This is a genomic window from Mycobacterium sp. C31M (assembly GCF_053345865.1).
Map to the genome: position 1 here is coordinate 1 of NZ_JBKFAX010000023.1, position 56453 is coordinate 56453.

Annotated in this window: 55 protein-coding genes, 1 tRNA gene, 1 pseudogene and 2 riboswitches (1 of these 59 running past the window's edge); of the genes and pseudogenes, 35 read left to right on the forward strand and 22 right to left on the reverse strand. The window is 66.2% G+C overall.

Annotated features, from left to right (window positions below; all coding sequences use genetic code 11):
- The 3 genes from ACLBYA_RS27515 to folP form a co-directional block, all read left to right on the forward strand.
- On the forward strand, positions 1 to 671 hold a 671-nt coding region (locus ACLBYA_RS27515), incomplete at its 5' end, for a biotin/lipoyl-containing protein (RefSeq protein ID WP_447712649.1).
- An 11-nt stretch (positions 672 to 682) separates the two neighbouring features.
- Positions 683 to 915, forward strand: a riboswitch (cobalamin riboswitch).
- A gap of 118 nt (positions 916 to 1033) precedes the next feature.
- Complete coding sequence (locus tag ACLBYA_RS27520) at positions 1034 to 1921, forward strand: mycobacterial-type methylenetetrahydrofolate reductase (protein ID WP_447712650.1); 888 nt, start codon at positions 1034 to 1036, stop codon at positions 1919 to 1921.
- 32 nt (positions 1922 to 1953) lie between these two features.
- The gene (gene folP / locus ACLBYA_RS27525; protein ID WP_447712651.1) at positions 1954 to 2703 is read left to right on the forward strand and encodes a dihydropteroate synthase; all 750 of its coding nucleotides are present in this window, start codon (positions 1954 to 1956) and stop codon (positions 2701 to 2703) included.
- Positions 2704 to 2751: 48 nt separating this feature from the next.
- Here folP and metE read toward each other — a convergent pair whose 3' ends face one another.
- Entirely contained in the window at positions 2752 to 5046 is a 2295-nt protein-coding gene (metE, locus tag ACLBYA_RS27530) for a 5-methyltetrahydropteroyltriglutamate--homocysteine S-methyltransferase (protein WP_447712652.1), read from the reverse strand.
- A gap of 132 nt (positions 5047 to 5178) precedes the next feature.
- Positions 5179 to 5396, reverse strand: a riboswitch (cobalamin riboswitch).
- A 72-nt stretch (positions 5397 to 5468) separates the two neighbouring features.
- Positions 5469 to 6746, reverse strand: a complete 1278-nt coding sequence (locus tag ACLBYA_RS27535) for a hypothetical protein (protein ID WP_447712653.1) — start codon at positions 6744 to 6746, stop codon at positions 5469 to 5471.
- 190 nt (positions 6747 to 6936) lie between these two features.
- Here ACLBYA_RS27535 and ACLBYA_RS27540 point away from each other — a divergent pair, with 190 nt between their 5' ends.
- Positions 6937 to 7767 carry a glycoside hydrolase family 16 protein gene (locus ACLBYA_RS27540; RefSeq protein ID WP_447712747.1) on the forward strand — a complete coding sequence of 277 codons (831 nt, stop codon included), beginning with the start codon at positions 6937 to 6939 and terminating at the stop codon, positions 7765 to 7767.
- A 63-nt stretch (positions 7768 to 7830) separates the two neighbouring features.
- Here the strand turns inward: ACLBYA_RS27540 and ACLBYA_RS27545 are convergent, their stop codons facing one another.
- Positions 7831 to 9633 (reverse strand): cellulase family glycosylhydrolase, encoded by a 1803-nt coding sequence (locus ACLBYA_RS27545; protein WP_447712654.1) that lies wholly within the window; start codon positions 9631 to 9633, stop codon positions 7831 to 7833.
- 931 nt (positions 9634 to 10564) lie between these two features.
- Between ACLBYA_RS27545 and ACLBYA_RS27550 the strand changes: the two genes are divergently transcribed.
- Entirely contained in the window at positions 10565 to 11248 is a 684-nt protein-coding gene (locus ACLBYA_RS27550) for a HemK2/MTQ2 family protein methyltransferase (RefSeq protein ID WP_447712655.1), read from the forward strand.
- Positions 11245 to 11418: a CDGSH iron-sulfur domain-containing protein gene (locus ACLBYA_RS27555; RefSeq protein ID WP_447712656.1), complete on the forward strand. Its 174-nt coding sequence runs from the start codon at positions 11245 to 11247 to the stop codon at positions 11416 to 11418. Before ACLBYA_RS27550 ends, ACLBYA_RS27555 begins: the two co-directional genes overlap by 4 nt.
- On the opposite strand, the gene ACLBYA_RS27560 is transcribed toward ACLBYA_RS27555, so the two are convergent.
- From ACLBYA_RS27560 to ACLBYA_RS27575, 4 genes are all read right to left on the reverse strand, one after another.
- A complete protein-coding gene (locus ACLBYA_RS27560) occupies positions 11411 to 13627 on the reverse strand; it encodes a molybdopterin-dependent oxidoreductase (RefSeq protein WP_447712657.1) in 2217 nt (738 codons plus the stop codon). The two genes, ACLBYA_RS27555 and ACLBYA_RS27560, sit on opposite strands and share 8 nt — an antisense overlap.
- A gap of 59 nt (positions 13628 to 13686) precedes the next feature.
- On the reverse strand, positions 13687 to 14604 hold the full coding sequence (locus tag ACLBYA_RS27565) for a helix-turn-helix domain-containing protein (RefSeq protein ID WP_447712658.1): 918 nt from the start codon (positions 14602 to 14604) through the stop codon (positions 13687 to 13689).
- A gap of 17 nt (positions 14605 to 14621) precedes the next feature.
- Positions 14622 to 15710: a diguanylate cyclase gene (locus tag ACLBYA_RS27570; protein WP_447712659.1), complete on the reverse strand. Its 1089-nt coding sequence runs from the start codon at positions 15708 to 15710 to the stop codon at positions 14622 to 14624.
- A gap of 79 nt (positions 15711 to 15789) precedes the next feature.
- Positions 15790 to 16401 carry a TetR/AcrR family transcriptional regulator gene (locus ACLBYA_RS27575; protein ID WP_447712660.1) on the reverse strand — a complete coding sequence of 204 codons (612 nt, stop codon included), beginning with the start codon at positions 16399 to 16401 and terminating at the stop codon, positions 15790 to 15792.
- Positions 16402 to 16525: 124 nt separating this feature from the next.
- Between ACLBYA_RS27575 and ACLBYA_RS27580 the strand changes: the two genes are divergently transcribed.
- The 5 genes from ACLBYA_RS27580 to ACLBYA_RS27600 all read left to right on the forward strand — a co-directional run bounded on the left by ACLBYA_RS27580 (position 16526) and on the right by ACLBYA_RS27600 (position 22522).
- Positions 16526 to 17584: a DmpA family aminopeptidase gene (locus tag ACLBYA_RS27580; RefSeq protein ID WP_447712661.1), complete on the forward strand. Its 1059-nt coding sequence runs from the start codon at positions 16526 to 16528 to the stop codon at positions 17582 to 17584.
- The gene (locus ACLBYA_RS27585; protein WP_447712662.1) at positions 17581 to 18996 is read left to right on the forward strand and encodes an APC family permease; all 1416 of its coding nucleotides are present in this window, start codon (positions 17581 to 17583) and stop codon (positions 18994 to 18996) included. The genes ACLBYA_RS27580 and ACLBYA_RS27585 overlap by 4 nt, the downstream gene beginning before the upstream one ends.
- Positions 18997 to 19097: 101 nt before the next feature.
- A complete protein-coding gene (locus ACLBYA_RS27590) occupies positions 19098 to 19292 on the forward strand; it encodes an excalibur calcium-binding domain-containing protein (RefSeq protein ID WP_447712663.1) in 195 nt (64 codons plus the stop codon).
- A gap of 40 nt (positions 19293 to 19332) precedes the next feature.
- Positions 19333 to 20712 (forward strand): glucose-6-phosphate dehydrogenase, encoded by a 1380-nt coding sequence (gene zwf / locus ACLBYA_RS27595; protein ID WP_447712664.1) that lies wholly within the window; start codon positions 19333 to 19335, stop codon positions 20710 to 20712.
- Entirely contained in the window at positions 20705 to 22522 is a 1818-nt protein-coding gene (locus ACLBYA_RS27600; protein WP_447712665.1) for a glycoside hydrolase family 15 protein, read from the forward strand. Before zwf ends, ACLBYA_RS27600 begins: the two co-directional genes overlap by 8 nt.
- A 3-nt stretch (positions 22523 to 22525) precedes the next feature.
- Here ACLBYA_RS27600 and ACLBYA_RS27605 read toward each other — a convergent pair whose 3' ends face one another.
- Both ACLBYA_RS27605 and ACLBYA_RS27610 read right to left on the reverse strand, forming a co-directional pair.
- Positions 22526 to 23521 carry a GGDEF domain-containing protein gene (locus ACLBYA_RS27605; protein WP_447712666.1) on the reverse strand — a complete coding sequence of 332 codons (996 nt, stop codon included), beginning with the start codon at positions 23519 to 23521 and terminating at the stop codon, positions 22526 to 22528.
- Positions 23502 to 23951: a hypothetical protein gene (locus ACLBYA_RS27610; RefSeq protein ID WP_447712667.1), complete on the reverse strand. Its 450-nt coding sequence runs from the start codon at positions 23949 to 23951 to the stop codon at positions 23502 to 23504. The genes ACLBYA_RS27605 and ACLBYA_RS27610 overlap by 20 nt, the downstream gene beginning before the upstream one ends.
- A gap of 156 nt (positions 23952 to 24107) precedes the next feature.
- Here ACLBYA_RS27610 and ACLBYA_RS27615 point away from each other — a divergent pair, with 156 nt between their 5' ends.
- The 6 genes from ACLBYA_RS27615 (at position 24108) to ACLBYA_RS27640 (ending at position 31795) form a co-directional block, all read left to right on the forward strand.
- Positions 24108 to 25901 carry a hypothetical protein gene (locus tag ACLBYA_RS27615; protein WP_447712668.1) on the forward strand — a complete coding sequence of 598 codons (1794 nt, stop codon included), beginning with the start codon at positions 24108 to 24110 and terminating at the stop codon, positions 25899 to 25901.
- A 211-nt stretch (positions 25902 to 26112) separates the two neighbouring features.
- Positions 26113 to 27762, forward strand: a complete 1650-nt coding sequence (locus ACLBYA_RS27620; protein WP_447712669.1) for an ABC transporter substrate-binding protein — start codon at positions 26113 to 26115, stop codon at positions 27760 to 27762.
- 2 nt (positions 27763 to 27764) lie between these two features.
- Positions 27765 to 28802 carry an ABC transporter permease gene (locus tag ACLBYA_RS27625; protein WP_447712670.1) on the forward strand — a complete coding sequence of 346 codons (1038 nt, stop codon included), beginning with the start codon at positions 27765 to 27767 and terminating at the stop codon, positions 28800 to 28802.
- A gap of 1 nt (position 28803) precedes the next feature.
- A complete protein-coding gene (locus tag ACLBYA_RS27630; protein ID WP_447712671.1) occupies positions 28804 to 29766 on the forward strand; it encodes an ABC transporter permease in 963 nt (320 codons plus the stop codon).
- Complete coding sequence (locus ACLBYA_RS27635) at positions 29763 to 30791, forward strand: ABC transporter ATP-binding protein (RefSeq protein ID WP_447712672.1); 1029 nt, start codon at positions 29763 to 29765, stop codon at positions 30789 to 30791. Before ACLBYA_RS27630 ends, ACLBYA_RS27635 begins: the two co-directional genes overlap by 4 nt.
- The gene (locus ACLBYA_RS27640; protein WP_447712673.1) at positions 30788 to 31795 is read left to right on the forward strand and encodes an ABC transporter ATP-binding protein; all 1008 of its coding nucleotides are present in this window, start codon (positions 30788 to 30790) and stop codon (positions 31793 to 31795) included. The genes ACLBYA_RS27635 and ACLBYA_RS27640 overlap by 4 nt, the downstream gene beginning before the upstream one ends.
- Before the next feature lies 1 nt (position 31796).
- Here ACLBYA_RS27640 and ACLBYA_RS27645 read toward each other — a convergent pair whose 3' ends face one another.
- The 3 genes from ACLBYA_RS27645 to ACLBYA_RS27655 all read right to left on the reverse strand — a co-directional run bounded on the left by ACLBYA_RS27645 (position 31797) and on the right by ACLBYA_RS27655 (position 35222).
- Positions 31797 to 33464 (reverse strand): Na/Pi cotransporter family protein, encoded by a 1668-nt coding sequence (locus tag ACLBYA_RS27645; protein ID WP_447712674.1) that lies wholly within the window; start codon positions 33462 to 33464, stop codon positions 31797 to 31799.
- An 18-nt stretch (positions 33465 to 33482) separates the two neighbouring features.
- A complete protein-coding gene (gene pstS / locus ACLBYA_RS27650) occupies positions 33483 to 34580 on the reverse strand; it encodes a phosphate ABC transporter substrate-binding protein PstS (RefSeq protein ID WP_447712675.1) in 1098 nt (365 codons plus the stop codon).
- Between the two features lie 252 nt (positions 34581 to 34832).
- Positions 34833 to 35222: a PPOX class F420-dependent oxidoreductase gene (locus ACLBYA_RS27655; RefSeq protein ID WP_447712676.1), complete on the reverse strand. Its 390-nt coding sequence runs from the start codon at positions 35220 to 35222 to the stop codon at positions 34833 to 34835.
- A gap of 399 nt (positions 35223 to 35621) precedes the next feature.
- Here ACLBYA_RS27655 and ACLBYA_RS27660 point away from each other — a divergent pair, with 399 nt between their 5' ends.
- Entirely contained in the window at positions 35622 to 36101 is a 480-nt protein-coding gene (locus ACLBYA_RS27660) for a hypothetical protein (protein ID WP_447712677.1), read from the forward strand.
- 341 nt (positions 36102 to 36442) lie between these two features.
- Here the strand turns inward: ACLBYA_RS27660 and ACLBYA_RS27665 are convergent, their stop codons facing one another.
- A complete protein-coding gene (locus ACLBYA_RS27665) occupies positions 36443 to 36862 on the reverse strand; it encodes a hypothetical protein (RefSeq protein ID WP_447712678.1) in 420 nt (139 codons plus the stop codon).
- On the opposite strand from ACLBYA_RS27665, the gene ACLBYA_RS27670 reads away from it, so the two are divergent.
- The 6 genes and pseudogenes from ACLBYA_RS27670 (at position 36861) to ACLBYA_RS27695 (ending at position 39143) form a co-directional block, all read left to right on the forward strand.
- Positions 36861 to 37148, forward strand: a complete 288-nt coding sequence (locus ACLBYA_RS27670) for a recombinase family protein (RefSeq protein WP_447712679.1) — start codon at positions 36861 to 36863, stop codon at positions 37146 to 37148. The two genes, ACLBYA_RS27665 and ACLBYA_RS27670, sit on opposite strands and share 2 nt — an antisense overlap.
- Before the next feature lie 44 nt (positions 37149 to 37192).
- Positions 37193 to 37402, forward strand: coding sequence for a hypothetical protein (locus ACLBYA_RS27675; protein ID WP_447712680.1), 210 nt, complete (start codon positions 37193 to 37195; stop codon positions 37400 to 37402).
- Position 37403: 1 nt separating this feature from the next.
- On the forward strand, positions 37404 to 37724 hold the full coding sequence (locus ACLBYA_RS27680; RefSeq protein ID WP_447712681.1) for an Arm DNA-binding domain-containing protein: 321 nt from the start codon (positions 37404 to 37406) through the stop codon (positions 37722 to 37724).
- 720 nt (positions 37725 to 38444) lie between these two features.
- A pseudogene (locus ACLBYA_RS27685) lies at positions 38445 to 38525 on the forward strand (integrase); the annotation flags it as partial.
- Positions 38526 to 38537: 12 nt separating this feature from the next.
- Entirely contained in the window at positions 38538 to 38690 is a 153-nt protein-coding gene (locus ACLBYA_RS27690; protein WP_447712748.1) for an integrase, read from the forward strand.
- A 9-nt stretch (positions 38691 to 38699) separates the two neighbouring features.
- Entirely contained in the window at positions 38700 to 39143 is a 444-nt protein-coding gene (locus ACLBYA_RS27695) for a very short patch repair endonuclease (protein WP_447712682.1), read from the forward strand.
- Here the strand turns inward: ACLBYA_RS27695 and ACLBYA_RS27700 are convergent.
- The 3 genes from ACLBYA_RS27700 to ACLBYA_RS27710 form a co-directional block, all read right to left on the reverse strand.
- Entirely contained in the window at positions 39129 to 40034 is a 906-nt protein-coding gene (locus ACLBYA_RS27700; RefSeq protein ID WP_447712683.1) for a XamI family restriction endonuclease, read from the reverse strand. The genes ACLBYA_RS27695 and ACLBYA_RS27700 overlap by 15 nt on opposite strands.
- A gap of 74 nt (positions 40035 to 40108) precedes the next feature.
- Positions 40109 to 41344, reverse strand: a complete 1236-nt coding sequence (locus ACLBYA_RS27705; protein ID WP_447712684.1) for a DNA cytosine methyltransferase — start codon at positions 41342 to 41344, stop codon at positions 40109 to 40111.
- 221 nt (positions 41345 to 41565) lie between these two features.
- Positions 41566 to 41639 (reverse strand) — tRNA-Gly (locus tag ACLBYA_RS27710).
- 61 nt (positions 41640 to 41700) lie between these two features.
- Here ACLBYA_RS27710 and ACLBYA_RS27715 point away from each other — a divergent pair.
- The 5 genes from ACLBYA_RS27715 to ACLBYA_RS27735 all read left to right on the forward strand — a co-directional run bounded on the left by ACLBYA_RS27715 (position 41701) and on the right by ACLBYA_RS27735 (position 45920).
- Complete coding sequence (locus tag ACLBYA_RS27715; RefSeq protein ID WP_447712685.1) at positions 41701 to 42129, forward strand: cupin domain-containing protein; 429 nt, start codon at positions 41701 to 41703, stop codon at positions 42127 to 42129.
- A gap of 23 nt (positions 42130 to 42152) precedes the next feature.
- A complete protein-coding gene (dcd, locus tag ACLBYA_RS27720; protein ID WP_447712686.1) occupies positions 42153 to 42722 on the forward strand; it encodes a dCTP deaminase in 570 nt (189 codons plus the stop codon).
- 149 nt (positions 42723 to 42871) lie between these two features.
- Positions 42872 to 44536 carry a DUF7159 family protein gene (locus ACLBYA_RS27725; RefSeq protein ID WP_447712687.1) on the forward strand — a complete coding sequence of 555 codons (1665 nt, stop codon included), beginning with the start codon at positions 42872 to 42874 and terminating at the stop codon, positions 44534 to 44536.
- 110 nt (positions 44537 to 44646) lie between these two features.
- The gene (locus ACLBYA_RS27730) at positions 44647 to 45222 is read left to right on the forward strand and encodes a TetR/AcrR family transcriptional regulator (protein WP_447712688.1); all 576 of its coding nucleotides are present in this window, start codon (positions 44647 to 44649) and stop codon (positions 45220 to 45222) included.
- The gene (locus tag ACLBYA_RS27735) at positions 45219 to 45920 is read left to right on the forward strand and encodes an SDR family NAD(P)-dependent oxidoreductase (RefSeq protein WP_447712689.1); all 702 of its coding nucleotides are present in this window, start codon (positions 45219 to 45221) and stop codon (positions 45918 to 45920) included. Before ACLBYA_RS27730 ends, ACLBYA_RS27735 begins: the two co-directional genes overlap by 4 nt.
- 9 nt (positions 45921 to 45929) lie before the next feature.
- On the opposite strand, the gene ACLBYA_RS27740 is transcribed toward ACLBYA_RS27735, so the two are convergent.
- A complete protein-coding gene (locus ACLBYA_RS27740; protein WP_447712690.1) occupies positions 45930 to 46574 on the reverse strand; it encodes a TetR/AcrR family transcriptional regulator in 645 nt (214 codons plus the stop codon).
- A gap of 232 nt (positions 46575 to 46806) precedes the next feature.
- On the opposite strand from ACLBYA_RS27740, the gene ACLBYA_RS27745 reads away from it, so the two are divergent.
- Positions 46807 to 47652: a helix-turn-helix domain-containing protein gene (locus ACLBYA_RS27745; protein WP_447712691.1), complete on the forward strand. Its 846-nt coding sequence runs from the start codon at positions 46807 to 46809 to the stop codon at positions 47650 to 47652.
- Between the two features lie 5 nt (positions 47653 to 47657).
- On the opposite strand, the gene ACLBYA_RS27750 is transcribed toward ACLBYA_RS27745, so the two are convergent.
- From ACLBYA_RS27750 to ACLBYA_RS27760, 3 genes are all read right to left on the reverse strand, one after another.
- On the reverse strand, positions 47658 to 48521 hold the full coding sequence (locus ACLBYA_RS27750; protein ID WP_447712692.1) for an alpha/beta fold hydrolase: 864 nt from the start codon (positions 48519 to 48521) through the stop codon (positions 47658 to 47660).
- Between the two features lie 2 nt (positions 48522 to 48523).
- Entirely contained in the window at positions 48524 to 49399 is an 876-nt protein-coding gene (locus ACLBYA_RS27755; RefSeq protein WP_447712693.1) for an alpha/beta fold hydrolase, read from the reverse strand.
- 147 nt (positions 49400 to 49546) lie between these two features.
- Positions 49547 to 50176 (reverse strand): TetR/AcrR family transcriptional regulator, encoded by a 630-nt coding sequence (locus ACLBYA_RS27760; RefSeq protein ID WP_447712694.1) that lies wholly within the window; start codon positions 50174 to 50176, stop codon positions 49547 to 49549.
- Positions 50177 to 50255: 79 nt separating this feature from the next.
- Here ACLBYA_RS27760 and ACLBYA_RS27765 point away from each other — a divergent pair, with 79 nt between their 5' ends.
- The 4 genes from ACLBYA_RS27765 to rfbA are packed head-to-tail and all read left to right on the forward strand — an operon-like array spanning position 50256 to position 53549.
- Complete coding sequence (locus ACLBYA_RS27765) at positions 50256 to 51584, forward strand: cytochrome P450 (protein ID WP_447712695.1); 1329 nt, start codon at positions 50256 to 50258, stop codon at positions 51582 to 51584.
- A 2-nt stretch (positions 51585 to 51586) separates the two neighbouring features.
- The gene (locus ACLBYA_RS27770) at positions 51587 to 52324 is read left to right on the forward strand and encodes a maleylpyruvate isomerase family mycothiol-dependent enzyme (protein WP_447712696.1); all 738 of its coding nucleotides are present in this window, start codon (positions 51587 to 51589) and stop codon (positions 52322 to 52324) included.
- Between the two features lie 10 nt (positions 52325 to 52334).
- Positions 52335 to 52685 (forward strand): nuclear transport factor 2 family protein, encoded by a 351-nt coding sequence (locus ACLBYA_RS27775; RefSeq protein WP_447712697.1) that lies wholly within the window; start codon positions 52335 to 52337, stop codon positions 52683 to 52685.
- Positions 52686 to 53549 (forward strand): glucose-1-phosphate thymidylyltransferase RfbA, encoded by an 864-nt coding sequence (gene rfbA / locus ACLBYA_RS27780; protein ID WP_447712698.1) that lies wholly within the window; start codon positions 52686 to 52688, stop codon positions 53547 to 53549.
- Here the strand turns inward: rfbA and ACLBYA_RS27785 are convergent.
- A complete protein-coding gene (locus tag ACLBYA_RS27785; protein WP_447712699.1) occupies positions 53503 to 54756 on the reverse strand; it encodes a YibE/F family protein in 1254 nt (417 codons plus the stop codon). The genes rfbA and ACLBYA_RS27785 overlap by 47 nt on opposite strands.
- Positions 54757 to 54781: 25 nt before the next feature.
- The gene (locus ACLBYA_RS27790; RefSeq protein ID WP_447712749.1) at positions 54782 to 56062 is read right to left on the reverse strand and encodes a pyridoxal phosphate-dependent aminotransferase; all 1281 of its coding nucleotides are present in this window, start codon (positions 56060 to 56062) and stop codon (positions 54782 to 54784) included.
- A 165-nt stretch (positions 56063 to 56227) separates the two neighbouring features.
- On the opposite strand from ACLBYA_RS27790, the gene ACLBYA_RS27795 reads away from it, so the two are divergent.
- Positions 56228 to 56453: the 5' portion of a hypothetical protein gene (locus tag ACLBYA_RS27795; RefSeq protein WP_447712700.1), read on the forward strand. The gene runs 143 nt beyond the window's last position; the window shows 226 of its 369 coding nt (coding positions 1-226); its start codon is at positions 56228 to 56230; the stop codon falls past the right edge of the window.

Genomic DNA, 56453 nt, shown 5'->3' on the forward strand with positions numbered 1-56453 from the left:
GGTTCCTGCGGGGTGAGTTGGGGGATCCGGCCGGTGGTTGGCCGGAACCGTTGCGCAGCAAGGCGTTGCAGGGCCGTGCCGACGCCAAACCGGAAACCCCGCTCTGCGCCGAGGACGAGGCGTCATTGGCCTCGCCCGGACCGAAGCGCCAGGCCACCCTCAATCGGCTGTTGTTCCCCGGTCCGACGAAGGAATTCGAAACCCATCGGGACACCTACGGCGATACGTCACGCCTGAGCGCGAACCAGTTCTTCTACGGCCTGCGCCAGGGCGAGGAACACCGTGTCGAGCTTGAGCGGGGTGTCGAACTGCTCATCGGGCTGGAGGCGGTGTCCGAGGCTGACGAACGCGGGATGCGGACCGTGCTGTGCATCCTCAACGGCCAGCTGCGCCCGGTGCTGGTGCGCGACCGCAACATCGCCAGCGATGTCGCCGCTGCCGAGAAGGCCGACAAGACCAACCCCGACCACATCGCCGCCCCCTTCGCCGGCACGGTGACCGTCGGTGTGGCCACCGGTGACACGGTGGAGGCCGGTCAGACCATCGCGACCATCGAGGCCATGAAGATGGAGGCGGCGATCACCGCACCCAAGGCCGGCACCGTGGCCAGGGTCGCCGTCACGGGCACCGCCCAGGTCGAGGGCAGTGATCTGCTGGTCGTGATCTCCTGACGAGCAGTGGGTACGCTTATCCCGCGACTGGTCTGTTGTGGCGCCACGCCACAGCATCGAGTTCCACAGGCGATATGGAACGAGAGGGAACCCGGTGGGAATCCGGGACTGTCCCGCAGCGGTATGCAGGAACGAACGCCGTCACCGGCACTGGTGTGTAGCACCGGGAAGCGACGGCCACTAGGTGCATGGATTCTGATGCGCGCCTGCGAGTCCGAAGACCTGCCAGCCGTGCCGGGCGCGCCGCGCCCGGCGGCGCATCGCCTCGTGGAAAAAGGCGGATGTCCGATGAGCGGTCAACGCCGCGCGCTGATCGACGTCCGCCGGTGATGAGCTACCCGTCGTAGTGAAGGACGTCCGCTGTGCCCCTGAATACCATCGCTTTGGAGTTGGTGCCGCCCAATCTGGACCGTGGCCCCGACCACGTCCGTGACGAGGCGCGCAAGATCGTCGAACTGTCTTTGAGGTCGGGCATCGCCGGGCGTATCGGGCATGTGATGCTCCCCGGCATGATCGAGGAGGACGGCGACCGGCCCGTAGAGATGCTGCCCAAGATGGACGTTCTCGACTACTGGAGCGCGCTGCGTCCCGATCTGCCCGGGGTACGCGGTTTGTGCACCCAGGTCACCGCCTTTCACGACGAGACAGCGCTGCGCACCCGGCTGACGGACCTGAACACTGCGGGCTTCGACGGCATGATCTTCGTCGGGGTGCCGCGCACCATGAACGACGGTGACGGCAACGGTGTGGCTCCGGCAGATGCACTGTCGAAGTTTGACGAGTTGGTCGCCAATCGAGGCGTCATCCTCATTCCCACCCGCGAGGGTGAGCAGGGCCGATTCGACTTCAAATGTGCCAAAGGTGCGACCTTCGGCATGACCCAACTGCTCTATTCGGACGCGATCGTGGATTTCCTGCGTGATTTCGCCAAGGCCAGCGCGCACCGGCCGGAGATCCTGCTGTCCTTCGGATTCGTGCCGAAGATGGAGAGCCAGGTCGGACTGATCGACTGGTTGATCCGGGACCCGGGCAACGAGGCGGTCGCAGCCGAACAGGCCTTTGTCAGACGACTCGCCACCAGTGATCCGGCCACCAAACGTGTTCTGCTGGTTGACCTGTACAAGGAGGTCATCGACGGTGTGACGGACCTCGATTTTCCGCTGAGTCTGCACTTCGAGGCACCCTACGGTGTCAGTGCGCCCGCATTCGACACCCTCGCCGAGATGCTGGCCTACTGGTCGCCGCAATGATCATGAGGACCCGTGACACTCCGATGCGAGTCATGGGGATCCTGAATGCAACACCCGACTCATTCTGGGCGCCAAGCAGATTCGGCACCGTCGAGCGTGCCGTGCAGGCGGGTCGGGTGATGTTCGACAACGGTGCGTGGGCCGTCGACGTCGGTGGTGAATCCACCCGGCCGGGTGCCGTTCCGGTCTCGGCCGACGAAGAACTCGAGCGCGTCATACCGATCATCACCGAACTCGCGCGGTGCGGTGTGGTGTCGGTTGACACCCGCAATCGCGAGGTTGCCGAGGAAGCGGTGCGTGCCGGCGCGCGGATCATCAACGATGTGTCCGGCAAGCTCTATGACCTGGCCGGGCAGCTGCGGGTCGGATATGTGAGCATGCACGCACACACCGTGCCGGTATTGGCCGACGGTTACCCGCAGTACGCCGATGTGACCGCTGAGGTCAAGGCGTTCGTGGAGGGCACCGCCGGAGCTGGCTTCGCAGCCGGTGCCCGCCCGGTATGGGCCGATCCGGGAATAGGTTTCGGGAAATCGACTGCCGACAACCTGGAACTGCTGCGCCGGCTGCCCGAGCTGTGCGGTGGACCGTTTCCGGTTCTGCTCGGAGTGAGCCGCAAATCGTTTCTCGGAGGCGTCACCGGCCGGGGTGTCGACGGTCGGTTGGCGGCCTCACTTGCCGTGCTGGGCCCCGCGTGGTCGGCGGGGGTGGATACCGTTCGGGTACACGATGTTCCAGAAACCATCGACACCATCAAGGTGACCGAAGCGCTCGCTGTATGACGACGGATCGTGCCCCGGAATCGCGACGATTCCGGGGCACGATTGTTGTCATCGCTCGGCGCGCACCGTCTTCGCGGCTTCCACCATGTGCCGCAGGGACTCGACGACCTCGTCGTTTTTACGAGTCTTGAGGCCGCAGTCCGGGTTGACCCAAAGCCGTTCCGCCGGAACGGCAGCCAGTGCCTCGCGGAGCGCCGTGGTCATCTCGTCGGTGCTGGGCACGCGCGGGGAGTGGATGTCGTAGACACCCGGCCCCACCCCGTTGCTGAAGCCGACGGCATTGAGGTCATCGAGCACCTCCATATGCGAACGCGCCGCCTCGATGGACGTCACATCGGCGTCGAGGTCTGCGATCGCCTTGATCACCTCACCGAACTCGGAATAGCACAGGTGCGTGTGGATCTGGGTGTCATCACGCACGCCTGCGGTCGACAGTTTGAACGCCTCCACCGACCACTTCAGATATTCCTGCTTCTCCTTGGACCGCAGCGGGAGCAGTTCGCGCAGCGCGGGCTCGTCCACCTGGATGATGGCGATGCCGGCCTTCTCCAGGTCCACCGTCTCGTCGCGGATGGCCAGCGCCACCTGCGCCGCGGTGTCGGCCAGCGGCTGGTCGTCGCGCACAAACGACCACGCCAGGATGGTCACCGGGCCGGTGAGCATGCCCTTGACCGGCCGCTTGCTCAGCGACTGGGCATATTCGGCCCACTCCACCGTCATCGGCTCGGGGCGGAACACATCTCCGAACAGCACCGGCGGCCGCACGCAGCGGGAGCCGTAGGACTGCACCCAGCCGTTCTGGGTGGCGAAGAACCCCTCCAGCTGCTCGGCGAAGTACTGCACCATGTCGTTGCGCTCCGGTTCGCCGTGCACCAGCACGTCGATGTCGAGCTCCTCCTGCAGCGTGATGACGGCAGCGACCTCGTCGCGCATCTTCTGCTGGTAGGCGGCATCGTCGATCTTGCCCGCACGCAGATCCGCACGCGCGACCCGGATCTCGGTGGTCTGCGGGTAGGACCCGATGGTGGTGGTCGGCAGCGGCGGCAGGTTGAGCCGTGCCTGCTGAGCGGTGCGCCGGTCGGCGGCAGGGCCGCGGTTGGCGGCGCCGGTGGACCGGATTTCGGCGATGCGCGACCGGACACCCGCGTTGTTGAGGCGCGGGTCGGCCTTGCGTGAGGCCACTGCGGCGTTGGACGCCTCGACCTCGGCAGTGATTGCCTCCCGGCCCTGTGACAGACCCTTGGCCAGGGCCACAACCTCGGCGATCTTCTCGGCGCCGAAGGCCAACCAGCTGCGCAGCGCCTCGTCGAGTTCCGTCTCGGGCTCCAGCGAGTACGGCACGTGCAGGGTCGAGCACGACGTGGACACCGTGACCGCACCGGCTAATCCGAGCAGCGTGGCCAGCTTGGCCAACGCAGCCTCCAGATCGGTCCGCCAGATGTTGCGGCCGTCGACGACCCCGGCGACGACGGTCTTCTGTGCGAGCTCGGGCACCGCGGCCAGTGCGTCCACGCCGCCGTAGACGAGGTCGACACCGATGGCCTCGATCGGTGTGCGGGCCAGGGCCGGCAGCGCATCGGTCAGTTCACCGAAGTAGGTGGCCACGAAGATGGCCGGCCGCTCGGCCAGCCCGCCGAGTCGGGAGTACACGCTTTCGGCGAACGCCCCGGCATTGTCGACGTTGTCGGTGACCAACACCGGTTCGTCGATCTGGACCCATCCGACACCCTTGTCGGCGAGCAGTCCCAGTAATTCGGCATAGACACCGACAAGTTCGTCGAGCCGTCCGATGGGTGCGTCGGCCCCGTCGACCGCCTTGCTCAACGCCAGGTAGGTGATCGGACCGACGATCACCGGGCGCAGCGCGACGCCGACCGACGAGGCCTCTTCCAGTTCGGCGAGAATCTTGGCCGGGTTCAGCGTGAACGTCGTGTCCGGGCCGATCTCGGGGACGATGTAGTGGTAGTTGGTGTCGAACCACTTGGTCATCTCCAGCGGAGCGATATCGGCACCGTCATAGGTGCCGCCGCGCGCCGCGGCGAAATAGCGATCCACATCGTCGGAAACGCCAGCCACCCGCGGCGGCAGCGTGCCCAGCAGGACCGACTGGTCCAGCATGTGGTCGTAGTACGAGAAGGTGTTGACCGGAAGCGAGTCCAGGCCGGCCGCGGCCTGGGATTGCCAGGTGTCCTTGCGCAATGTGGCGGCGACCGATTCGAGCTCGGCGCGGTCGATCTTCTTCGACCAGTACTTCTCGACGGCCCGCTTGAGCTCGCGGTTCGGGCCGACCCGTGGCGAACCCAGGATGGTGGCGGTGAACGTAGGGGCAGATTGTGTTGTCACGCGAAGTCCTTCAACAACGATGGAGAGCCCACCGCCCTTTGGACGTGCAACCGAAGAGGCCACCGCAGTGGGACACGCGGCAGCCACACCGGCCATACGCCCAGTCCTCGAGGCGATGCGCCGCCGGGCGCGGCGCGCCCGGCACAGTTGGCAGGTCTTCGGACTAACAGGCGCACACCCAAGGATGTTCCTACTGGCCGTCGCTTCCCAGTGCTGAGCACCAGTGCCTGTGACGGCGGTCGTTCCTGCATACCGCTGCGGGACAGTCCCGGATTCTCACCAGGTTCCCTCTTGCGATGCCGGACGCGCAGAACACACGCCCCCGGCAAACCAGCTGCGCCGCTGATACTACGCACGGCCCGGACATGACGGTGGGCCCTGTGCACGGAATCGGTACGTGCACAGGGCCCACAATCGAAGCGCTACTCCGCGGAGCTGGATTCCGACTTGGTGGTCTTGTCGGAGCCGCCGCTGTCACCGGAGTCCCGGGAGGTGCTGCCGCCACCCGTCAGCTTCTTGACGGTGCGGCCGACATTGTCGCGGAAGTCCTTGAATCCCTGGCGAATACCGGCGGCAGGGTCCTTCTTGGCCGGCTTGGTGGTGGCGGCCTTGTCGGTGTCCGCATCCTCGGACTCGGCTGCTTCGGACTCTGCTGCGTCATCGGCGGTGTCCTCGGTGGCCGGCTCCTCCACCTTGACCGGGATGGTCGACGGCTCGGTCACCTCGGGCTCGACGACTTCGGTTTCGACGACCTCGGGTTCGGTGGGCTCGACCGGCTCAGTGGTCTCGACGACCTCGGTCTCCTCGATGATCTCGACCGCAGGCACGACCTCGGCCTCGGGAGCCGTCTCCGGAACCAGCTCGGCGACCGGGTCGATCTCGGTACTCGTCGTGAGCTCGCCGGCATCCTCGATCTGATCGGTCGCGTCGGTGACCAGGCTGACCAGGGTCGCGTTGGCGTCGGTGACCGTCGTCTCGACGATGTCGTTCGGTGTCTTGATATCGCGCACCGGAGGCTGTTGACCCCACGGTGTGAGCAGTCCGGGCGCGGGGATGTATTCGCCCTCACGGCCCGGCAGGATCGGGCCCAGGTCGCCGTAACCGCCGAACAGCAGTCCGTCGATGACATGGAACGGCGCCCGGATGATGGCCTCGATGAACGGTTCGATGCGGTAGGTCGTCGTCGACATGTAGATCTCGTAGTGAGCCATCCCGGCGGCGCCGATGGCGCTGAGGATGGGACCGACCAGGCGGACGAAGGCGTACTCGATGAGCTCGGGGATCTGTCGGATCTGGTCGCCCAGGACCGGGAAGTTCCGGGCCACCGCCTCGGCGACCGCGTCGTTGAGCGGGCCGATGACCAGCGGTGTGATGGGTGCCAGGAAGATGTCGGTGACCAGCGCGTAATTCCACGGCAGCAGGTCCTCGTCGGGCCAGTTCTCGTGCACGGTCCACCACAGGTCGGGGATCTTGCGGGTCAGCGCGTCGTAACTCTGGCCCAGCGCGGCCTGGGCGCCGGAGGCGATCAACTGCAGGTCCTGGATCAGGCCGGCGGGCATCACCTCGGTGGTGACGACACGGGGAGCCTCGACGACGGCCTGGATCTGCGGGGCGACCGTGACCGGAGTCAGCGCGATGGCGCCGGCGCCGGCGAGTGCCACGCCGGTGGAGAGGGTCTGCCGAAACACCTTGTTGGCCATGGGATTGCCGACTCCTGAGCTAGCGGGATGTTTGCCGCGGGCAACGGTAGCGCAGGATACGCGTCAATTGGGACCTTCCTCGTGGTCGCTGAGAACGTCCTCAGCAGGCCGGGGCTCGGCTCGGTTCCGCACGAAAACCGCCGTCGCTGGATATGGTTCGGCTGTGCCTGAATTTGATCGACGCAGCGCGATGATGATGCTCGGACTGGGTGCGGCCGCCGCCGCGCTGCCGGTCCAGAATGCTCGCGCAGAGCCGCTACCAGGGGATCTGTCGCCCAACCCGGTCCCAGAGGCGGCTGCTCCGCCGATCCTGTGGCAGGACGAGTTCAACGGACCCGCGGGTTCCCCGCCGGACCCGGCCTCATGGTTCATCGTCCCGCAGCGCGAGACCATCCGGAACCCGGTCGAATGGGACAAGCCGTTCAACATGGGCCGCTACGTCACCGATCAGGAGCACGTGTTCCAGGACGGCAACGGCAACCTGGTCATCCGCGCCACCGAAGGCCCCGGTGCCAACATCCAGGAGAAGTTCGCCAGCGCCAAGATCATCGGCAACTGGCGCGGCGGCGTCGGCACGACGTGGGAGGCCCGCGTCAAGCTCAACTGCCTCACCAACGGTGCCTGGCCCGCCTTCTGGCTGATCAATGACAACCCGGTGCGCGGTGGCGAGGTCGACCTGTTCGAGTGGTACGGCAACCAGGATTGGCCATCGGGCACCACCGTGCACGCCCGGCTCGACGGCACCCAGTTCCAGACCTTCAAGCATCCGGTCGACGGGGCCTGGCACACCTGGCGGATGACCTGGAAGCCCGAAGGCATGTACTTCTGGCGTGACTACCAGCCCGGTATGGAACCGTTCTGGACGGTCAAGGCGAGCTCGCTGCCGGAATGGCCGTTCAACGACCCCGGCTTCACCATGGCCCCGGTGTTCAACATCGCCATCGGTGGCTCGGGCGGACGGGAACCCGCAGGGGGCAGCTACCCCGCGGAGATGCTCGTCGACTGGATCCGCGTCTTCTGAACTCGCCGTAATTAGCGGAACCGGCCGGGCCACGTGAGGTGGCCCGGCCGGTTGCGGTGTGACTTACTCCTGTCCGCTGGATCCCTCGGACGTCGACGACTCGGCGTTGCTGGAATCCGTTGTTGCCTGCGAATCGCTTGAGTCACTCGAATCGCTCGACTCGCCGGTGCTTTCGGCTGCCCGCTCCGCCTGTTCGGCCTGGCGCGCCGCCCGTTCGGCCTGGCGTTCGGCGCGCCGTTCCGCCCGTTCGGGCTGCCGCTCGGCCCGTTCTGCCTGATGTGCCGTCCGGGTGTCCGTGGACTCCGTTGCTGCCGAGTCACTTTCGGTAGACGTACTCGGACTCTCCGTCGCAGCGGGACGCTGCTGCTGAGGCGGGGCCGGCGCCTCGGCTTCGGTGGCCGCGACCACCTCGGCACGAGCCGCATCACTACCGTCAAGATTCGGATCTGTTGCGGTCGAGGGCGCTTCGGTCTCCGGCGCCGGCGTGGTGCGGGCAACGGGAGCCTCGGCCCCGGCGGCGGTGCCTTCCTCGGTGGTGGTGTCCTCCTCGGCAGCGGCGCGCAACGCTGTCGTGGCAGGAGTCTGCGCACTCGGCTGCTGCCTCGCCGCCGCCAAGTTCGCCGCGGCCTGCGCCCACGAGTCCTGCCAGTTCGCCGCGGCCTGCGCCCACGAGTCCTGCCAGTTCGCCGCCGCCTCGGCCAGCGAGTTCTGCCAGTTCTGGGTGGCTTCTGCCCAGGCATCGGCCATCGCCTGAGCCGGATCTGCCGGGGCCTCGGGCTCCTCGGGTTCGGCCGGCTCGACGGGCGTGGTCGGCACTTCCTCCAGCGGCGGCAGTTCGTCTACCGGGATGCCGCCGTCCGGGATCGGGCCGTTCTCCGCGATCCATGCCTGCACCACCGCAGCGGCCTGCTTGGGTGTGTAGTCGTCGCGGAACAGACCCCAGGTGTCCTCGACATCGGTGGACGCGGAATTCCGGTCGACCAGCGAGTAGATGAACTGCGGGCCAACACCATCGAGCTCCGACCACGTGTCCAAGAAGTCGCCGATGAACTCGGCCTGTTGTTCCTCGGATACATAAGAGGTCGGCAGACCGTATTCGCTGGTCCAGACGTCCTTTTCGCCATCGCCGTACTGTTCCATCAGGGCCTGCATGGCCTGCAGCTGCCCGACGGCGGAGATGCTGTTGCCGAACCCGTCGCCGAACTTCCAGTCGTAGTTGTACGGGTGATAGGACAGTGCGTCGAAGTAGCCGGCGGCACCACTCTCGTACATGGTCTGGACGAATTCGACCGGGTTGATGTTCACCCCGCCCCAGGTCAGGCCGGCGGTGACGACACCGCCGACGACGGTGCCGGTCGGGTCGACCTCCTTGACTGCGGTGTAGCCAGCCTTGAGCAGTTCGGTGTAGGCAGCGGGGTCGGGTCGCGGGTTCCAGAACACGAAACTCTGTGGCTCGTTCCAGATTTCGTAGGCGGAGATACGGGCGGTCTCGGGATCACCCTCGCCGGCGCCATACCGTTCGGCCAGCGCGCCCATGAAGCGACCGAAATCCTCTGGGTTACGCGGAGCGCCGTAGGCGGAGTTCTGCACATCGGAGGCCCAGGTGGGCGTGCTGGTCACGGCGCCGAGGACGGCCATACCGCGCTCGTAGGCGGCATCGACAACCTTGTCGACATCAGCCCAGTTGTAGACCCCGGGTACCGGCTCGGCCGCCCGCCATGGCACGAAGATCCGGACCTGGGTGACGCCGAGGGACTGCATGGTGTCGAGTGCGACGCCGACCTCCTCCGGGGTCATGAAATACAACTCGGATTCGGCGATCCCGACGGCGTTCGGTGAGGTGTCGATGGCCGCCGCCAGCTCCACTGATGCCGAGACTTGGCGGACCAGCTCAGGCGAGGTAGGCGGCGTTCCTGTCTGCACCGACGCCCCCACCAGCGTCAGCGCAAACAACGGTGCTGCTACCGAGCAAACAGGTTTTGCTGCTCTGTGCCAATGCCCCCACATGATGTCATCCCCAAACTTCCCGAAACCCGGATTAGTAGTTGTGATGCGGTTCACACCGCGGACAACTCGAGCAGTACCCGGACAATCTCTAGATCAATCAGGTCGACGAACAGCCATTTGCGCAAAGAATGGTTAGTGAGCCTCGGCTGTTCACAAAATGCCAGTTAAACGGCCATTAATATATTGCCCGTGGGTAAATTCGACCTAGAAGCAGCAATTAATATTTGTCTATTTACCTCGCGGTGCCAACGCGCCCACTGTGCGTCAGTTTGATCGTGATAACTAATTTTCACGATCGCAAATTCGGCGAATGGAATGGCGTTAATGAGCGCGCTATTCAAGATCGCAATTTGCCAGAAACGAACTCCTTTGCGGAAGTTCCCAGTTAACTATTTACCTAACCGGGCGAGGTCCTTCGCGAATTTGGCAGCCTGTGTCAGATGGCGAGGTCGGCCGCATCGATCGCGAGGAGATCGCGCACAGCGTCGACACCGGTGAGGTGGATGTCGTCGCGACGGCACGTCGTCCACCGCTCTCGCGACATGGAGAAACAGATCATCGTGTCGGGTCGGTCGCGGCGCAGCTGGAGGTCGACACCTCGAGATCGAACAGGGGCCAGATGGTGCTCATGGGTTTCAGGGCAGCCGAATCGACCGCGCCGACGCAACAGTATTTCGATGCTCGGCCGTGTGGCGCACCGCTGTCCATCCCGCGACGGCGGTGTTTGGGTGCGGGGATCCCTGGGCATCTACGCAGGGCAGTGCTGGTTGGCTGACCGTGAGAGGCAACGATGACGACCGCTTATCCGTATGATGGCGATTCCCGATTGGTCACCATGGTGGCCGACGGTGTGTATGCGCCCGGCGAGGATTCCCGCCTGCTGGTCGAGGCGATGGACAAGTCCGGCCTGGCGCTCGGCGCCAAGGTTGCCGACCTGTGCACCGGCAGTGGTGTGGCAGCGATCCACGCCGCACGTCAGGGCGCCTCGCGCGTGACGGCCTTCGACATCTGCCCGACCGCGGTGCGCTGCGCACGCGTCAATGCCGACATCGCCGGGGTCGCCGTCGACGTCCACCTCGGCTCGTGGGCGCGGGCCACGGAGTTCGGCGTATTCGATCTGATCGTCTGCAACCCGCCGTACGTTCCCGACGGCCCGGGTGCAGCGCCCGGGCCGGCCCGGGCGTGGGACGCCGGTACTGATGGTCGCCTGGTGCTGGATCCATTGTGTGCGGCAGCACCGGACCTGCTCGCCGACGGCGGCAGTCTGCTGCTGGTGCAGTCCGAATTTGCCGATCCGCGAAAGACGTTGGCGGCGTTGGCTGCCAACGGGATGGACGCCTCCATCGTGGCCTGGGAGTGGGTGCCGTTCGGCCCGGTTCTGCAGGCCCGTGCGCCGTGGCTGGAAGAGACCTGTCAGCTGCAGCCCGGTCGCCGTGACGAGGAGGTGCTGGTGATCCGGGCGGACAAGCCGTGACCACGGTGCGGGTGGTGCCCCGCGGTCCGGTGCTGGTGCCGGGCCCGGTCCGCATCGAACTGCCGGGTGGTCGAACTGTCGAGTCGGACCGATTCCAGGTGGCGATCTGTGCGTGCGGTCGCAGCAAGACCTATCCGCTGTGTGACACCAGCCACCGCCAGGTCAGGTAGCACGTTCGGTCGCGACAGCATCGACGAGTTCGGTTGCGGCGACGGCCTCCAGGCGCACCGCGACACCGTTTAGCACCGACATGCCGGCCAACGCCTCCAGGTCCTCGGGACGGCTGGAGGTCAGCTCATTGACGTTGACGCCGGGATTGGCGTTGGCCAGCCGCCAGCCTCCGCCGCGATGACCCCAACCTTGCGGTATCGCAATGGTTCCGACACCGACCTCGTCGGTGACCGTGACCTCCAGGGTGACCGCACCGGTGGCCGAGACGATCCGGACCTGCTCACCGTTGTACAGGCCGGCCGTCTCGGCGTCGGCGGGATTGACCCGGGCGCGTTGCCGGCGATTGCCCTTCATCAGGATCGGGCTGTTGTGCATCCAGCTGTTCTGGGAGCGCAACTCACGGATGCCGATGGCCAGCAGCGGGTAATCGGCACTGGTGCCCGGGGCCTGCCCGAGCCGGCCGACCTCGGTGATGATCTCGGCGGGTGCGAGGTGGATTTTGCCGTCCGCGTGGGTGATGACGTCGGCCAGCACTCCGTGCGGGGCATGCTCGGCGAGCACGATGCCGTGCGGGTTCTCGCGCAGTCGCTTGGGATTGAGCCCGCCGCGGCGCAGGCCGAACCGGTCGCCGTACGGGCCGACGCGTAACAGGGTGTCCATCATCCGGCGCGGTGTGATGCGCAAACCGCGCCGTTCCAGCCAGCGCAGGATCGGATTGAGCGGGGCCATCGGTCCGGTGGCGAACAGCGACAGTCCCATTCGTGCCGCCAGGTCCTCGAAGACCTCCCACTCGGGACGCGCCTGCCCGTAGGCGGGCATCACCGGTTCGGTGCCCTGGATGAACACCGTCGGACAGCACGCCGCGTAAGCCATCGGCAGGTCGTCGCGTTCCAGGAAGGTGGTACCGGGCAGGATGTAGTCGGCGTGCCGGTTGGTCTCGTTGACATACAGGTCCAGCGAGACCATCAGATCCAGTTGTGTCAGCGCGGATTCCAACGCCGCACTGTTGGGGACCGACAGCACCGGATTGCCGGCGAACACGAACAGTGCGCGCAACTGCCCGGTACCGGGTGTGGTGATCTCCTCGGCGATCAACGCCGCGGGAAACGAACCGAACACGTCGGGGAAGTCGCCGATGCGGGATCGCTTGGTGTTGTAACTGAAGGCGCCGGACTTCTCGCCGAACTCCTCGACGGGGATGACCTGATGCGACATCAACGCCCCGCCGGGGCGGTCCATGTTGCCGGTCACGACGTTGAGCGCGTCGATGAGAAAGCTGACCAGGGTGCCGTGGTGTCCCAGACAGGCTCCGGTCCGGCCGTACGCCACCGCGGTACGTGCGCCGGCGAAGTCATGGGCGAGCGCGCGGACGGTCGCGGCGGGTACGCCGGTGCGGATAGCGGTCTCCTCCGGCGGGAAGTCCGCACATAAGGTTTGCAGGCGTTCGGCGCCGATGCTGTGCGCCGCGATCGCGGCGCGATCGGTCAGCCCGTAGGCGAACACCACATGCAGAATCGACAGCATCAACCAGGCGTCCGAATCCGGCCGCACCGCGATGTGTTCGTAGGCCGCGGCGGTCTCGGTGCGCCGGGGGTCCACGACGATGACGCGGCCGCCCCGTTTGACGATCCCGGCCAGATCGTCCTTGACGCGGGGTACTCGCAGGGCGCTGCCATGGGAGACAAGGGGATTGGCACCGAGCATGAACAGGAAATCGGTCCGGGGCAGATCAGGGAACGGGATCTGGGTTGCGGCGCCGAAGAGCAACTTGCTGGCGACATACCGGCTGTTGATGTCCTGGGACCCGGCCGAGTACAGATGGCCCGCGTCGACACGTTTCATGAACAGCCCCGACCACAGGCTGGCGGCGTAGCCGAACGCCGACGGATTGCCCAGGTACTCACCGACCGATGCGCCGCCGTGTTCGTCGAGCACACGCTGTAGCCGGGCGGCGATGTCGTCGAGAGCCGTATCCCAACCCACCTGCTCGAAGCTGCCGTCGGCCCGGCGGCGCAGCGGATGCAGCACGCGGTCGGGATCGTTCTGGACATCGCTGAACGCGATGCCCTTCGGGCAGGCCCGACCCTGGGACAACGGGTGGTCCTTGTCGGGTCGCAGCGACAGCAGCCGGCCGTCCTCGACGGTGGCGATCAGGCCGCAGAGCGGCTCACAGATCCGGCAGTAGGTGACCTTCTGCTCGGTGCTCACTGGGGATACCTCCTCATCGCGGGGCCGCGCGTGTGGTGGCGGTCACGTTAAGGCGGATATCAGTCCGCGGGCAACCCTTCGCATAATGCAAAGCCCGGCGTCTGCAACTGCCCGGTGATGGCGTCGGCGGCGGCGCTGACCTGGCCGCCGAGCGCGATGAGCTCGTGACCGGTCTTCGGCGCGGCCATCGTCAGCACCGAGATGGCGGCCACCGGGGCCCCGCCCGGATCGAAGCAGGTCGCGCTGGCCGACAGTGGCACGTAAGTCCGCGACACCTCGATGTCACCCAGCATCAGGTCCGGCGCCATCACGGGGCGCTGCCCGCCGATCAGGCGCGCTGCCCTTCGGGAGCCATGCACCTCACCGATCGCGAAATCGGTGCGGGCGCGCATCTCGGATTGCGGCAGCGGCGACAATTCGACCGAGAAGCGCCGGTCGCGGATCGTGCGCAGGACCTCCCAGATCCGGCGGGGGTCGGCATCCTCCACCTCGGCCCGGCGCGCCCACATGTCCACGGCATACGGTCCGGCCCATGCCATCAGGACCGAACCCAACGGCGGACCGAATTCGATGTGGTCGCCGGGCTGCAACGGGAGTTTTTGGATGTCAAAGTCGTTCGGATAGGTCAGCTCGGCGAGCACCAGATCCTTGTCCGACGGGATGAACAGACAGGTCGGCAGATCGGTCGCGGCGCTGAGTCGCTGCATCGCGGGGCGGGCGTACTCGGCGATCGGCAGGGCGGCCTGCGCGGCGGCGCCGACGGCGATCAGGCGCGGCCCCAATCGGTAGGTCTTGCGGTCACGATCCTTGACCAGCCAGCCGACCCGGGTGAGCTCGGTCAGCATCGGATGGCATGTCGCGGCGTCGAATTCGACGAGGCGGGCCAGTTCGGTCAGCCGGTACTCCCGCTGCGGCGCGGCAGCGAGAGTCTCGATCATCTCGACCAGACGTTCGGTCTGCGGTGAGCGGCGGGCCATCGCCTCTATCGTCGCACTCAGTCGACGATGGCGGTGTGCACATGCCGTACCCGGTCGCCACCGGCGCGTTTACCCTCGTACATCGCGCGGTCGGCGGCATCGGTGAGCTGGTCGAGCACCTGCCGGGCCCGGGGTCCGGTGATATCCGGTGCCGCCGCGGTCGCAACCCCGACGCTGACCGTGACGTTGTCGGGGAGGGCGGCGACCGCACCGCGCAAACGCTCGGCAAGCCTGCCCAGGGCGGCATCGCCGACGGTGGTGGCGACCACGAACTCCTCACCGCCGTAGCGCCCGACGACGACTGCGTCATCGGCGGACCGGTGCAGAATGGCGGCAATCGCCACCAGTAGTCGGTCTCCGGCCGCGTGCCCGCGGGTGTCGTTGACGGTTTTGAACCCGTCGATGTCGATCATGATGACGCTGACCAGGCGGCCGGCGTCACGATTGATCAGATCGCCTGCGGCCCGGTAGAACCCGCGGCGGTTGTAGATCGCGGTCAGCACGTCCACATCGGACTCCGCGGCGTCACTGCCCAGGATCTGAGTGAACAGTTGCGCCGTGCACGGCGCAGAGAGCAGCACGATCAGGGTCATCAACCCTTGGGCGACACCGGCGGACGGGTCGCCCGCAGCGGACAGTCGGGCGGCGCAGACCAGGGTGGTGATCGCGCCCGTGGCGAGGACGGCCGCCAGCAGCCGGGCGTTGTGCGCGAAGCCGACGTAGGCGCCGATCGCGCCGAAGATGGTGCAGTTGAACAGCGCGGCCGTCGGATCCTGGTGCACCAGCGCCGATGCCGCGACCAGCGCGGTCGCAATCATCACGAAGGCATGGGACTGCCAGCGTCGTGGCCAGCGCATCGCCCACAGGAACACCAACGCATACGTCGACACGATGACGACGGTCGAGACCGTGGCCGGCAGTCCCGGAGCGGGACCGCGCGGGCTGAATCGCATGACCAGTGCGACCGTCGCCAGGGCGCCCACGATCAGCACCATCACGACCTGGATGATGCCGCGCAGTCGTTGGGTCTCCAGGTACGCCGACAACCAGTTGTAGTTGTCCGGACGACGCCACCACGTCCGCAGCAAATCCAGATACCCGACCATCTCACCCCCGGGCGACAGCGTAACCGTGGCACCGGCTGTGACGTCGTCATTCAGTGGCGAACCCGACGTCGCCCGACTGTCACAGCGTGTCGGGTAGCTCCGCCCCGGTGGCCAGCCGCGCATACTCGCGCATCAGTCGCAGCGCCGTCCGTCGGTCGAGATCTGGGTCGCGGGCGACGATCCGGTAGCCGAAGTAGTCCTCCATCGACATCAGCGTCATCGCGATATCGCGGGCGGGCGAGCCGAGGGTGAACACGCCTGCGTCGGCGCCGGCGGTGAGCAGGTCGGCGTACAGACCGACCTGGCGGTGATAGATCGCCTGCACATCGCCGCGCTGATGCAGTTCGAAACCGGCGGCCAGCACCGCGCGCCAGATCGCCCGCCACTCGGCGTCCTCGGGGCCCGACGGCAACCCTGCGGCCATGGTCAGCGCGAGCTGGGTCGGCAGGTCATCGGTCCGGTCGCCGATCCGCAGCCGCGCATCGTAGAAACGGACGTCGGACCGCAGCGCCAGTTCGGAGAGCAGGTCGGTCATATCGCGGAAGTAATAGCGCAGCGCGTTGGTGGTCAGGCCCAGCTCGGCGGCGACATCGGCCAGCTTGAGTGAGGCCAGATCATGTCGCTCGATGACGGCGATCGCGGCGTCCAGGATCTCGCCGCGCCGCTCCTCCTGCCGATTGGGTCGAGCCATTGCTGCGCCACTCCTCACGTGAACTTCGGACGAACCTATTTTGCCGTTCCTGTTGCGTAGCGCACATCGCGGGCGCATAGTTCTTTTCCAGTTAGGAAAATAACTCGTGAACGAGGCGGAAACAATGCGTGCCAGAGATCTCGGCGTGGTCATCGGACAACACCCCACCGGCGCCCACAACGCCATCACCGATGTCCGCGGGGTACGGGTCGGGCAGACCACGCTACGTGGTGACGGTGTCAACACCGGCGTCACCGTCGTCGTCCCCCATGACGACATCTGGACCGAGCCGCTGTTCGCCGGCTCGCACGTGCTCAACGGCAGCGGTGAGCTCACCGGGCTGGAGTGGATCCGCGAATCCGGTGAACTGACCACCGCGATCGGGCTGACCAACACCCACAGTGTCGGAGTCGTGCGCGACGCCCTGGTGGCCGAACAGGTCCGAGTCCGCGGTGACGGCGTGTACTGGTCACTGCCGGTGGTGGGGGAAACCTATGACGGATTCCTCAACGACATCAACGGTTTCCACGTGCGCCCCGAACATGTCCGGGCGGCCCTGGAGTCCGCATCGGACGGCCCGGTGGCCGAGGGTAACGTCGGCGGCGGCACCGGCATGATCTGCCACCAGTTCAAGGGCGGCACCGGCACCGCCTCACGGGTGCTCGGTTACACCGTCGGCGTACTGGTGCAGGCCAATCACGGTCGTCGCGAACGACTTCGGATCAATGGTGTGCCGGTGACCCAGCCGGATGTGCCACTGCCGGCCTACCCGCCGGGCTACGCACCGGGTTCGGGTTCGATCATCGTCATCGTCGCCACCAATGCCCCGCTGCTACCGCATCAGTGCCAGCGGCTCGCGCAGCGATCGGCGCTGGCCGTCGGTCGGCTCGGCGGGACCGGCGAGCAATACAGCGGCGACCTGATGCTGTGCTTCTCGACCGGCAACCGTGGCATCCCGCCGTACGGCGTGGTCGAAGACGTCGCGTCGATCCAGCCCGAAATCCCGCTGCGCATGGTGGGGCCAACGCTGATGGATCTGCTGTTCGACCTGACCATCGAGGCCACCGAGGAGGCCATCGTCAACGCCATGGTGGCCGCCGAGACGGTCACCGGGCACCGCGGCTACACCGTGCACGCCATCGACCACCACCAACTGACATCCGCACTGCAGGAGACCTCATGACCACCGCCAAGAACACCGAAAGTCGGCGACTGACCGGCAAACTCGGGCCCGTCGGCATCGTCTTCATGGTGGTCGCGGCGGCCGCACCGCTGACCGTGATCGGCGGCAACATGCCCTTGGCGATGGGACTGGGCAACGGGGCCGGCGCGCCCGTCGGATTCCTGACCGCCTCGCTGGTGCTGCTGGTCTTCAGCGTCGGGTTCGTGACCATGACCCCGCATGTCCCCGAGGCCGGGGCGTTCTTCTCCTATGTCACCACCGGCCTCGGCGAGCGGATGGGTAAGGGCATCGCGGTGGTGGCACTGATCGCCTACACCGCCATCCAGGTCGGCATCTACGGATACATCGGCTGGGCCATCAGCGACACCGTCGCGTTCTATGACGGACCCGTGATCCCGTGGCCCGTCTACTCTTTCGCGACGCTGGCCATCGTCGCGGTGCTCGGCTACCGGCATATCGAGCTCAGCGCCAAGGTGCTCGGTGTGGCACTGGCGCTGGAGATCGGCATCGTGGTCATCCTGGATCTGGCCATCGTCGCCGATCCCGGTCCGGCCGGTATCACCTTCGCCTCCTTCACCCCTGATGTATTCACCCAGGGCGCCATCGGTATCGCGATCCTGTTCGCGCTCACCGGGTTCATCGGCTTCGAGGCCACCGCGGTGTTCCGCGACGAGGCCCGTGATCCGGAGCGGACCATCCCGCGCGCCACCTACGCCGCGGTGATCCTCATCGGCGCCTTCTACACCCTCACGGTGTGGGCGTTCGTGGTTGCCATCGGGCCCGACCAGGTCGCGGCGACCGCGCAGCAGACCCTCGACGGTCAGGGCAACATGCTGCTGGACACCACCGACGGCGCGTTGGGCCGGATCGGTCGCGATATCGTCAACGTGCTGCTGTTGACCAGTCTGTTCGCCTGTGTGTTGTCCTTCCACAATGTCATCGCGCGGTACCAGTTCGTGCTGTCGCGCAAGGGCCTGCTGCCGGCCCGCCTCGGTCACGTCCACGACAGCCACGAGTCGCCCGCCTTCTCCTCGGTGGTGCAGACCGTGACGGCGGCGCTGATCGTCGGGGTGTTGGCGGTGCTCGGAATCGACCCGCTGGTTGGTGTTTTCGGGTCGATGGCCGGGGTTGCGACGGTCGGCATGGTGCTGCTGATGCTGACGACATCGGTGGCGGTGCTGGTGTTCTTCGCCCGGCGGGCCGATCTGCGTGAGGGCAAGCCCTGTCAGACTCGCATCGCCCCGGCGCTGGCGGTGCTCGGCCTGCTCGCCAGCCTGTGGTTGGTGCTGTCGAATTTCACCCTCGTGACCGGCGGCAGCGCCACGGTCAGCACGATCCTGGCCGCGGTGCCGTTCCTCGGTCTGGTGCTCGGGGCGCTGCTGTGGAAGCCCACCCGGTCGAAATTAACCTAGGCGACAGTATTCGCTGAATGTCCTTGCGATCTTGAGGCCGGCCGCCCTAACATTCCGCTCGGGTTGGGGAACCCGCACATCAAACCCTGCAAGGTGGACACATGTTGGTACGTACGTTGATCGCGGCCGCGCTCCTGGGCGCCGTTGCTGTGGGAGTGGCTCCGGCCGCCACAGCCGCGCCATACAAGAACTGCTCGGAGGCCCGCTCCAATGGCGATGTCAACATCCCGTCGAGCAGCGACAAGTACGGATCGCACCTGGACCGGGACGGCGACGGGATCGGCTGCGAAGCCTGACGGTGTTTAGCGGGAGCCGTGCATTGGGCAATAAACGAGGATGCCCCGCCGCGATCTGAGCCCGCACGTCTTTGTTGTGTTCGGCGCCACGGGGGACCTGGCCCGGCGGATGCTGTTCCCCGGTTTCTACCGACTCGCAGCCGCCGGGCGACTGCCCGCCGAATACACCGTCATCGGCTCGGGTCGGCACGCACCGGACGATTTTGCCGATACCGTCGGCACAGCACTGCGTGAAGCGGTCGACGATATCGACGAGGACGCGCTGTCGGATATGTTGTCCCGCCTGAGCTTCCAGAAGTCGGATGCCGACGACGGCCGTGACCTCGCGGCGGCGGTCGACCGGGCACGCACCGATCTGGGGGCCGACACCCGGGTACTGGTCTACCTGTCGGTACCGCCCGAAGCCATGCAATCGATGATCGGCATGCTCGGCCGCGAAGGACTGACCGACGGTGCGCGCATCGTGATCGAGAAGCCGTTCGGCACCGACCTGGCGTCGTCGCGGAAACTCGACGCTGCGCTCAAGGAGGTCGCCGACGAGGAGCAGGTCTACCGCATCGACCATTTTCTCGGCAAGGAGGCGGTCCAGAACATCCTGGTGCTGCGCTTTGCCAACGGCCTGATCGAACCGTCCTGGCGCGCTGATCATCTGGAGTCGGTTCAGATCGACGTCCCCGAAGAGCTGACCATCGAGGGCCGCGGCAGCTTCTATGAATCGACCGGTTGTTTCCGAGACATGATCAGCACCCACCTGTTCCAGGTTCTCGGATTCGTCGCGATGGAACCTCCCGAACGATTCGACGAGTCGAGCCTGCGGGACGCGAAAGCCGCGGTGTTCGACGCGGTGCGGCCCCTGGATCCCGGGGACGTGGTGTTCGGCCAATATGACGGCTACCGCGACGAAGAGGACGTCGACCCCGACTCGGACACCGAAACCTTCGTGGCACTACGTACTTTCGTGGACACCGAGCGCTGGCGGGATGTGCCGTTCTACCTACGTACGGGGAAGGCGCTGGGCGATACCCGCCGCACCGTCACCTTGACCTTTCGTGACCCGACCGGGCTGTTCGCCGCCGACTCGAACACCTTGGTGCTCGAGATGACCGATGAACCCGCGATCGGGGCCCGGCTGCAGGTCAAACGCCCGGGTCCCGGTCTGGCGGTGATGCCCGTCGACCTGTCGTTCGACGTGGGGGAGTCGGTGACCGACGCCGAACCGCTGCAGGCATATGAACGGCTGCTGCTCGACGTCATCGAAGGAGACCGAACCCTGTTCACCCGCGCCGACGAGGTCGACCGGCTCTGGCAGGTATGCCAGCCGATTCTGGCGTCACCCCCGCCGGTACACAGTTACGCCAAGGGTTCCTGGGGGCCGAAAGCCGCGCGGGTACTGACCGACTGGCAGCTACCCGATGACTGAACAGCCCCTGGCCATCGCTGAACACGGCCTGATCGGTGATCTGCGGACCTGCGCTCTGGTCGGCACCGACGGAACCATCGACTGGTTCTGTGCGCCCCGCTTCGACTCGCCCAGTGTCTTCGGAGCGATCCTCGACGACCACCAAGGCGGAAGCTGGCGGCTGACACCCTGCACCGATGTCACCCGGACCCAGCAGTTCTACTATCCGGACACGGCGGTGTTGATCACCCGCTTCCTCACCGAGGACGGCGTCGTCGAGGTGCACGATTTCATGCCGGTGCTCGCACCCGAGGAATCCGAACACCGGCAACGGCTGGTTCGCCGGATCAGCGGCGTGCGCGGTTCCATGCGTCTACAGATGCGGCTCGACGCACGCCCCGACTACGCCCGCCAGTCATGCACCGCCGAGCACTCCGGGGACGGGGTCCTCATCACCGGCGACGGAGTACGGCTCGGGTTGATCGCATCGACCGATCTGGAGATCGACGATGCGGGTGAGAACAGCATCGTGACAGCCAATTTCAAGCTCAGCACCGGAGACACCGCGCTGTTTGTGCTGGAACTACTCGACGACGGTGACGCGGTCACCGCCGACTCGATGAGCCGAACCGATGCGCTGTTCGACGCCACCATCGCCTTCTGGCGGGACTGGATTGCGACCTCCGGCTACACCGGGCGCTGGCGCGAGACCGTGCACCGTTCGGCCATCACGCTCAAGCTGCTCACCCACGAGCCCAGCGGGGCGATCGTCGCGGCGCCGACCGCCAGCCTGCCCGCACCGGTGGGCGGCAGCCGCAACTGGGACTACCGGTACGTGTGGATCCGCGATGCCGGGTTCAGTATGTACGCCCTGTTGCGACTCGGATTCGTCAATGAGGCAAGTGAATTCACCCGCTGGTTGTCGGAGCGGATGGGCCAGCGCGATGGTGACGAGGACCGCCGGCTGGGGCCGCTACGTGTTCTCTACGATATCGACGGGAACCTGCCGGAAGAGCAGGAACTGAAAAACCTTTCCGGATATCGGGACTCGAGTCCGGTGCGGGTCGGCAACGCAGCCGCACACCAGCTGCAGCTCGACATCTACGGTGAGATCATCGATTCGGTCTACCTGTTCAACAAGTACGGTCCGGGCATCAGCCACGACGCGTGGAACGATGTCACTGCCATCGTCGACTGGGTCGCCGACAACTGGGACCGCCCGGATGCGGGTATGTGGGAGATCCGCGATGAGCCCAAGTGCTACACTACATCCCGGCTGATGTGTTGGGTGGCGATCGAACGTGCCATCCGCATCGCCAGGCAGCGGGGGTTGCCCGGAGATCTGGTCGCCTGGTCCACGGCGCGCGACGCGATCTACGACCGGATCATGACAAAGTCGTGGAACGCGGATCTGCAGACATTCACCCGGGTGGAAGGTGGTGACGACCTCGACGCGGGGCTGCTGCTGATGCCCATGGTGAAGTTCCTGTCGCCGGCCGACCCGCGCTTCCTCTCGACGCTGGAGGCCATCGAAAAGCATTTGGTCACAGACAGTCTGGTGTTCCGGTACGAGCCGGGCACCGACGGGCTGGACGGTGAGGAGGGCACCTTCTCCATCTGCTCCTTCTGGTATGTGGAGGCGTTGACCCGCGCGGGCCGGCTCGCCGATGCGCAACTGGCGCTGGAGAAGATGTTCACCTACGGCAACCACGTGGGCCTGTATGCCGAACAGGTCAGCGCGACCGGCGATCAGGTCGGCAACTTTCCGCAGGCCTTCACACACCTGGCGTTGATCAGCGCGGCGCTCAACTTGGATCGCGCACTGAACTGATTCTTACAGGGGCTGCACGTGGACCTTGTCGGTCGGGTGGTTCTTGGACCGGTAGAGCGCGGTGTCGGCAGCCCGCATCACCACGCGCGCCTCGACGTACCGGGTGAACGGCGCCACGCCCACCGACAGACCGATGCGGCGCACCGGATCGTCCGGGGACGCGGTCTCGGCGATGCCGGCGATTGCGGCGACCAGCCGGTGCGCCAGATCGACCACCTCGGTGATCGATCGTCGCTGCACCACCAGGCCGAATTCGTCTCCACCCCAGCGGCATACGATGTCTGCGTCGTCGGCGGTGGAGCGCAGCCGGCGGGCGATCACGACCAGCAGCTCGTCGCCGGCGATGTGACCGTTGGTGTCGTTGACCGCCTTGAAGTTGTCCAGATCGCAGTACGGCAACGCGACCACAGCGGTGTGGCCGGTGGCCAGTAAGTCGGTACGGCGGTCCAATTCGCGGAGACCGACCGCCCGCACCTGTAGGCGGGTGAGTGCATCATGTTCGGCGATATGGCGCATCTCGGTCATCGCCGCGCGCGCCGCGGTACGGTCGATCACGCTGCAGATGTAGCGGTCGCAGCCGGCCAGAGCGTCGACCCGCTGGATCGCGATGTGCACCCACCGGTTCCATTGCTGCCCGCGCGGGTGGTGCAGCCGGCATTCGTCGGCGACGACGGTACTGCGGCCGGACGGCAATTCGGCCAGGTGGGCGACGATGTGCCGCTCGTCCCCGATATCGACCAGCTCGGCCAGCGGTCGGTCGATGAGTTCCCGCAGTCGATCGTCGAGGACCGCCGTCGGTGAGGGAGACGCGCTGAACGCCGCCCGGTACAGATTGGCCGCATCGGCGGCCGCGTCGAAGGCGTGCACACGCTTGATCGCAGTACCGGCTTGCCCGGTGAAAAGCTCCAGCAGCGTGCGTTGTTCGGCATCCGGCGTCAGGCCCGACCTCGGTAGATCGACGCTGATCACGCCGAGCAGCTCACCCGGTGCCCGCCACATCGGCGCCAGCAAGGCGAACTCGGGCTGCCATGGCTCGATCAGTGGATCGTCGGATCCTGCGGGCCGGGGGCGCGTCGATGCGTTCCTGCCAGGGGTCCAGGTGCGGTACCGACTCGTCGAGGTCGGGCTCGCGCAGGAATCGGAGCTCGCCCCACGCGGTGTCGGAGTCCAAGAGGTGGAGCCAACCGTCGTGCGACATGGTGCCGCCGCGCAACTGTTCCATCTCGGGCGGGCCGACGACGATCCGGACGGCCAGGTGCCCATGGCGGGTCCGCATGTTGACCGCGACGGCATCGAACCCGATGACGTCGACCACGGCGCGCGCGATCAGCTCGAGGACGCCGTCGAGATCCTGACCGCTGCCGAGTTCCTGGACGGTCGCCATGATCCGGGTGAGCACCTCACGGCGAAGGTTCACGGTGTCCGGCACCTGACCATTGCGGCAAACCCGCAAAGTGCTGGGGACGGTGTTGGGCGATGGCCGCCCGACCGCGGTGGCCAAAACGGCCTCAGCGCGCCGCCCAGTGGCTAGCCTCATGTGACATCGGGCGTTGTCCGTGTCGGGTAAGGCGCAGGGGGGTCGACGATGCAGGGTGTCGAGCGGTGGGACGCGCGACGAAAGGCCAGCTCGCTGCGCTATGGCGCCGGCATTGTGGCCGTCTGCGCGGCGCTGGTCGTTGCACCGGTGCACGGCGTCGCGTGGGCGGATGACACCGGGTCGTCGTCGACCGCCGGCACCACCTCGTCGGATCGCAGCGACACCAAGACGTCGGAATCGACCGATGCCAAGGGCGCGGCGGGCGAACCCGAGTCGCCGGGTCGGCCCGATCGCGACAAGCCCGAGCCGGACACCTCCGAGCCCGACGATACCGAGCCCGACGACACCGAGCCCGACGACACCGAGCCCGACGACACCGACACCGATACCGCCGAGGACGCCGCCCAAGAGACTCCCGACGCAGACGATCCCGATACCGAGAGGACGGACCCGGACGACGAGAAGCCGGAGTCGAAGGGCCCGCGCAGCTCGGCGGCGACACCGGACCGCGACGAGCTGATCGTCACCCGCCCGTCCACCCGATCGGTGCACACGGTGCGCACGGCGACCGCGCCGGCGGCCGCCGGCGTCATCGACATCCCGACACCACAGCCCCAGGCTGCGGTCACCGCTGCGGCGGTGGCACCGGCGCTGACGGGCGCCGTGGGTACCGCGGCCGTCGAGGTCACCACACCCACACCGCCGAAACCGTTGGCGCCCATCGCCACAATCCTTGAACTGCCCGGCCGCATCGTCAACGCGGTCCTGCAGTTCCTCGACCTCACCTCCGCGATCGGTCCGCGCAGCCCGTTCAACATCGCGCCGATCAACGACCTGCTGTTCGCCGCATTCCGCGAACTGGAACGTCTGGTCGGTCTGCACAAGACCCCGGCCGTGCAGCCGGTACTGCCCACCATGATCTACACCGGGCCGACGGACCGCCCGACCCCGACGGTGGCGCAATTCCTCAATGCCTCGACGGCGGCGTACGGCTGGGGCACCACACCGGGTGGCATTGTCCCGTTGACCGATGCCAACGGATTTCAGCTGCAGGCCACCAATGTCTTCTCCGGAATGTCCGGCAAGGCGTGGGTGACCGAGCAGGGGCAGATCATCATCGCCTACCAGGGCACCACCGGCGGGACGAATCTGCTGGTCAACCCGCTCATCACGCTGACCCAACTGGCCGCGGACATGCAGGTGATCCTCACCGGCACCACACCGTTGGCGTTCTACGACGCGCTGCGATTCGCCCGGCGGGTGCAGGAGGAGGCCGCGCTGCAGGGCTACGCGGCCGAGGACGTCTTCGTGACGGGTCATTCGCTGGGTGGCTGGGAGGCCCAGTTCGTCTCACAACGCACCGGGTTGGCCGGGATCGGGTTCGAGGGACCCGGTTTGAACACCAAGGTGCCGGGCAACGGCGCCGATACGAACTTCGTCAACATCGTCCAGTACGGCAGTCCGGCGGCCTTTATGGCCACCGATCTGCCTGGGCTGCAACCTTTCATGCCGCCGTATGTGCCCGGCGGCGGCAGTAAGCCGCATTACGGTCCGATCGTCGTGATCGGCGACCGGGAGGCGATGAATCCGTTGGTCAACGCCTCGGCGATGTTCGGCAAGAGTCTGATCGGCAGCCTCGTCTTCGCGATCGACTTCCTGGGCAACTTCTTCCAGTACCACCTGATGGGGGTGCAGGCCTATCACCTGGACGTCGACCCGGACCCCGGCGTGGTGCCGTGGCTGGGCACCCGGCAGGGCACCGTGCACACCGGATACGGCGAACTGACCATCCAGCAGCTGCTGGCGGCAGCCTCGGATGACGGGATTCTGATCACGCCGTAGCGACGCCGGAGTGCACAGGTCGGCGGCCCAGCCGACCGGGTGACGTCAGCGCAAATTTCAGGAATGTTTCCTGTCAAAAACCTGTGAGACCAGAAAATTTACGTCTTTCGGCATGCTTTCTCACAGATTTCCGTCCAAGATGGCTACCCGAATCGCCTAAGAAGCGTAAACGTGGACGGGACTCGCCCGAGCCGCGAACCTAGGGAGCCAGATGAGCAAGCTGGGCACAGCCCTGCGCAAGACCACAGTCCTGTCCTGCCTCGCCGCCCTTGCGGTGTTCGGGGTCGCCGCCTGCGGCAGCGACGACGAGTCCGGCGGCGGGGGAGAGATCAACATCTCGATGACGTCCTTCCCGGACTACATCGACCCGCAGCTGTCCTACACCCTCGAAGGGTGGGAGGTGCTCTACAACACGTACACCCCACTGCTGACCTACAAGCACGCCAAGGGCGAAGAGGGCACCGCGGTGGTCCCCGGGCTGGCCGAGGACATGCCCGAGATCTCCGACGACGGCAAGACCTACAAGCTGAAACTGCGTTCGGGGATGAAGTACTCCGACGGCACCGATATCAAGGCCTCCGACTTCACCTACGCGATCCAGCGGCTGTTCAAGGCCGACTCGGGTGGTTCGGTGTTCTACAGCGGCATCGTCGGAGCACCTGAGTATGCGGAGGGAACGGCCGACACCATCTCCGGCATCGGCACCGACGACGCCACGGGTGACATCACCATCACCCTGGACGCCCCGAACGGCACCTTCGAGAACGTGCTGGGACTGCCGTTCGCGGCACCCGTGCCGCCGAGGACCCCGCTCTCCGATGACGCGACGAACGATCCGCCCGCATCCAGCGGCCCGTTCATGATCACCAGTGTCGAAGCGCCGCAGACCATGACGCTGGAACGCAACCCGAACTTCCAGACCGTCATCGATGCCGGGGCCACCGAGGTCGCCGACGCGAACGTCGACAAGATCATCGTGACCCAGAACAAGAGCAACACCGCCCAGGTCACCGGCGTGCAGCAGAACACCATCGACTTCATGGTCGACCCGCCGGACGCCGACCGCCTGCAGGAGGTGAAAACCCGCTTCGCGGACCGATTCCGGATGGAGGAATCGATCAACACCTACTACTTCTGGATGAACAACCAGACTGCGCCCTTCAACGATGTGCGGGTCCGCCAGGCCGTCAACTACGCCATCGACCCGGAGGCGCTCAACCGGGTATTCGGCGGACGTCTGCACCCGACCCAGCAGGTACTGCCGCCGGGCATGCCGGGTTACGAGGAGTACAAGCTCTACCCGGGGCCCGATATGGACAAGGCGAGAGCACTTCTCGCCGAGGCGAATCCGGTTGACCGTGACATCACCGTGTGGACCAACGACGAGCCCGACCGCAAGCGCATCGGTGAGTACTACCACGACGTGCTCAACCAGATGGGCTTCAACGCGACGCTCAAGGTAATTGCCGGCGACGTCTACTTCACCACCATCGGCAACCAGTCCACCCCGGACCTGGACACCGGTTTCGGCAACTGGTTCCAGGACTTCCCGCACCCGGACGACTTCTTCCGGCCGCTGCTCAACAGCGATGCCATCCTGCCGACCAACGGAAACAACTTCTCCCGGGCGTCCTACCCGGACCTCGACGCCAGGATGGACGAACTGCTGAGCAGGCAGCTCACCGAGGGTGACACCGAGGCGCAGTATGCGGCACTGGACAAGGCCTACATGGAGCGGGCGGCGTGGGCGCCGTACGGCAACGAGCAGTTCACCACGTTCGTCTCGGACCGTATCGACTTCGACAAGGCCTATCACCATCTCCTGTTCAACCAGGACTGGTCGGCGTTGGCGCTGAAGTAGGTATGTCCACCCCGTCCGATGCCGTCGAAGCACCCGGGGAACCCGTTCTGCCGGTGGGTGTCCCCGCAGCCCGGATCCGCGGACGCAGTCCGTGGTACCTGGCCTGGCTTCGGCTGCAGCGCAACAAGGTCAGCCTCGCCTTCGGCGCGCTGTTCGTCCTGATCGTGCTGTTCTGCCTATCCGCCCCGCTGTGGGCCGACCACGTGGCGCACACCGGGCCCAACGAAAACCACATCACCGACACCGTGCTCATCGACGGGCAGCAGGTCGACGTCGTCTCACCCGACGGCACCCCGATCGGGCCGGGCCTGCACGGCCGGTATCTGCTGGGCGCCGATCAGAACGGCCGAGATGTCATGGTGCGCCTCATGTACGGCGGCCGGACGTCCATCTACATCGGGGTGGCGGCCGCCGCCATCACCACGGTGCTCGCCGTGGTGATCGCGCTGCTCTGCGGCTACTACCGCGGCTGGGTGGACGCCACCCTGTCCCGGGTGATGGATGTGGTGTGGGCGTTCCCGGTGCTGCTGCTGGGCATCGCGCTGGGAACCGCACTTGCCCTGGGCGGGTTGAAGATCGGCGCTCTTCAGGTGGCCGGTGACTCGTTGTGGATCCCGATCATGATCATCGGGCTGGTCTACGTGCCGTACATGGCCCGACCCATCCGCGGTGAGATCCTGGCGCTGCGGGAGAAGGAGTTCATCGAGGCGGCGGTGGCGCAGGGCAAGGGCCCGGTACGCATCATGGTCGGCGAGCTGCTGCCCAACGTGGTCTCGACCATCATCGTGTTCTTCACCCTCAACATCGCCAACAACATGCTGCTGGAATCGGCGCTGTCGTTCCTGGGTGCCGGGGTGCGGGCACCGAATGCCTCCTGGGGCACCATGATCGCCGACGGCTACCAGACGATCTACACCGCGCCGCACCTGACCATCGTCCCCGGCCTTATGATCGTGCTGACGGTGTTGTCGCTCAACGTGTTCGGTGACGGCCTGCGGGACGCCCTGGATCCGCGCGCCAAGATCCGGTTGGAGCACTGACATGGTGCGTTTTGTGGTCCGACGGCTGGCCGGCATGGTCGGGGTGTTGTTCGCGATATCGGTGCTGGTGTTCCTGATCTTCAACGTCATCCCCAACTCCGATCCGGCGGCCCGTATCGCGGGGAAGAACGCCGACCCGGAGCTGATCGCCCGGGTGAGCGCCGATCTGGGGCTCGATCAGCCGCTGTATGTGCAGTACCTGACCATGATGAAACAGATCTTCACCGGTCAGTTGACGTCGTATGCCAGCTCGCAGAACGTCGTCGAGCAGATTTGGAAGGGCCTGCCTGCCACGCTGTCGCTGTGTATCGGCGCCGCGATCCTCTGGATGGCGCTGGCGATCTGGTTCGGATACCTCAGCGCCGTGCACGCCGGCAAGTTCACCGACCGGGCCCTGACCATCCTGTCGCTGGTCGGCATCTCGATGCCGGTGTTCTGGCTGGCCGCGATCCTGTTGTACTACTTGAGCTTCAAGGCCGAACTGTTCCCGACGAGCAGTTATGTACCGCTGACCAAGGATCCACTGGAGTGGGCCTATCACCTGATCCTGCCGTGGCTGACGCTGGCGGTGCTCTACGTCGGGTTCTACAGCCGGGTGCTGCGCTCCAACATGCTCGACGTGATGAACGACGATCACGTGCGCACCGCCCGGGCCAAGGGCATCAGCGAACGGCAGGTGCGGATCAAACATGTGCTGCGCAATTCGATGATCCCGATCGTCACGTTGTTCGGGCTCGACTTCGGTGCCGTCGTGGGTGGTGGGGCGATCCTCACCGAGACGGTGTTCAACCTCAACGGTGTCGGTCTGTATGCGGGCCAGGCGATCGGCTCGCTGGACCTGCCCCCGTTGATAGGGGTGACGATGTTCGGTGCGTTCTTCATCGTGCTGTTCAACACTCTGGTCGACATCGCATACGCATTCCTGGATCCTCGGATCCGGCTGGGAGAGGCGGCACCGGTATGAGTCCCTTGCTCGAAGTCGACAATCTGCGGGTCAGTTTCGCCACCGAGGACGGTGTGGTGAACGCCGTCGACGGGGTGTCGTTCTCCCTGGCCGCCGGGGAGGTGCTCGCCATCGTCGGCGAGTCCGGATCCGGCAAGAGCGTGACCGCGCAGACCGTGATCGGGCTGACCCGCGCCCCGAACACCACGATCGGCGGTGCGGTGCGCTTCGGCGGCCGGGACCTGACCGACCTGACCGACCGCGAATTACAAAGCGTGCGAGGCGAACACATCGCGATGGTGTTCCAGGATCCGATGACCTCGCTGAACCCGGTGTACCGGGTGGGTGATCAGATCGTCGAGATGATTCGCGCCCACCGGGACGTCTCCCGCGGCGAGGCCCGCGACCGGGCGGTCGAGTTGCTGCGCACCGTCGGCATCCCCAACCCGGAACGGCGCGTGCGTGATTACCCGCACGAGTTCTCCGGCGGGATGCGCCAGCGGGTGATGATCGCCATGGCGTTGGCGCTGGAACCGGAGGTGCTGATCGCCGACGAACCCACCACCGCGTTGGATGTCACCATCCAGGCCCAGATCCTGCGGCTGCTGGCCGATCTGAACGCCGAACGTGATCTCGCGGTGGTACTGATCACCCATGATCTCGGTGTGGTCGCTGAGGTTGCCGACCGGGTGCTGGTCATGTACGGCGGCCAGGTCGTCGAGGACGCCGGCGTCGACGCGATCTTCTACGATCCCCAACATCCCTACACCTGGGGGCTTTTCGGTTCGCTGACCCCGCTGGATGCGCCGCAGCATTCGCGGCTGCCGCAGATCGGGGGCGCCCCGCCGTCGCTGCTGGCGCTGCCGCCCGGGTGCCGCTTCGCGCCGCGGTGCCCGCATGTGTTCGAGAACTGCACGCAGCTGCCGCCGTTGGAGACCCGCGCCGCGGTCGGGCACCTGGACCGGTGCTGGCTGGACCCGGTGCAGAAGATGGCCCTGCGTGAGGTGGACGGCCGGATCGGGCTGCGGAAGCCGGTGGCACTGTGAGCGCCGGAGAGCCACTGCTGCAGGTGGCCGATCTGGTCAAGCATTTCCCCATCAAGGCGGGCGCGATCATCGAGCGGGAGGTGGCGCGGGTCCGCGCGGTGGACGGGGTCAGCCTGACCCTGCACGAGGGCGAGACGCTGGGACTGGTCGGCGAATCCGGTTGCGGCAAGTCGACCTTGTGTCGGCTGATCCTGCAGCTGATGGCGCCGACCTCCGGATCGGTCCTCTTCCAGGGCCAGGAACTGGTGGGCCGGTCGCGGCGGGATCTGCGCCCTATCCGTCGCCACATCCAGATGGTGTTCCAGGACCCGTACGCGTCGCTCAACCCGCGCAAGCGGATCGGGCAGATCATCGGCGATGCCATCGAGTTGCACGGCCTGGCCGACGGTGGCGGGGTGAAGCGTCAGGTGCAGGATCTGCTCGACCGGGTGGGCCTGCAGCCCGAGCACTACAACCGCTTCCCGCACGAGTTCTCCGGCGGGCAGCGTCAGCGCGTCGGTATCGCCCGCGCCCTGGCGTTGCGGCCCAAGCTGATCATCGCCGACGAGCCGGTCTCGGCGCTGGATGTCTCGGTGCAGGCGCAGATCATCAACCTGTTCGAGGACCTGCAGGACGAATTCGGGTTGTCCTACCTGTTCGTCGCGCACGATCTCGGGGTGGTCCGGCACGTCTCGGACCGGGTCGCGGTGATGTACCTGGGCAAGATCGTCGAAACCGGGACGGCAAACGAGCTGTACGGCAAACCGTTTCATCCGTATTCCGGTGCCCTGCTGTCCGCGGTCCCGATCCCCGACCCGCGGCGTAACGCCGCCCGCGAGCGGGTGATCCTGGAGGGCGATGTGCCCAGCCCCATCGACCCGCCCTCGGGATGCCGGTTCCGGACCCGGTGCCGGTTTGCCACCGAGATCTGCGCGGCCGAGGAACCGGACATGATCGACCGGGAACCCGCGCACGGCGCGGCCTGCCACCACCCCCGCAATCTGGAGGCGGTGGCGGCCGGCTGATTCAGACTTCGGTGAGCACGGCCGCCTGATCCCGGTCGACCGAGGCGCGTTCCTGCTCGATCCGGTCGATCAACGCCTCGGCACGCTCCATCGAGCCGAGCAGCGCCAGCAGCGCGCCCTTCTCGGCGGCCGGGATGTCGGTGGCGTCGATGACCGTCCAGCGCATCGCCTCGAACTGCGCTGCCTCCAACACGGGTTCCGGTGTCTTCTTGGTCAGGTCGGCGGCACCGGTGGTCTCCAGCAGGGTGAGCTTGCGATCCAGGTGGTCCAGACCCTGGTCGAGCACCTCACGGCTGGCCGGGGTGAACTGGTCGCGCTCGATACGGCGGGCGATCTGGTACAGCGATTCGGTGAGTGAGCCGGTGAAATCGGCCTCCTCGATCATGCTGGCCACCAGGTCCATCTGCTCGCGGGTCCGGTCACCATGGAACAGCTGGGCTGAGTAGGCGCGGATCTCGCGGGACAGCGCGTCGATGGCGGCCGAATGCTCGGCGGTCTTCTTCATGTTGGCGTCCTTACCGCGGGCGCTGTCGAGGAACAGCCGACTCCCCTCCAGCGCACGGGCCACCTCCTGGCGCATGGCCGGCACCGCACGGTTGAAATCGTCGATCGCCTTGCGGTCCAGATACTTCGGCAGCGAGTAGTCCTCGGCGTCCTCGTTCTTGTGGCCGATGCGCATCAGCACCCGCTCGAACGTGCCCACGAAGGGGAACAGGATCAGCACGTTGAAGATGTTGAAGAAGATGGAGAACAGACCGACCGCGACCGGCACCAGCGGGAAGGCCTCCTCGCCGTCCACGATCACCGGGACACCCGGGTCGCCGCCGAAGAAGCCCATCACCCACTGCAGCACCGTGATGGCGGGGAAGAACAGCGCCAGCACCACGCAGACCCCGATGAAGTTGAACCCGATGTGCGCGTAGGCGGTTCGCTTGGCGTTCTTGGACAGGTTCAGCGAGGCGATCCACGAGGTGATGGTGGTGCCCAGGTCCGCGCCGATGGCGAAGGCGATGGCCGTCTTCCACTCCAGCACGCCGGAGGCACCCAGGCCCATCACGATGCCGATGGTGGCAGAGGAAGAGTGGATGAGCGCGGTGATCAGGGCGGCGATCAACGCGCAGGCGAGGACGCCGAAGAAGGTGGACGCGCTCAGGCTGGAGATGACGTCCATGACCTGCGGCATCTCACGCAGCGGCTTCAGCCCGCCGGTCATCAGGTTCAGACCGTAGAAGACCAGCGCAAAACCCATGGAGCACAACGCGATATTGCGGGTCTTGTCGCTCTTGGAGAAGACGTAGACGGAGGCGAAGATGCCGGCGAACAGCAGGCCCAGCGGCCCCAGCGGCATGGCGATCAGACCGTTGCCCAGTGTGGTGCCGATGTTGGCGCCCATGATGACGCCGATGGCGCCGCGTAGCGCGAGCACCCCGGAGTTCACCAGACCGACCGTCATCACGGTCATCGCGGTCGAGGACTGGATGATGCCGGTGATCAGGGTGCCGGCGAACACGCCCTTGACGGGACTGCCGGCCATCTTGCCGAGCAGGTCGCGCATCCGGTTCACCGACAGCGCCTGGATACCGCGCTCCATGAACTCCAGGCCCAGCAGGAAGATGCCGAGGCCACCGACGACGGGCGCGATGATTTCTTTGAGCAGGTCGACGTCCACAGTGTTCCTATTCGGGTGTCAGGCGGTGCCGGAGATGGCGGTGTTCCAGTAGTTTTCGACGTGCTCGCCGGCCGAGGACGGCAGCGGGACGTAGCCGAGGTCCTCGGCGCCGTCGCCGAAGTCCTCGATCAGGAATTTCAGGTAGCCCAGCGTGCGCTCGGTCTGCTGTTCGAACTTCGGGTCGCGTTTGACCATGACGTAGATGGCGACGGTGGCCGGGTAGGCCCGTGTGTCGTCGGCGGTGGCCAGGGAGTTGACGTAGTCGTCCTTGCCGCTCCAGTCGTGCGAGGTGGCCGCGGCGGCGATGGTGGCCGCGTTGGGGGTGACGTAGCTGCCGGCCTCATTGGCCAGAGCGGCGAGGGCAAGACCGGCGCGTTGGGCCTGCCCGTAGTCGACGTAGCCGATGGCGCCCGGGGTGTCACGCACGGTGCTCAGGACACCTTCGGTGCGCTCGGCACCTTTACCTGTCGGCCAGTCGATTTCGGTGCGTGTGCCGAGGGTCCACTGAGGGGTGCCGGCGGCGAGGAAGCCGGTGAACCCGCGGGTGGAGCCGGAGCCGTCGCTGCGGTGGACCGGGGTGATGTCGGTGTCCGGTAACTTCACGCCCGGGTTCAGCGCGGCGATCTTCGGGTCGTTCCAGCGGGCGATCTCGCCGAGGTAGATGGCAGCGAGTGATGCCGCGTCCAGGCGGAGCTCGGGGGTGCTGTCGAGGTTGTAGGCGATGCCGATGGCGCCCAGTGCGATCGGGAACTGGGCGACTCCGTGTTCCTTGAGCCCGTCGGCCGAGAGCGGATAGTCCGAGACGGCGAAGGCGACCTCGGGATCGGACAGCCGCATGATGCCGCCGAGGGAGCCGACGGGCTCGTATTCGATGCCGGATCCGTTGAGCACCCAGTCGTTTCCGGTCTGCTCGGGCCGGGTCGGGTCGTCGGCGGCCTGCGCGTTGCGGAAGGCGATGATGGAGCGCTCGATGAGCGGTTGGGCCAGGGTCGAGCCCGCGCCCTGGATCGCGGTCTGCTGCCCGCGTCCGGTGAGCAGCAGTGCGATGGCACCGATGATCACCAGGACCAGCACCGGGAAGACGATGCTGCGCCAGCGGGCTGCGCGGGTTCGCATGATGGGAACGCCGCTGTCGGGTGCGCCGAGCATCCCGCTCCTCAAGGTGGTTGCCAGACCGGGCGATTGCCGCGGACTGACGAAGTGAAGTCCTCGAGTGTGAACGGCTGGGAACTTGCTGCGGACTTGCTGTGGTCGAACATGAGAACTGTCTCATGCGGGCTGGCGGCAACGGGGCGAGCGACCGTGTCGGTACCTCGACACGCCGGGCCGAGCGACGTTATGCGGTCGCTCGTCGTCAGTTCTCGTTCGCTACATGGTGATCCGCACGGCAACTCGCTCCTTGCTGCCGCGCGCGATGATCCGCTCCACGAATGTGATCACGTGAAACTCGAAGCCGTACTTGGCCTTGATGAGTTGCCTGACGCGTTCCGTCTCCGCCGGGTCGGCATCGACGGCCGCTGAACCGGCCGTCGTGGCGGCGCCCTCGTTCACCTTTCCGGTCCGTCCGCAGGGCGCCAGTTCGACGCGGCTGTCGCGACGGATGCGCTTGACCTTCCAGCTGTCGGCGGGGGTCCACATCACCAAGGCGTCACCGTCACGCGCCAGCCACATGGCCGTGGCGACCTTCTCACCGCTCTTCTTGAACGTCGCCAGGGATACGAACTTCTCGCCGGCGAGGGAGGACAAGTCATCGGTCATGACCACAATCATGCAGCCGAGTGCAGTTTCGGTGCACGGGCCGATGAGAACGGGTAGGTCCCGACCCGGCTGAGACACGTGCGTTCAGCCGCGTCGCTGGCGGGGCCGAGTTGGCTCACACCACGCAGTTCATCTGCGCGGGCCGGAAGATGTGGAGCCGATGACGGGAATCGAACCCGCGTATTCAGCTTGGGAAGTGTTTTCGACGCCCGAACGGGTGAGTGATAGACGCTGGTAGGCGTGCTGCCGAAGACCAACATTTGCACTGCTCAGATGCAGTTTCGCTACGGCTAGCGGACGCCTCCGGTACGGCCACAGTTCGGCTGCGTATACGGGACCAACGCGACACGCCTGCACACCCGACGAGGTCTGTCGGTCGTCGTTGGGACGATGGCACGCGTGGACTCCGCGTGGATTGGTGTCATCGGTACCGGCATCGGCGCTCTGGCGACCGGGTTGCCTTCGCTCGGAAGCGCTGTGGTGCAGAGCATGAGCGCGCGCGGGCAGAGGAAGCACGACGCGGAACAAGCGCGCATTAAGCGCGAAGCCGACGACGCCGCTGCCGAGAAAGCACGCGTTCACGAAGCGGCCGAACGGGAAGCCGCCGACGCGGCTCAACTCCGCACTCAACGTCGCCAGAAGATTGACCGATGGCGCGCGGAACTCAGCAAGGCCGTAGATGCCGAGGACGAGTGGCGGGTCAACAACTACGGCGACATCGTCCGCCCGAACCTAATCGGATTGCCGTGGTTCGAGGAGATGCGTGGCTATCTGTCGGACACGTTCAGCTTTGCAACGGATGTACATGCGGACGGTGAGATGGTGGGCCACCTGTCCCGCATGATCTCTCATCTGGAGCGCGAGTGGCTGGGTGATTAGACCGGGTTGGGGCAGCCCGGTCGCGGGCGACGGGCCAGACAACCCGCGACCAGGCCGACTAGGGGCCGGTAACGGGCGCTGCTGGGCCACCCGCTACCGGCCTGCTCACTGGGCGACGATGGCGCCGGGATTGCCCCGCGCCTCGCCGCGGCGTGCACGCCGCGGCGGGTCGTCCATGCTGGGCGCTTTGGGCCGGTAAGCGCCGCCATCCTCTGGGGTCGCGTACTCCGCACTAGGCGGCACCGGCCCCGACCCCCACGACAGCTCGCTGGGGCCGGTGTCTTCGGCACCGCGAGCGTGCGCGCGGTCGCCGTACCAACCCTTCTTGAAGCCCATAACGGTTACCGGTGGGCGACGATCACGGGCGCGGTGTAGTTCGCGTTGTTTGTGATCTGGATGGCGACGGCTGCGCCCCGGTGCCGAACGCCGGTGCCGAACGCGCGAGTGTAGAAGTGCTCCTGGATCGGGTACGGCCCGACGCCGGGAATCACCCTGAGGCCGTGGTATGCCGAGTTCTGATGTTCACGAAAGCCGACCGGGTTGTCGTTGGAGTTGGCCCCGCCGGTCGCGGCGATGATGACGAAGCCCTGCGGGATGAAGGACGACTCAACCAATAGCGCACCACCGTACGAACCAACGACCGGCTGACCCGCATACTCCGGTGGTGGAGTCGCGCCCTCGACGTGCTCATGCGTGATGCGGGCCGGGGCGTTGCTTGACCTCAGCACGGCGGCGGGCCGGATGGTGGCGCACGACGTCATGGGGTTCGCCCAGCACGAGCGTGAACTCATCTCCGAGCGCACAAAGGCCGCCCTCGACGCCAAGAAGGCGCGCGGCGACCGCCTTGGTCGGCCCCGGTTGGCGAAGGCCGGTGTGGTGCGGCGAATCATGTTGGATCGCAACACCGGATTGAGCTTCGCCAAGATCGCAGCCGCCTTGGAGGCCGAAGGCATCTTGTCGCCTGCTGGTCGGCCAACCTGGCAGCCCTCAACGGTGCGACGCATCTACGCGAGTGCGACGGCGACCACGGTCGGGGTCGGTGCATGAGCTTCCGTCGTCTTGACCGGTACTCGCCCGGCGAGCCTGTGCGCGTGGTTGCGCCGGTTCCCGGCGACAACCACCAGGGGCATGTCGGCACCGTTGACCGGACCTACGCCGACGCGGGCGACATGCTCCACCGTGTCGTATTCGCCGATGGCCAGGTGGCCGACTACTACATCGATGAGCTCAAGAGCACCCGCACGGAACCCAACTGGGGTCGGTTGACCACCGAACCCACACCGACCGAACAGGATTCATAAGATGGCAAGCGTTCAGAAGCGCGTACGCACCAGCGGTACAACAACATACGTGGTGCGGTGGTACACGCCCGACGGCAGCGAACGTACCAAGGGCGGGTTCCGCACCCGCAAGGACGCCAAGGCGTTCGCCTCCAAGGCCGAAGCGGAGACGTTGACCGGCATGGACTTCGACCCCGGCAAGGGCAAGATACTGTTCCGGGACGCAGCGGCGATCTGGTTGGAGTCGCGGAAGGCCGACACCCGCAACAACGCCGAGAACCACCGCTACGCGCTCGCCCCCGGCCGCAACCCGTCGAGGCGACGGCAAGACACTCGGCATTGACGCGGTGTTCGGCGGCTACCCGCTCAACAAGATCACCCGCGAGTACATCCAAGCGTGGGTCAACCGACTCACCGAGGCGGGCAAGAAGCCGTCGACCGTGCGGCACGCGTTCTGGACCGTCCGCATGGTCCTGGAGCAGGCCGTGGTGGATGGCCGGCTGGCGAAAAGCCCCGCCGAGTACATCAAGCTCCCCGCCGAGACCGGCACCAACGGCGGTCAGATCGGGGTAGTCGTGGACCGTGCCATGTTCCTCACCCCTGCACAGGTTTCTGCGCTTGTGGACGCCACCCCCTGGCCCTACAACGTCCTCATTCACGTCGCCGCTTGGGCGGGGTTGCGCGCGGCGGAATTCGGCGGGCTCACCATCGCCAACGTCGAATTGCCTGAGCCGTCACTGAACCCGAACGCCCCGGCGAAGCCAGGCGTGTTCCGCGTCCAGCAGGCTGCGCGGGCGAAGGGTGCTGCCATCGAGTACGGCCCGCTGAAGACCAAGCAGAGCTACCGCCGCGTGCCGTTGACCGCCGAGACGACCGCGTTGCTGCGGGACTATCTCGCAGGGCACCCGCGTGCCGATGAACCCGACGCGCCGCTGTGGCCCGGTATGTCGCTGACGCGGCCCCGGCCGAGCGGACTGCGGGCCGACGCCGCCGCACCAGGAGCGGCCACTACGGGTGTGAAAGAGGCAGGCCCGAGCACGACCGCGAAGGACCGCGCGCGAAGGTGGACCCCAACCAATCGTTCCACTCGCTGCGCCACACATACGCGAGCCTGTGTCTCGCGGCGGGCATCCGGCCCATCGACATCGCGGAGTTGATGGGGCACCGGGACGTCAAGACGACGCTGACCGTCTACGCGCACCTGATCAACACCGACGACCACACGGGCAACATGGCCGCGCTCGGCGCATTGTCCGCCCCGCCGCAGAATGCCAGCCACGGCGGCAACGTCGTAAGTCTCTGGGGCTAACTTGGTGAGGTGTCCCGAGACAGACCCTTGGGTTTTGATTTGAGTACCGACGCAGCGACGTCAGCGCGCATGCAACGCCAACGGCGGCGTGACACGTCGATCGAGGTGGCGTTACGGTCGCGCCTGCACGCGGCCGGACTTCGGTACCGACTGCACGAACGACCGTTGCCGGGCCTAAGGCGCGAAGCCGACATCGTCTTCCGTCGGGCGAAGGTAGCGGTGTTTGTCGATGGATGTTTCTGGCATGGCTGCCCAACGCATTCTTCAAAACCAAAGCGTAACAACGATTTTTGGCGCACAAAGATCCAGAGGAACAGTGAGCGAGATCACGCGACCGATCAAGCACTTCGCGATGCTGGATGGCTTCCCGTTCGGGTCTGGGAACACGAGTCCGTCGAGGAGGCTGCCGCCTCAGTTCAGAAGGTCATCGAAAAGCGTTTAGCTAGAGGTTGATTCAACGAACTCACGGAGTGGACTCAAGTCATGCTCCCATAGGATGATCACTCCGCGATCTTGGGCCGTCGTGAGGCAGGACAAATCGAATACGCCCGCGAGGACTACGCCCGTGAGTGCCTGCGTACCAAAGTGGGCCCTCCAGGCATCGGACTTTCCGCCGACCTCCCGGTTGACTCGCTTCCATCCGTTCTTGGGGCCATTCGAGACTTTGCATTCGAGCGCGAGCAGCCGACCGTCAAATAGTCGGGCGGGAACATCACACTTCGCTCCGGCGAGCCTGCGCTCGCGGCTGTATCCGCCGCGTGGCATATCGTCAATGAATTGGATTGGAGCGCGGGAATCTTCGAGTGTCAGCCCGGCATCGTTGAGGGTCTGCGCAGTGAGTGATTCTTGGCGCGAGGATGCTTCACCACGTCGCTCCGTACCGATCTGTTGGGCAGCCCACAGCACGGTCGTCGCGAGGATCGCACTTTCCCGCTCCAATTCCGATGGAGCTCGATTCTGGGCGAGCCAAGGAAAGCGCACCGGGTCGACAACGACGCGGATCGCCTCGGCGGTGTCCTCTGCGAAGGCCGGTGGCACCGAACGGAACTTGGGCCCACCAACCAGAGTCCACAAGTCCTCTTGGCTGATCGGGGGTCCGCACAGATAACGGCACGCCTGCCAGGACTGGGGATCGGCCTCGAAGACTGCGCCCGTTAGATTTCGGATGTCGTCTGAAGCAGCAAATACTTGTTCGACCCGTGGGCGCAGTTGGTTGTACATGCGCTCGAATGCCTTCGGCCCCTCTTCGCGGCGAAGATGGGTGAACGCGGCTTCCGATGCGTCGCGGGCAGCCCTCAGCTCCTCGGTGGTCCAGCGAGGAGGTGCGACGAACGATGGCGACACCTTGGCAAGTCTGCCATCGAGCGCCCTGAGATCCGGCCCGACACGGCCGAATGTGCGGTGTAACCAGTCGCCCGCTACTTGGTAATGATTCGCGTGCGTAGATTTCCGTTGACTCGGTGCTCCGCCTCCGTATACCGAACGCGTTTTGTCAGGTAATCCGGCCACGGCGGCATAGGAGGCGGCGTCTCTACCGGACCCTTGCGCACGGCATCGAGAAGTGTGCGGCCGATGGCTTCGACGGCGTCTATCTGAACGGCGTTACCAATGTGCCGGAAGAAGTTGCTGGTCTTTCCGGCGAATCGCCATTCTTGCGGGAAGCCCTGCAGCGCAGCGCATTCCTGCCAAGTCAAGCGACGCAAATCATGATCCCCGGGGACCTTGATCCAGTCGGGAGTTGCGGCGGTTCGGATAGTTCGCGAAGGCAGGCCAAGGTCGGCGAAAAAGCCGTCTTGCCGGTAGCCCCACTGCCCGCTTGGGCGGTTGTTCATCACGCGGCCCTTCGTGCGAAGGCCGGTGCCGGGAGTCAACTGGCGTAGAGCGTCGCCATCGACCCCGCTCGGACGAACGACGAACTCTTCTTGTGCTGGAGGCAGCGAATCCAGGAGTTCACCGAGCGAGACCCATGGCTTAAGGCCGTTCTCGCCGTACCGATGATGGGTTGCTTCCGGAAATTCTGGCAGCTCATGATCTGCGGTCGCGATGAGGTAGAGACGGACTCGCCGTTGTGCTGCTCCGTAGTCTGCAGCGTTGAGTGTGGCAATTCGGCTGGAATAACCGTGATTTCGGAGGTCGCGCTGAATACTGCGCAGCACCTCTCCGGGTGCGCCGTTCGGGCCGACAGCGGTGACAAGGCCACGGACGTTCTCAAACAGGACATAGCGAGGCTGCAGTTCATCGACGAGACGGATCATGTGAGCGATCAGCTGGCCACGGGAATCGTTCAGACCCTTCTGATGGCCCGCCGACGACCATGGTTGGCAGGGCGGCCCGCCTGCCAACAGGTCAGGGCGCCAGTCTGGACCTGCCGTTCTTGGGCGTAGCTCGTCCGCCGTTAGTACCGAGACGTCCTTCTCGATCAGGTTCGTCTTCGCCAAGTGCTTTCCGCGGCGGCCTTTGATCGGGATGCCGGCGGCTTTGCTTGCGCGGAGAGTGTCCATCGCGTCCGTCGCGTGGTCCGTCGCCGTGACGATCTCCCAACCGGCGCGTTCGAGAGCGATGTCAAAACCTCCGGCCCCGGCAAACAGACTTACCGCCTGCGCCTTGCGCGTACTACGCGGTGCCATCGCAACCCCCTTCGGTTTATCGAACATGTGTTCGAATCATAGATCTTGGCGCCGACAAGAATTACACGCGTGTGAGAAGGCGGTTGCATCAAGACCTGATTGTCGTCGACACCGGCTGTCTTCGGGGGAAGCGCGCCGTGATCAATTAAGGAGGATCGACGGGCAAAATCTCGGAGGAGGATACGGGACCGTTACGGGACCGCCAGCCTTGACGGAGCGGCTACAGAACAAGAATGCCCTGTTAGGCATGGAGCCGATGACGGGAATCGAACCCGCGTATTCAGCTTGGGAAGCTGATGTTCTGCCATTGAACTACATCGGCACGTTCGTTGAGGAAGGCTAGCATCCGCAGGTCACATACCGGACGCGACCCTGGGAGAGTCATGAAACGCCTCGCCGCAGTCATGGCACTGAGCATCGCCACAGCGCCGGCCGCCCACGCCACCCCACCGGACGGCGAGATCGAACGCACCGACCTCGCCAAGGGCACCAGCTCCGAGCCGGTCGTCATCGACACCACCGGCCCGACCACCCTCTATGTCCAGGAGCTGCTGCTGCACGCGCCGTCGAGCAGCGGCTGGCACACCCACCCGGGCGTCGAGCACACCGTCATCACCGGCGGCACCGTCACCCTGCAGACCGCCACGCAGTGCGCGCCGACGCCGTATCTGACCGGGCAGGCCATCGTCATCCCCGCCGGGGTGCCGCACATCGTGCGCAACGACAGCCCGCACGAGGCCAACGCCGTCGTCACCTACACACTGCCGGCCGACCTCCCGGTCCGCGCGGACGCGCCAGCCGCTTGCCCCTGACGTCAGCCAGTTAGGCTCACCGGGTGCTGCTCTCCGATCGCGACATCCGCGCCGAGATCACCGCGGGCCGCCTGGCGCTGGACCCGCTCGACGACGACCTGATCCAGCCCTCCAGCGTCGACGTCCGCCTCGACAGCCTGTTCCGGGTCTTCAACAACACCCGGTACACACACATCGACCCGGCGCTGCGGCAGGACGATCTGACCACCCTGGTCGAACCCAAGGAGGGTGAGCCCTTCGTGCTGCACCCCGGCGAGTTCGTGCTCGGGGCCACGCTGGAACGCTGCTCGCTGCCCGACGACCTGGCCGGCCGCCTGGAAGGCAAGTCCTCGCTGGGCCGCCTCGGCCTGCTGACCCACTCGACGGCCGGGTTCATCGATCCCGGTTTCACCGGGCACATCACTCTGGAGCTGTCCAACGTCGCCAACCTGCCCATCACGTTGTGGCCGGGCATGAAGATCGGCCAGCTGTGCCTGCTGCGGCTGACCAGTCCCGCCGAACATCCGTACGGCAGCAGTAAGGCCGGATCGAAGTACCAGGGACAGCGCGGGCCGACGCCGTCGCGGTCCTACCTGAACTTCCCTCAGCCCTGAACCCGCGTAGGGTTTGTTACGTGCTCTAGCTAATACCGTCGGCTGTAACGGCGGTGCTGCTCACGGCGATGAATTATCTAGTTGCCGGTTTGTGTCGAGAGCCTGATATCGGCGAAACGAGCGATGTAGCAAACGTTTTGGAGGGGTAAGTGGACATCGTATTGGGTGTGTCCCTGACGCCTACGACGGTGCGGATGGTGCTGGTCGAGGGGGAGAAGGGCGACGGCGCGACCGTCGATCACGACGTCTTCGAGGTCTCTGCCTCTGAAGGCTCAGCAATGTCGAATGCGGCGGATCAAGTGGTCGCGGCGGTGCTCGGCACCCAGGAAAGCGCCGAGGCCGGCGGACATCATCTGCGGTCCATCGGTGTCACCTGGACCGATCACACCGACGCCGCGGCGCTGCGCGATGCGCTGGCCGCCCGCGGCATCCCCGACGTGATGCTGGTGTCCGAACTGCACGCCGCCGGCGCGCTGGCCCAGGCGGCCGGCCGTGCGGTCGGCTACAGCTCCACCGCTCTGCTGTTCCTCAACCGCGACACCGCCACCCTGTCGGTGGTCCGCGGCGAGGACGGCTCCGTGGTCAAGGTGCTCAGCCGCAGTCTGCACAGCACCGACGCGATGGCGGTGCTCGGTGAGATGGCCGCCGCGGTCGCCGGGCAGGACACCGCGCCCGACGGCATGTTCGTCGTCGGCTCCGGCGTCGACGTGGCCGCGGTCAAGGCCCACCTCGCCGACCTGGTGGGCATCCCGGTCAGCGCCCCGGAGGAATCCGGGCTGGCGCTGGCCCGCGGGGCCGCGCTGGCCTCGGCGAGTGCCCCGATGTACGAGGCATCCACCGTCGGCCTGGCCTACTCGCTGGATCCGGACGGCCCGACCGCCGGAGCGGAGGCCCTCGCCGCCGCCGAAACCCAGCTGGGTCCCACCGCGCTGCCCAACTATGTCGACGTCCCCGACGATCTCGCCGGCCTGGACGCCGAGCCGCCCGCTGTCGACGAGGGCCGCAAGCCGTTCCTGCTGGTCGGCAGCGCCATGGCATCGATCTTCGTGGTCGGGGTGGTGGCCCTGGCCATCTCGCTGGCGGTGAGCATCCGGCCGACCGCCGACGAGCGACCCGCCCCGGCGCGTGCCGCCGTCGCCCCGAGTGTGCAGGCCCCGCCGCCGGCGGCCCCGGCACCCGAGGCGCTGCCCGTGCAGCCCGTCCCGCCGCCGGCGCCCGAGGTGGCCGAGACCATCAAGGCTCCCGTCCCGGTGGTGCAGCAGGCCCCGGCACCGCGGCAGGTCTACGTCGAGGCGCCCGCCCCGCAGGCGCCCGCACCCGCCCCGGTCGCGCCGCCGCCGGCACCGGTCGCTCCGCCGCCGGTGGTGCAGCCGACGGTGCCGCCGGTGTGGACACCGCCGGTGGTGCTGCCGCCCCCGGTGATCGTGCTGCCGCGCCCGCAGTGGCCGGACTGGCGTCCGCCGTGGGAGCAGAAGCCCGAGCGGCCCGACTACGACGATGACGACGACGGCCCGAACTGGCCGGATTGGGGCCAGCAGCCGCAGCCGACGCGGCCCCAACCACAGCCGACGCGTCCGCAACCGCAACCCCAGCCGCAGCAGCCCCAGTGGCCGCAGCTTCCGCAGTGGCCGGGCAGTGGTTCGGGCTCGGGCGGCGGGGGCTCGAACGTCGGGTCCGACGGGGGCGGTTCCCGCGGCGAATCCGATTACGGCCGAGGTGAATCCGGTCGTGGTGGCGGCGGTGGCCAAGGCGGTCAGGGCGGCCAGGGTGGCGGTGGACAGGGTGGCAACTGCTTCCTCATCTTCTGTAACTGACCTCGATCGAATACGGGCCGCGTCTTCGGACGCGGCCCGTTTTCGTTTGTTGGCAGCTTTACGATCGTAAAGTACGCTGCTTTACGATCGGCAAGTAACTCGGAGGCTTGATGGACACCGCGACCGACACCCGGCAGCGCCTTGTCGATGCCGCGGTCGAGCTGTTCACCGTGCACAGCTTCGCCGGCACCTCGCTGCAGATGATCGCCGACGAGCTCGGCTTCACCAAGGCGGCGATCTACTACCACTTCAAGACCCGCGAACAGCTGCTCACCGGAGTTCTGGAGCCCATCTTCACGGAGCTGGAAAACGCCGTCGACGCCGCCGAACAGCTGCGCAGCACGACGGCACGGGCCGAGGCCATGCTGCGCGGGTATGCCGAGATGGCTGTGCGTCACCGCGCGTTGGTCTCGGTGCTCGGCGGGGATCCCAGCGTCATCCGGCAGCTCAGTGTGCAACCCGGCTGGGCCGAGTTGATCGACCGGCAGATGCGACTGCTCGCCGATGTCGAACCCGGCCCGGGCGGACGGGTGAAGGCGGCCGTCGTCGTCGGCGGTATCGCCGGTGCCGTCGGACCGGCCTGGATCACCATCGCCGACGAAGACCTGCTCGGCCACCTGGTCGAGACCGGGCGACGAACCCTCGGGTTGCGCGCCCCGCGACACTCCACGAAGGGAACCGAATGAAGACAGCAGTGGTCACCGGCGGCGGGTCGGGTATCGGCGCGGCCATCGCCCAACGGCTGGGCGCCGACGGCTACAACGTCGCCACCCTGGACCTGAACGCTACCGACGAAGACAACGCGTTCACCGCCGACGTCACCGACCGGGCCCAGGTCGACACCGCCCTGGACGAGATCCGCGAGAAGTTCGGCCCCATCGCCATTCTGGTGAACTCGGCCGGCCTGGACGGATTCAAACCGTTCACCGATATCACCTTCGAGGAATGGCAGCGGGTGGTGAACGTCAACCTGCACGGCGTCTTTCACACCGTGCAGGCCAGCCTGTCCGACATGATCGAGGCCGGCTGGGGACGCATCGTCAACATCTCGTCCTCCAGCACACACTCCGGTGTGCCGTACATGTCGCACTACGTGTCGGCCAAGTCGGCCGTCAACGGATTGACCAAATCCCTTGCGCTGGAATATGGCCCGTTCGGCATCACGGTCAACGCCGTGCCGCCCGGCTTCATCGACACCCCGATGCTGCGTGGTGCCGAGCAGCGCGGATTCCTCGGCGACGTCAACGACACGATCGCAGCCACCCCGGTGCGCCGGATGGGCAAGCCCGAAGACATCGCCGCGGCATGCTCATTCCTGATCTCGGAAGAGGCCGGGTACATCACCGGGCAGATCCTCGGTGTGAACGGCGGTCGCAACACCTGAGCATCACGTTCAGGGATGTTCTGCCGCAACCTCATCGAGGCTTCGGGCGAACTGTGTGCTGAGGAAGCGCTGGGCGCGCTCCTCTGACCAGCCGAGTACCGTCACGGTGAAGTGGTAGCCGCTCTGCGGTCCGTAGTGGTACAGCGTGATGTCGGCGAAGTCCTCGTCGGAAACGGCCTCGGTGAACGCACCGAATCCGCGCAGGCGCTGGGCAATCTCGTACAGCGCGGTGCGATGGCGGACGACGGCCTGGCCAAGCGATTCCGCGGCGTCGGGATCATGGGCAGCGGTGGCTGCCACGAGCTGGACGATATCGTCATAGCGGCGCCAGAACTGCAGGTATGAATCGGCCAGCACGTGCAGCACCGCGTCGGTGGATTCGGCGGCGTTGACGCGGTCCAAGGTCTCCTGCACCAGATCGGATGTCGTCCACTGGTCCATGAGGGTTCGAAGGAGGCCCTGCTTGCCGCCGCACTGCTGGTACACCGTGCCGGGCGACACCCGGCTGGCATCGGCGATCTCGTTGACCGTGGTGGCGAAGTAGCCACGGTCGGCGAACAACGATCGCGCGGCGTCCACGACAGCGAGTCGTGTCTGCTCTGCGTACTCGTCGCGGCGGGACCGGCGCGGCTCTCGGCGGTGCTCGGTGGTCATACGAATATCGCTCCATGCGTCGTGTGGGGGACGCCGATCCCACAACCGAACTGTCTGCTTAAAACAGTAAGCCGACCGTCAATGCAACAAATCGACCCGTCCGTAGCGGATTCGAGGACTCACAGTGGCTAGATACTTAACACAGTCTTTAATAGAATAAGACAGTGACTGTAGTTAGACTACACCGAGTGCGATACGGTGGATCTCAGCTCATGAGGACGGGAAGTTCGCAATGCACAGCAGCCTCGCCCCGACACTCGCCGATACTCTCGCGACCCATGCACGCCGCGCCGATCTCACCGGTGACCGCTGGCCGAGTCTGACGATCGCTCGGTGCACCAAGCCGACAACCCATCGCATCGAGTCGCTGGCGCTGATCGTGGTCGTGCACGACGGCGGCACGGGCATGACCGTGGCAGCCGGGCAATCCCGCTATCGATCGCCGGACTACCCCGCCCTGCTCCTGGCACTGAACATCGAGCCACAGTTGGTCCGAATGGTGGCTACGACGATGCGTGGGCCGCATGGCGCCAGGCCCGAACTGGGCGATGACGTCGACGGCGCCCTATCGGTAGTGGATGAGCAGACGGCCGACACCGTGATCAGACTTCTCCGATCGTTGTCGACCCCATCGGATCGCCGGGTGCTGGCTCCGCTGCACCTGCAGGAGGTGGTCTACCGGATCCTGCAGGGTGTACTGGGTCCACGTTTGATCCGACTGGCCGAACTACAGGCCGCGGGGCAATCCGTCGCCGGCGTGCTGGACCATATCGCCTCCAACCTCGGCGCTCCCCTGACCGTCGAGGCGCTCGCCGCGCGGGTCAACCTCAGTACCTCGGCCTTCTCCCGCGCCTTCCGCGGGGTGACCGGTCAATCGCCGTACCAGTACGTCAAGCACGCCCGACTGGTGCGCGGTCGGGAACTGCTCGGGGAAGGTCGACTGGGGGTGGCCGAGGTGTCACGCGCTGTCGGCTACAGTAGCGCGTCGCACTTCATCAAGGAGTTCCGCAGCGTTTTCGGGGATACTCCTGGTGAATACGTTGCCACCCAATCATTCCGGGTGCGGGTCGCAGTCTGAGTGTCTCACAGCACGCGGCACAGGAAATCGCGGATCAAGGCGACAGTTTCAGCGAGGGAACTCTCCAGCAGGAAGTGGCCGCCGTCCAGTAGATGGATCTCGGCGTCGGGTAGATCGGTGCCGAAGGCGCGGGCACCGTCCGGCCCGAACACCGGGTCGTTGCGGCCCCACACGGCCAGCAGCGGCACCTGGGTCGTGCGGAAGTAGCGGTGCACGGCGGGGTACAACGGCGGATTGGTGGTGTAGTCGGCGAACAACGTGAGCTGAATGGCGTCATTGCCCGGCCGCGACAGCAGGGCATGGTCGAGCAGCCACGTCGTCGGATCGACCAGGGTGTCGTCGGGCACGCCCGCCAGGTACTGCCACCGGGTTGTCTCCAGTGTAAGTGCCTGGCGGACAGCGATTTCGGTGGTCTCGGTGTGCTGCTCCCAGTAGGCGAACATGGGCGCGAAGAACTCCGGCTGCAGCCCCTGTTGGTAGGCGTTTCCGTTCTGGCTGACGATGGCGGAGACCGCTGCCGGGTTTCGCAGGGCCAGCCGCCACCCGATCGGGGCACCGTAGTCGTGCACGTACATCGCGTACCTGCCGACCCCGATATGGGCCAACAGGGCGGCCGTCAGATCGGCGAGCGTGTCGAAGGAGTAAGGGAACTCGCCGACGGGCGGCGCACCGGAGAGCCCGAATCCGAGGTGGTCGGGCGCGATGACATGCCACCGATCCGCGAGTAACGGGATCAGCTGCCGAAACATCGCCGAACTGCTCGGAAAGCCGTGCAGAAGAACAATTGCCGGGGCGTCTTCGGGGCCGGACTCGCGGTAGAACAGGCGTTGTCCGGAGATCTCGGCGTACCGGTGGTGGACCGTGGGCATCGTCAGGTCAACTGGTGTCGCGCCATGAAGTCGCTGATGTGGCCGCTGATTTCGGCGCCGTGCGTCTCGAGTGCGAAGTGGCCGGTGTCCAGCAGATGGATCTCGGCGTTCGGAAGATCGCGCAAAAAGGCCTCCGCGCCCGGCGCGCCGAAGATCTCGTCGTTCTTGCCCCAGGTGATCAGCACCGGCGGCTGGTGTTCGCGGAAATACTCCTGGAATCCGGGGTAACCGTCGAGGTTGAACTGATAATCCCAGAACAGCTGAAGCTGGATTGCATCGTTGCCGCGGCGGTCCAGGCCGGCCTGGTCCAGAGCCCACGCCTCGGGGGCGATCCGGTCCAACCGGTCGGCGGGCACGCCGTGGGTGTATTGCCAGTGAGTTGTCTTGGCGGTGAAGTACTCTCGCACCCCGTCCTCGTTGGTGGCGCGGTCCTTGGCGTGCGCGAAGAGGATGTCCCAGAACGGGGTGAAGCCCTCGAGGTAGGCGTTGCCGCTCTGGCTGATGATCGCGGTGACGCGTTCGGGATCCTTACTGGCAATGCGCAGACCGATCGGGGCGCCGTAGTCATGGATGTAGATGGCGAAGCGCTCCAGGCCCAACTGTTCGATCAGCGCTTCGGTGATCTCGGTGAGCCTGTCGAAGCTGTAGGTGAACTGGTTGACCGAGGGCATGGCCGACCGGCCGAAGCCGATGTGATCCGGTGCGATCAGGTGGAAGCGGTCACTCAGGGACGGGATCAGATTCCGGAACATATGCGAGCTCGATGGGAAGCCATGCAGGAGAAGGATTGTCGGGTTGGTGGGGTCGCCGGCCTCGCGGTAGAAAACCTCCAAGCCGTCGACGGTGGCGGTCTGATATCGGGTCGAGAAGGCGTTCATGGGGGCCTGGCCTTTGCTTGTCGCGGTCAGCTCGGAATCGTCGTCGTCGACATCCGATCATCACCGAGAAAGCTATAGCGATGCCGGTCGGACGAATGTCGCATTCAGGCTCGGTCCGTGCCCATTCCGGGCGCATCTGGACAGTGGTTATCCCGACCGAGCGCTCGTGCCCTGACGCAGCATCCCGTCGAAGCCCTGCCACAGCAGCATGAAGACCAGTTCGACGACGCGCTCGCGCGGGACGTCGCGGTTCTCGTACCACCACGTGGCCACCCCGTGGCAGGCCGCCTGCGTCGCCTTGGCCAGGATCCAGGCCGAATCGTCGATGGTGATACCGCGCACCGAGGTGGTCTTGCCGGCTCCGAACCGGATGAGGTCGGCGATGGCCGCGGTGCCGCGGTCGGCGATCTCGGAGACCACCGCGGCGGTCTCGGTATCGGCGGGCGGGTCGCGGTGCAGGAACCGCCACATGAACGGGTCGGCCTCGACGAACTCGAAGTAGTTGGCGATGCTGGCGCGCACCAACTCCTCGGGTGTGGCGCCCTCGACCCGGCGCAACGAGCGCTCCCGCAGCTGCGTCGCGTGCTCCTCCAGGACGGCGATGTGCAGCTCGCGCTTGGACCCGAAGTGGTCGTAGAGCACCGAGGGCACCACTCCGGCAAGATTGGCGATGTCCTGCATCTTGGCCTCGGCGAACCCGTGTTCGGCGAAGGCCTCGACGGCGGCGTCGAGGATGCGAGCGCGTCGCTGCGCCGCCGGGATCCGGATCCTTGCCACACCGAATTGTAATTCGGTAGGCTGCCATCACAGAACCGAACCGCGATTCGGTTACGGTCCGCGCCACCTTGGGGGTCTCATGGTGCAAGGGAAGATCCGTCCGCGCATCCACTGGTTGGCGATGCACGGATTCGTCCGCGGCATCTCCCAACTGTTCGCCCGCCGTGGCGACCCGCAGGGTCGGTTGATCGCCGACCCGTCGGTGCGCGTCGACCCGGTGGCTTTCACCGAGGAATTGCGCGCCCAGGGGCCCATCGTCAAAGGGCGCGTCGTCTACATGAGCGTCGATCACAAGATCTGCAGCGATGTGCTGCGCTCCGAGGATTTCCGGGTGCTGGCGCTGGGATCGAATCTGCCCAAGCCGCTGCAATGGGTCATCGACCGCACGAAACCCGATGTGCTGCACCCGCTGCAACCGCCATCCATGCTGTCGGTCGAGGCGCCGGCCCACACTCGCTACCGCAAGCTGGTGTCCTCGGTGTTCACCACCCGCGCGGTCGCCGCACTGCGAGATCGAGTGCAGGACACCGCCAATACCCTGCTCGACGAGCTGGCCGAGGAATCCGGCACCGTCGACATCGTCGACCGATACTGCGGACAGCTGCCCGTCACCGTCATCGGCGACATCCTCGGCGTCCCCGAATCGGACCGCTCCCGCGTCCTGGAGTTCGGTGAGCACGGCGCCGCCAGCCTGGACATCGGCCTGACCTGGCCGCAGTACCGGGAGGTCAGTGCGGCGGTACAGGGGTTCAACGACTGGCTCGTCGGGCACCTTCGGGAACTGCGCCGCAATCCGGGCGAGGACCTGATGAGCCAGATCATCACCGCCTCGGAGGCCTCCGAGGACGGCCCGCTGACCGAACAGGAACTCGTCGCCACCGCGGGCCTGGTGCTGGCCGCCGGCTTCGAGACCACGGTCAACCTGCTCGGCAGCGGTATCCGGCTGCTGCTGCAGCACCCCGAGCACCTGCAGACCCTGGCGCAGCAGCCCGACCTGTGGCCGACGGCCGTCGAGGAGATCCTGCGGCTGGAATCGCCGGTGCAACTGTCCGCGCGGATCGCCACCAAGGACGTCGACCTGGCCGACAAGCATGTCCGCGCCGGCGAGGGTGTCCTGGTGTACATCGCCGGCGCCAACCGCGACCCGAAGGTGTTCAGCGACCCGCACCGCTTCGACCTGACGCGATCCAATGCCGGAAAGCATCTGTCGTTCTCCGGTGGCCGGCATTTCTGCCTCGGCGCCGCGCTGGCGCGGGCCGAGGGCGAGGTCGGCCTGCGGACCTTCTTCGAGCGCTACCCGCACGCCCAGCTGGCCGGCGACGGCACCCGTCGCGACACCCGGGTGCTGCGCGGCTGGTCGAGCCTGCCAATCGCCCTCGGTGACACCCACGCCGCGCTACGGTCGTAGCCATGGACTTCCGAGCCGCCCTGCTCGAACAGACCAGCAGCTTCGGCGACCTCGTGCGCGCCGCCGACCCCGAGACACCGGTACCGACGTGTCCGGGCTGGACGATGAAACAGTTGTTCCGCCACGTCGGCCGCGGAAACCGTTGGTGCACACAGATCATCACCGACCGGCGGACCGAAGCTCTGAACCCGCGCGATGTCCGCGACGGGAAGCCGCCGGAGGATCTGGACGCCGCGATCGACTGGCTCAACGCGGGCGCCCAAGCACTCATCGACGCCGTCGAGCAAGCCGGCCCGCACATGAAGGTGTGGACCTTTGTCGGCCCACACATCCCGGGCTGGTGGATCCGGCGGCGCGTGCACGAACAACTGGTGCACCGCGCGGACGCGGAGCTGGCGCTGGGACGGGACTTCGTGGTGCCCGCCGACCTGGCCGCCGACGGCGTCAGTGAATGGCTGGAGCTGGCGACCGCGCTGCACGCACCGCTACAAGACGGTCAGACTTTGCACCTGCACGCCACCGACGACGGGCTGGGGCCCACCGGCGAGTGGATGATCAAGCACGACGAGGACGGGCTGGGCTGGACCTACGCGCACGGTAAGGGTGACGCCGCGGTGCGTGGGACGGCACGGGACCTGCTGCTGGCCATCACCCGCCGGCGCGGCACCGCCGAGGCCGGGCTGGACATCCTCGGCGACGCGGCGGTATGGGACAACTGGCTGGCTGGAACGCCCCTTTAGAGTTGTCCCTATGAGCACCTCGGAGATCGCGACCGTCCTTGCCTGGCACGACGCCCTCAACGCCCGCGACTACGACACCCTGGCCAAGCTGTCCAGCGAGGACATCGAGATCGCCACCGCCGACCGGGCCGCACAGGGGCACCAGGCCCTGCTGGACTGGGCGCAGGAGGGCGTGACAGCCGAGGCCGGCAAGCTCTATGTGCACGACGGTGTCGTCGTCGCCGAGCAGACCGTCAACGGGGCTGCCGCCGCGTCGGCCTTCCGGGTGGTGCACGACCAGATCACCTCGGTGTTCCTGCATGACAGCCTGGCCGAGGCGCTCGCGGCGACCGGCCTGTCCGAGAAGGACCTCGACGCCTAGATGCGCGGCATCATCCTGGCCGGCGGATCGGGCACCCGGCTGTACCCGACCACCCGGGGGGTCAGCAAGCAGCTGCTGCCGGTGTACGACAAGCCGCTGATCTACTACCCGCTGAGCACCCTGATGATGGCGGGCATCCGGGACATCCTGATCATCACCACGGGTCATGACGCCCCGGCGTTTCACCGGCTGCTCGGCGACGGCTCCGAACTCGGCATCAACATCAGCTACGCCGTGCAGGACGAACCCGACGGCTTGGCACAGGCTTTTGTCATCGGCGCCGACCACATCGGCGATGACTCGGTGGCATTGGTCTTGGGCGACAACATCTTCTACGGGCCGGGGCTGGGCACCGGGCTGCGGCGCTTCCAGAACGTCAGCGGCGGAGCGATATTCGCCTACTGGGTGGCCAAACCGGAGGCGTATGGTGTCGTCGAGTTCGATGCCGACGGGCGCGCGGTGTCGCTGGAGGAAAAGCCCGTCAAGCCCAAATCGCACTATGCGGTGCCCGGGCTGTACTTCTATGACAACGACGTCGTCGAGATCGCACGATCGCTGAAGAAATCACCCCGCGGCGAGTACGAGATCACCGAGATCAACCAGACCTATCTGCAACAGGGCCGGTTGTCTGTCGAGGTACTGGCCCGCGGCACCGCCTGGCTGGACACCGGCACCTTCGATTCACTCTTGGACGCAGGCGATTTCGTGCGGACCATCGAACAACGCCAGGGCCTGAAGATCAGCGCGCCCGAAGAGGTGGCCTGGCGGGTCGGCTTCATCGATGACGAGAAGCTCGCGGAGCGGGCGCAGACCCTGCTCAAATCGGGTTATGGCGGTTACCTTTTGGAGCTGCTGCAGCGCTAGGCGTCGCCAACACCGCCGCGATCCCGGTGGTCAACGGCACCGACAGCGCCAGTGCGATACCGCCGACCGCCGACCGCGCGATCTCGATGGCCACACTCTCACTGGTCAGCACGTCACCGAGGGACCGGTTGGCCACACTGAACAACAACAGCAGCGGCAGCGCGCTACCGGCGTACGCCAGCACCAGCGTGTACACCGTGCTGGCGATGTGATCGCGGCCCACCCGCATCGCGCCGAAGAACACCGACCGCCGCGAATCACTGTGCTGCGCCAGCTCGAACGCCGTCGACGCCTGGGTCACCGTCACATCGTTGAGCACGCCGAGCGAGCCGATGATGAACCCGGCGAACAGCAGGCCGGTGATCGAGACCCCGCCCAGGTAGGTGGCGACGGCGTTGTTCTCCTCCTCGGACAGCCCGGTCAGATGCGTCAGTTCGATGGCGCCCCAGGACAGCGCTGTCGCCAGCAGCAGCGAGGTCAACGTACCGAGCAGCGCGGCGCTGGTGCGCAGGCTGACCCCGTGCGCCAGATAGAGCACGGCGTAGAGGATCAGCGAGGACGCCACCAGCGCGACCGGCACCGCGTTGGCGCCGTCGCGCAGGGCCGGCAGCATGAATATGACCAACACCGCGAACGCCACCGCGATCCCGACCAGGGCGCGCAGTCCGCGCCAGCCGGCCACCACGACCACCACGATCGCGAAGAAGGCTGCCAGTGCGGTCAATGTCCAGGTGCGTTCGTAGTCGTAGAACGAGTAGATCGTCGTCCCGGTCGGGTCGACCGCCCGGGTGATCCGGATATCGTCACCGACCATCAGTTGCGGCTGGCCGGGGCCGCCGCTGAACTCCAGCAGGGTGTAGGCGCCCTCGTTGGGGCCGGAGCCGATCTCGATGAACGACTGCAGGCAGTGCGCCTCGCCCGGGCTGGGTGCCGGGCGCGCGGTGATCACGGCGCCGACGGTCGGGCCGCCGCAGGTTGCTTCGCCGGTGGATACCACCCGGCCGGCCTCGGTGCTGACCCCGCCGCCTGCGGAGTTCTGATACGGCAGCGGGATGTCGAGCTTCTGCTGGCTGGGCCACAGCCACGCCACCCCGGCGAGGGTGGCGACCGCGATCGCGACCAGCAGACCGACCACGATGCGCGCAGCCAGTGGGCCCAGCGGCGACGGGCCGCTCAGCGAATGTGAGTGTGCATGCGAGTGGGCCACCGCAACAGCGTAGGCGGGCCCGCCGCTACTGCCGGTAGCTGACCAGGAAGTTGCCCAGCCGCTCGATGGCGTTGGCCAGGTCACGCGCCCACGGCAGCGTCACGATGCGCAGATGATCCGGTGTGGGCCAATTGAACCCGGTGCCCTGGGTGACCAGGATCTTCTCCTGCAGCAGCAGATCGAGCACCAGTTGCTCGTCATCGTGGATGTCGTAGACCTCGGGATCCAGTCGCGGGAACGCGTACAGCGCACCCGCGGGCTTCACACAGGACACCCCGGGGATCGAGTTGAGTTTCTCCCAGGCGACATCGCGCTGCTCGAGTAGTCGGCCGCCGGGCAGCACCAGATCCTCGATGCTCTGATGGCCGCCGAGGGCCACCTGAATGGCGTGCTGGGCAGGAACATTCGGGCACAGTCGCATATTGGCCAGCAGGTTGATGCCCTCGATGAAACTGCTCGCGTGCTCCTTGGGCCCGGTGATCACCAGCCAGCCCGACCGGTAACCGGCTACCCGGTAGGCCTTGGACAGCCCGTTGAAGGTCAGGGTGAGCAGATCGGGGGCGAGCGAGGCCAGGCTGATGTGTTTGGCGTCGTCGTAGAGGATCTTGTCGTAGATCTCGTCGGCCAGCAGCAGCAGCTGATGCTTGCGCGCGAGTTCGACCATCTGCTCCAGGATTTCGCGGCTGTACACCGCGCCGGTCGGGTTGTTCGGGTTGATCACGACCAGCGCCTTGGTGCGCTCGGTGATCTTGGATTCCAGGTCGGCGATATCGGGATTCCAGCCCTGGGTCTCGTCGCACAGATAGTGCACCGGGGTGCCGCCGGCCAGGGCGGTCGAGGCCGTCCACAGCGGATAGTCCGGCGCCGGGATCAGCACCTGATCACCGTTGTCCAGCAGTGCCTGCAGCGTCATCGTGATGAGCTCGGACACACCGTTGCCCAGGAAGACGTCGTCGACGTCGAACTTGGGGAAACCGTCCACCAGTTCGTAGCGGGTGAACACCGCGCGGCGGGCCGGGATGATGCCCTTGGAATCGGAGTAGCCCTGCGCGTAGGGCAGCGCGCCGATGATGTCGCGCATGATCACATCGGGGGCCTCGAACCCGAACGGTGCGGGATTGCCGATGTTCAGCTTGAGGATGCGGTGCCCCTCGGCCTCCAGGCGGGAGGCCTGCTCGTGTACCGGGCCGCGGATCTCGTACAGGACGTCCTGCAGCTTGGTCGACTGGGCGAACGTCCGCTGGCGCGGCTGATGGCTGGAATGCCACGCTCGGTCGGGAAGCTGATGGGTACTCACGGGTAACAGTCTCCCACGGCGTGGCAAACCGATTTCGGTGCTGCATAACAATTTGACGCCCATGTAGGCAAGAAAGCCTGCGCATCCGCGGTTTCACGGTGATCCGGTGCTATTTTCCGATCCATTATGACGACGACGACACGTTCGCTGGGAACGGCATTCGGACTGGCCGCGGTGACCGCCCTGACGCTGGCGTCCGCGGCCCAGGCCGAGCCGCCTCTGCTCAACGGTTCATATGCCGGGGCTGAGGGCGACCCGGAGAACGCCTGGGTGATCACCAGTTCCTGTGCGCCCGCAGGCTGTACGGGCACTGTGTCCAGCAACCAAGGCTGGACCAGCCCGATGACGCTGGCGGCCGGGATCTGGAGTTTCTCGGTGACCAAGCCCGACGGATTCATTT

What these genes read in the sequence shown, in the direction of transcription:
- pstS (WP_447712675.1), bottom strand. Translation starts at nt 34,580, where the DNA reads ATGCGAACCCGCGCAGCCCGCTGGCGCAGCATCGTCTTCCCGGTGCTG.
- ACLBYA_RS27765 (WP_447712695.1), top strand. Translation starts at nt 50,256, where the DNA reads ATGGTGCAAGGGAAGATCCGTCCGCGCATCCACTGGTTGGCGATGCAC.
- ACLBYA_RS27570 (WP_447712659.1), bottom strand. Translation starts at nt 15,710, where the DNA reads ATGGTCGGGTATCTGGATTTGCTGCGGACGTGGTGGCGTCGTCCGGAC.
- ACLBYA_RS27755 (WP_447712693.1), bottom strand. Translation starts at nt 49,399, where the DNA reads ATGAACGCCTTCTCGACCCGATATCAGACCGCCACCGTCGACGGCTTG.
- ACLBYA_RS27715 (WP_447712685.1), top strand. Translation starts at nt 41,701, where the DNA reads ATGAAACGCCTCGCCGCAGTCATGGCACTGAGCATCGCCACAGCGCCG.
- ACLBYA_RS27775 (WP_447712697.1), top strand. Translation starts at nt 52,335, where the DNA reads ATGAGCACCTCGGAGATCGCGACCGTCCTTGCCTGGCACGACGCCCTC.
- ACLBYA_RS27605 (WP_447712666.1), bottom strand. Translation starts at nt 23,521, where the DNA reads ATGTGGCGGGCACCGGGTGAGCTGCTCGGCGTGATCAGCGTCGATCTA.
- ACLBYA_RS27630 (WP_447712671.1), top strand. Translation starts at nt 28,804, where the DNA reads ATGGTGCGTTTTGTGGTCCGACGGCTGGCCGGCATGGTCGGGGTGTTG.
- ACLBYA_RS27770 (WP_447712696.1), top strand. Translation starts at nt 51,587, where the DNA reads ATGGACTTCCGAGCCGCCCTGCTCGAACAGACCAGCAGCTTCGGCGAC.
- ACLBYA_RS27600 (WP_447712665.1), top strand. Translation starts at nt 20,705, where the DNA reads ATGACTGAACAGCCCCTGGCCATCGCTGAACACGGCCTGATCGGTGAT.
- ACLBYA_RS27705 (WP_447712684.1), bottom strand. Translation starts at nt 41,344, where the DNA reads ATGTTCGATAAACCGAAGGGGGTTGCGATGGCACCGCGTAGTACGCGC.
- zwf (WP_447712664.1), top strand. Translation starts at nt 19,333, where the DNA reads ATGCCCCGCCGCGATCTGAGCCCGCACGTCTTTGTTGTGTTCGGCGCC.
- ACLBYA_RS27730 (WP_447712688.1), top strand. Translation starts at nt 44,647, where the DNA reads ATGGACACCGCGACCGACACCCGGCAGCGCCTTGTCGATGCCGCGGTC.
- folP (WP_447712651.1), top strand. Translation starts at nt 1,954, where the DNA reads ATGGGGATCCTGAATGCAACACCCGACTCATTCTGGGCGCCAAGCAGA.
- ACLBYA_RS27585 (WP_447712662.1), top strand. Translation starts at nt 17,581, where the DNA reads ATGACCACCGCCAAGAACACCGAAAGTCGGCGACTGACCGGCAAACTC.
- ACLBYA_RS27625 (WP_447712670.1), top strand. Translation starts at nt 27,765, where the DNA reads ATGTCCACCCCGTCCGATGCCGTCGAAGCACCCGGGGAACCCGTTCTG.
- ACLBYA_RS27690 (WP_447712748.1), top strand. Translation starts at nt 38,538, where the DNA reads ATGGGGCACCGGGACGTCAAGACGACGCTGACCGTCTACGCGCACCTG.
- ACLBYA_RS27620 (WP_447712669.1), top strand. Translation starts at nt 26,113, where the DNA reads ATGAGCAAGCTGGGCACAGCCCTGCGCAAGACCACAGTCCTGTCCTGC.
- ACLBYA_RS27535 (WP_447712653.1), bottom strand. Translation starts at nt 6,746, where the DNA reads ATGGCCAACAAGGTGTTTCGGCAGACCCTCTCCACCGGCGTGGCACTC.
- ACLBYA_RS27575 (WP_447712660.1), bottom strand. Translation starts at nt 16,401, where the DNA reads ATGGCTCGACCCAATCGGCAGGAGGAGCGGCGCGGCGAGATCCTGGAC.
- ACLBYA_RS27590 (WP_447712663.1), top strand. Translation starts at nt 19,098, where the DNA reads ATGTTGGTACGTACGTTGATCGCGGCCGCGCTCCTGGGCGCCGTTGCT.
- ACLBYA_RS27735 (WP_447712689.1), top strand. Translation starts at nt 45,219, where the DNA reads ATGAAGACAGCAGTGGTCACCGGCGGCGGGTCGGGTATCGGCGCGGCC.
- ACLBYA_RS27750 (WP_447712692.1), bottom strand. Translation starts at nt 48,521, where the DNA reads ATGCCCACGGTCCACCACCGGTACGCCGAGATCTCCGGACAACGCCTG.
- ACLBYA_RS27635 (WP_447712672.1), top strand. Translation starts at nt 29,763, where the DNA reads ATGAGTCCCTTGCTCGAAGTCGACAATCTGCGGGTCAGTTTCGCCACC.
- ACLBYA_RS27670 (WP_447712679.1), top strand. Translation starts at nt 36,861, where the DNA reads ATGGGGTTCGCCCAGCACGAGCGTGAACTCATCTCCGAGCGCACAAAG.
- rfbA (WP_447712698.1), top strand. Translation starts at nt 52,686, where the DNA reads ATGCGCGGCATCATCCTGGCCGGCGGATCGGGCACCCGGCTGTACCCG.
- ACLBYA_RS27580 (WP_447712661.1), top strand. Translation starts at nt 16,526, where the DNA reads ATGCGTGCCAGAGATCTCGGCGTGGTCATCGGACAACACCCCACCGGC.
- ACLBYA_RS27550 (WP_447712655.1), top strand. Translation starts at nt 10,565, where the DNA reads ATGACGACCGCTTATCCGTATGATGGCGATTCCCGATTGGTCACCATG.
- ACLBYA_RS27680 (WP_447712681.1), top strand. Translation starts at nt 37,404, where the DNA reads ATGGCAAGCGTTCAGAAGCGCGTACGCACCAGCGGTACAACAACATAC.
- ACLBYA_RS27745 (WP_447712691.1), top strand. Translation starts at nt 46,807, where the DNA reads ATGCACAGCAGCCTCGCCCCGACACTCGCCGATACTCTCGCGACCCAT.
- ACLBYA_RS27655 (WP_447712676.1), bottom strand. Translation starts at nt 35,222, where the DNA reads ATGACCGATGACTTGTCCTCCCTCGCCGGCGAGAAGTTCGTATCCCTG.
- ACLBYA_RS27665 (WP_447712678.1), bottom strand. Translation starts at nt 36,862, where the DNA reads ATGACGTCGTGCGCCACCATCCGGCCCGCCGCCGTGCTGAGGTCAAGC.
- ACLBYA_RS27615 (WP_447712668.1), top strand. Translation starts at nt 24,108, where the DNA reads ATGCAGGGTGTCGAGCGGTGGGACGCGCGACGAAAGGCCAGCTCGCTG.
- ACLBYA_RS27565 (WP_447712658.1), bottom strand. Translation starts at nt 14,604, where the DNA reads ATGGCCCGCCGCTCACCGCAGACCGAACGTCTGGTCGAGATGATCGAG.
- ACLBYA_RS27540 (WP_447712747.1), top strand. Translation starts at nt 6,937, where the DNA reads ATGATGATGCTCGGACTGGGTGCGGCCGCCGCCGCGCTGCCGGTCCAG.
- ACLBYA_RS27740 (WP_447712690.1), bottom strand. Translation starts at nt 46,574, where the DNA reads ATGACCACCGAGCACCGCCGAGAGCCGCGCCGGTCCCGCCGCGACGAG.